The 44,186-nt window shown below is 63.3% G+C and carries 32 protein-coding genes; 7 read left to right on the plus strand and 25 right to left on the minus strand.

The window, feature by feature from the left end; all coding sequences use genetic code 11:
* Positions 1-3,426: beta strand repeat-containing protein (locus NKI73_RS28900; protein ID WP_352634847.1), on the minus strand; the 3,426-nt coding region annotated here is incomplete at its 3' end.
* A 324-nt stretch (positions 3,427-3,750) separates the two neighbouring features.
* Here NKI73_RS28900 and NKI73_RS28905 point away from each other — a divergent pair.
* Positions 3,751-4,695, plus strand: coding sequence for a transglutaminase-like cysteine peptidase (locus tag NKI73_RS28905; RefSeq protein WP_352634849.1), 945 nt, complete (start codon positions 3,751-3,753; stop codon positions 4,693-4,695).
* A 24-nt stretch (positions 4,696-4,719) separates the two neighbouring features.
* Here the strand turns inward: NKI73_RS28905 and NKI73_RS28910 are convergent, their stop codons facing one another.
* From NKI73_RS28910 to NKI73_RS28965, 12 genes are all read right to left on the minus strand, one after another.
* Positions 4,720-5,361 carry a ribbon-helix-helix domain-containing protein gene (locus NKI73_RS28910; RefSeq protein ID WP_352634851.1) on the minus strand — a complete coding sequence of 214 codons (642 nt, stop codon included), beginning with the start codon at positions 5,359-5,361 and terminating at the stop codon, positions 4,720-4,722.
* Entirely contained in the window at positions 5,351-6,640 is a 1,290-nt protein-coding gene (locus tag NKI73_RS28915) for an HlyD family type I secretion periplasmic adaptor subunit (RefSeq protein WP_352634853.1), read from the minus strand. The genes NKI73_RS28910 and NKI73_RS28915 overlap by 11 nt, the downstream gene beginning before the upstream one ends.
* 42 nt (positions 6,641-6,682) lie before the next feature.
* On the minus strand, positions 6,683-8,815 hold the full coding sequence (locus NKI73_RS28920; RefSeq protein WP_352634855.1) for a type I secretion system permease/ATPase: 2,133 nt from the start codon (positions 8,813-8,815) through the stop codon (positions 6,683-6,685).
* Between the two features lie 39 nt (positions 8,816-8,854).
* Positions 8,855-10,303: a TolC family outer membrane protein gene (locus NKI73_RS28925; RefSeq protein WP_352634856.1), complete on the minus strand. Its 1,449-nt coding sequence runs from the start codon at positions 10,301-10,303 to the stop codon at positions 8,855-8,857.
* A 354-nt stretch (positions 10,304-10,657) separates the two neighbouring features.
* Positions 10,658-11,194 carry an invasion associated locus B family protein gene (locus tag NKI73_RS28930; protein ID WP_352634858.1) on the minus strand — a complete coding sequence of 179 codons (537 nt, stop codon included), beginning with the start codon at positions 11,192-11,194 and terminating at the stop codon, positions 10,658-10,660.
* On the minus strand, positions 11,191-11,658 hold the full coding sequence (locus NKI73_RS28935; RefSeq protein WP_352634860.1) for a DUF4189 domain-containing protein: 468 nt from the start codon (positions 11,656-11,658) through the stop codon (positions 11,191-11,193). Before NKI73_RS28935 ends, NKI73_RS28930 begins: the two co-directional genes overlap by 4 nt.
* A 49-nt stretch (positions 11,659-11,707) precedes the next feature.
* On the minus strand, positions 11,708-12,394 hold the full coding sequence (locus tag NKI73_RS28940) for a hypothetical protein (RefSeq protein ID WP_352634862.1): 687 nt from the start codon (positions 12,392-12,394) through the stop codon (positions 11,708-11,710).
* 13 nt (positions 12,395-12,407) lie between these two features.
* Positions 12,408-12,986, minus strand: a complete 579-nt coding sequence (locus NKI73_RS28945) for an invasion associated locus B family protein (RefSeq protein ID WP_352634864.1) — start codon at positions 12,984-12,986, stop codon at positions 12,408-12,410.
* Positions 12,987-12,994: 8 nt separating this feature from the next.
* Complete coding sequence (locus tag NKI73_RS28950) at positions 12,995-17,458, minus strand: YadA-like family protein (protein WP_352634866.1); 4,464 nt, start codon at positions 17,456-17,458, stop codon at positions 12,995-12,997.
* Between the two features lie 211 nt (positions 17,459-17,669).
* A complete protein-coding gene (locus NKI73_RS28955; protein ID WP_352634868.1) occupies positions 17,670-18,086 on the minus strand; it encodes a helix-turn-helix transcriptional regulator in 417 nt (138 codons plus the stop codon).
* A gap of 753 nt (positions 18,087-18,839) precedes the next feature.
* Positions 18,840-19,040 (minus strand): hypothetical protein, encoded by a 201-nt coding sequence (locus NKI73_RS28960; protein WP_352634870.1) that lies wholly within the window; start codon positions 19,038-19,040, stop codon positions 18,840-18,842.
* A 161-nt stretch (positions 19,041-19,201) separates the two neighbouring features.
* Positions 19,202-19,354, minus strand: coding sequence for a hypothetical protein (locus NKI73_RS28965; RefSeq protein ID WP_352634871.1), 153 nt, complete (start codon positions 19,352-19,354; stop codon positions 19,202-19,204).
* Between NKI73_RS28965 and NKI73_RS28970 the strand changes: the two genes are divergently transcribed.
* The 5 genes from NKI73_RS28970 (at position 19,353) to NKI73_RS28990 (ending at position 24,167) form a co-directional block, all read left to right on the plus strand.
* Positions 19,353-20,816: a phospholipase D-like domain-containing protein gene (locus NKI73_RS28970; RefSeq protein WP_352634872.1), complete on the plus strand. Its 1,464-nt coding sequence runs from the start codon at positions 19,353-19,355 to the stop codon at positions 20,814-20,816. The two genes, NKI73_RS28965 and NKI73_RS28970, sit on opposite strands and share 2 nt — an antisense overlap.
* Positions 20,817-20,942: 126 nt before the next feature.
* Entirely contained in the window at positions 20,943-21,797 is an 855-nt protein-coding gene (locus tag NKI73_RS28975) for an endonuclease/exonuclease/phosphatase family protein (RefSeq protein WP_352634874.1), read from the plus strand.
* 63 nt (positions 21,798-21,860) lie between these two features.
* A complete protein-coding gene (locus NKI73_RS28980; RefSeq protein WP_352634876.1) occupies positions 21,861-22,208 on the plus strand; it encodes a hypothetical protein in 348 nt (115 codons plus the stop codon).
* A 94-nt stretch (positions 22,209-22,302) separates the two neighbouring features.
* A complete protein-coding gene (locus NKI73_RS28985; protein ID WP_352634878.1) occupies positions 22,303-23,061 on the plus strand; it encodes an SDR family NAD(P)-dependent oxidoreductase in 759 nt (252 codons plus the stop codon).
* Positions 23,062-23,258: 197 nt separating this feature from the next.
* A complete protein-coding gene (locus NKI73_RS28990; protein WP_352634880.1) occupies positions 23,259-24,167 on the plus strand; it encodes a hypothetical protein in 909 nt (302 codons plus the stop codon).
* 221 nt (positions 24,168-24,388) lie between these two features.
* On the opposite strand, the gene amaB is transcribed toward NKI73_RS28990, so the two are convergent.
* From amaB to NKI73_RS29035, 9 genes are all read right to left on the minus strand, one after another.
* Positions 24,389-25,903 carry an L-piperidine-6-carboxylate dehydrogenase gene (gene amaB / locus NKI73_RS28995; RefSeq protein WP_352634882.1) on the minus strand — a complete coding sequence of 505 codons (1,515 nt, stop codon included), beginning with the start codon at positions 25,901-25,903 and terminating at the stop codon, positions 24,389-24,391.
* Positions 25,904-26,088: 185 nt separating this feature from the next.
* Positions 26,089-27,363 (minus strand): RNA polymerase sigma factor, encoded by a 1,275-nt coding sequence (locus tag NKI73_RS29000; protein WP_352634884.1) that lies wholly within the window; start codon positions 27,361-27,363, stop codon positions 26,089-26,091.
* Positions 27,360-27,734: a YciI family protein gene (locus NKI73_RS29005; RefSeq protein ID WP_352634885.1), complete on the minus strand. Its 375-nt coding sequence runs from the start codon at positions 27,732-27,734 to the stop codon at positions 27,360-27,362. The genes NKI73_RS29000 and NKI73_RS29005 overlap by 4 nt, the downstream gene beginning before the upstream one ends.
* Positions 27,735-27,843: 109 nt before the next feature.
* Positions 27,844-28,950 (minus strand): DNA topoisomerase IB, encoded by a 1,107-nt coding sequence (locus NKI73_RS29010; protein WP_352634887.1) that lies wholly within the window; start codon positions 28,948-28,950, stop codon positions 27,844-27,846.
* A 107-nt stretch (positions 28,951-29,057) separates the two neighbouring features.
* Positions 29,058-29,990 carry a glycosyltransferase family 2 protein gene (locus NKI73_RS29015; protein ID WP_352634889.1) on the minus strand — a complete coding sequence of 311 codons (933 nt, stop codon included), beginning with the start codon at positions 29,988-29,990 and terminating at the stop codon, positions 29,058-29,060.
* 143 nt (positions 29,991-30,133) lie between these two features.
* Complete coding sequence (locus NKI73_RS29020; RefSeq protein WP_352634891.1) at positions 30,134-31,018, minus strand: transglutaminase family protein; 885 nt, start codon at positions 31,016-31,018, stop codon at positions 30,134-30,136.
* A 3-nt stretch (positions 31,019-31,021) separates the two neighbouring features.
* Entirely contained in the window at positions 31,022-33,433 is a 2,412-nt protein-coding gene (locus NKI73_RS29025; RefSeq protein ID WP_352634893.1) for a circularly permuted type 2 ATP-grasp protein, read from the minus strand.
* Positions 33,434-33,439: 6 nt separating this feature from the next.
* Positions 33,440-36,799 (minus strand): transglutaminase family protein, encoded by a 3,360-nt coding sequence (locus NKI73_RS29030; RefSeq protein ID WP_352634895.1) that lies wholly within the window; start codon positions 36,797-36,799, stop codon positions 33,440-33,442.
* Positions 36,800-36,911: 112 nt separating this feature from the next.
* The gene (locus tag NKI73_RS29035) at positions 36,912-38,108 is read right to left on the minus strand and encodes an acyl-CoA dehydrogenase (protein ID WP_352634898.1); all 1,197 of its coding nucleotides are present in this window, start codon (positions 38,106-38,108) and stop codon (positions 36,912-36,914) included.
* Between the two features lie 156 nt (positions 38,109-38,264).
* Here NKI73_RS29035 and NKI73_RS29040 point away from each other — a divergent pair, with 156 nt between their 5' ends.
* Positions 38,265-39,176 (plus strand): LysR family transcriptional regulator, encoded by a 912-nt coding sequence (locus NKI73_RS29040; RefSeq protein WP_352634900.1) that lies wholly within the window; start codon positions 38,265-38,267, stop codon positions 39,174-39,176.
* On the opposite strand, the gene NKI73_RS29045 is transcribed toward NKI73_RS29040, so the two are convergent.
* The 3 genes from NKI73_RS29045 to NKI73_RS29055 form a co-directional block, all read right to left on the minus strand.
* Positions 39,177-41,501 carry a Tex family protein gene (locus NKI73_RS29045; RefSeq protein ID WP_352634902.1) on the minus strand — a complete coding sequence of 775 codons (2,325 nt, stop codon included), beginning with the start codon at positions 41,499-41,501 and terminating at the stop codon, positions 39,177-39,179.
* A 127-nt stretch (positions 41,502-41,628) separates the two neighbouring features.
* Positions 41,629-42,810, minus strand: coding sequence for a serine hydrolase domain-containing protein (locus NKI73_RS29050; RefSeq protein WP_352634903.1), 1,182 nt, complete (start codon positions 42,808-42,810; stop codon positions 41,629-41,631).
* 34 nt (positions 42,811-42,844) lie between these two features.
* Complete coding sequence (locus NKI73_RS29055; RefSeq protein ID WP_352634905.1) at positions 42,845-44,041, minus strand: serine hydrolase domain-containing protein; 1,197 nt, start codon at positions 44,039-44,041, stop codon at positions 42,845-42,847.
* Between the last annotated feature and the right edge of the window lie 145 nt (positions 44,042-44,186).

The raw sequence follows: 44,186 nt of genomic DNA on the forward strand, positions 1-44,186 counted from the left end.
CAATATTCCGGCAACCGTGCCGATCGTCAGATCCGTCACGTTCTCCGCATGATTGGCAAGCACGCCATCATTGACCGCAACCGGCGTATCGTCATCGATCACCACGGTGAAGCTGGTGGTGCCGGTGGAGCCGTCGGCGTCCGTCACCGTCGCCGTGACCGTGAACGGCGCCGTGTTGTCTTCCGTGCCGCTAACCGAATGCTGGACCGGCTGCAGCAGCGTCATGATGTAGTTCGCGCCGCTGTTGGTGACGTTCGTCACCGCGATCGTGAACACCTGGTTGGCCGCGAGGCTGGGATTCGTGCCCTGCACGTAGCCGATCAACTGGCTGCCGACCCATATCGTGTCGACCGCAACCCCGGCCAGCGTCTGCAGGCCCGTCGCATTGCCGGACGTCGACAGCGCAACGCCGCCGATTTGGTCGGCGCCAAGCGTGTAGGAGATGTGGCCCGACAGCACCGGCGCATCGTCGCCCGAACCGCCCGCGTTGCCGCCAGCTCCGGCGATGTCGTCCTCGTCGGCGATCAGGTTAGCCGGCGCCGCCCCCATCGTAACCCCGGTGTCCGTCAGCGTCACCTGGAACGTCGCCGTCGTGGTGTCACCGTCGCCGTCCTTGATCGTATAGGTGAAAGTCTCGTTGACCGTCGCCCCGTTCGCCACGTTCAACGTCGTGTTGGTGTAGACCAGGTTGCCACCGACAATGGCGACCGTGCCGCCATGGTCGCCAGCCCCGATCACCAGCGAGCCCGACGCAGCCGCACCGTCCGCGCCGTAGTGGTCGTTGCCCAATATTCCGGCAACCGTGCCGATCGTCAGATCCGTCACGTTCTCCGCATGATTGGCAAGCACGCCATCATTGACCGCAACCGGCCCGTCGTCGTTGACCTTGACGGTCAGAGACGCATTGGCCGTGTCGTTGTCACTGTCGGTGACCTTTACCGCGAAATTTTCCCCCGTCGCCTGGTCGGCGGCCCCGATCTGGTTGGGATTGGCGTTCGCCACGTTATTCGAGAGCGTGTAGCTGTAGCTATAGACGCCGCCACTTAAGGTCACGGTCAGTACGCCGTTGACACCCTGAACCGTGCCACCAGAAGTGACATCCACCAAGGTGCCGTTCTTGTCCATCACCTCGAGCTTCTGCAGTGTGTCGCCGCCCGTCGTGATGTTGAACGTGCCCTCCGTGGTTTCCGATTGATCCGAGTTCAAGGCCGGATCGGCAACCTCGCCTGTTCCCGCCGGCAGTCCCTTCTCGTCGACAACCGCGGTTGCGTTGACCGACGGCGTCCCACCATCCGGCGTCACATCGATCGTCGGCGTCGAGTCCTTCAACAGGTTGATCGTCACCGTCGCCACCGACGAATCGCCATCACTGTCAACGATCTGGTACTGGAACGTCACCGTCCCTTCCTCGCCGGCAACCGGCGCGTAGGTGAAGGTGCCGTCATTGTGGTAGGTAACCGTTCCAGCGCCGCCGCTGAGCGAGTTCGCCACATAGCTCACCTTGGCCGAATCGGTGATGGCCACTCCGTCCGCGCCAGGCACGTCGTTGGCAAACACGTTCACCGTTACCGCCGCGTTCTCGCTCGCTTGCGTGGCGCTGTCATCATGCGCCGTCGGCATGTCGTCGACGATGTTGATGGTGAGCGTGGTGGAGGCCGGGTCGCCGTCGGTATCAACCACCTGGACGGCGAAGTCGTCATGGGTGGTGTTGCCCGAGGTGTTGTCCAGCAGCGTGTAGGAATAAGTGTAGCCGGTTCCCGGCGTGCCGGTGATGGTCAGGTCGCCATACTGGCCGTGCACCAAAATGCCGCCGGCCGCATTGGTCACCTCGATCTGGGTGTTGTCCTTGTCGGTCACATAGAGGTGGCCGATCGTGTCGCTGCCCGTCGTGATGTTCAGCGAGCCCGTCGCCGTCTCGCTCGGATCGCTGTTGTTGGTGCCGTTGTTGTCGGCGATCTCGCCCGAACCCGCCGGCTCGATACCGCGCACCGCAAGGCCCGCTTCGTTCACCGCGCTGTGCCCCGATGCATCTGGAGCCTGAGGCGTCACATCGATCGTCGGCGTCGAGTCCTTCAACAGGTTGATCGTCACCGTCGCCACCGACGAGTCGCCATCACTGTCAACGATCTGGTACTGGAACGTCACCGTCCCTTCTTCGCCGGCAACCGGTGCGTAGGTGAAGGTGCCGTCATTGTGGTAGGTGACCGTTCCGGTGCCGCCCGCCAGCGATCCCGCGACATAGCTCACCTTGGCCGGATCGGTGATGTTCACCCCGTCCGCGCCGGGCACGTCGTTGGCGAACACGTTCACCGTCACAGCGGCGTTCTCGGTCGCCTGCGTGGCGCTATCGGCAACCGCCGTCGGCACGTCGTCGATGATGGCGACGGCAAAGGTGGTGCTGGCCGTATCTCCGTCGACATCCGTGACAGTGATGCTGAAATTGTCCGGAACCGTGTCGTTCTCGTTGAATCCGTCCCCCTGCTGGGGATGAGTGACCGATTCGGTCACCGTGTAATTGTATTCGATGGCGCCGGTGCTCGGATTATAGGAGACGATCGTCAGGAAGCCGAAATCGCCCGGGATCTGCTGGCCGACACCGGTGACGGTGACGCCGTTGATGACGATCGACCCGATTCCATCCGGCGCATCGATGCTGATCGTTCCGACGCTGGAGGTTTCCGAATGGCTCGGCGCATCACTGCCCGGCGATTGACTTCCGCCGCCATCAAGGCCGGTTTCGCTGGCCGCTTCGCTGGGAGCAAGCAAGGACGTGGCAGTCACTGTAACCTGCCTGTCGACGATCGAGGGGAACAGTTCGCGCCGGTCCAATTGACCAAACTGCAAGGCTGTCGGCGGCAACAGGGCCGACAGGTCGAACCCGTCGCCGATGCCGCCGGGGGGGACCGAGAAGTCTCCGCCTGCGCTCGAGTTCGAACCGCCCGGGCCGGCCGATATGGAACCGTCGGCGCCGAAGGCGACGTCGACGTGGCTTGCTTCCAGCGCTGCCAGCAAGGCAACGCGCGGCACCTCGACGTCGCCGATGATGAAGGTCGGCACGTGCAAGGCGCCGTCCTTGATCACGATCACCGAGCCGTCGGCCTGTTCGAGCACAAGGTTGTTGCCGTCGACCTTGATGTTGTCGATGGAAACGTTGGACGGAAGTTTTACGATGTTGCCAGCGTCAGCCACATATTCGTGTGGTGCGGCCGCAGCGGGTGCGTTTGCCGTCGCCGGCGCCTCCGGCTTGGCGGGCGCTCCGCCGACATCGACCGGCACCGGTTCGGACGCTGCCGGGGCGGGCTGCTGTGCCGCCGTTGCCTGTGCGACCTGCATCTCTGCTGGCGAAATCTGACTGTTGTGTTCACCGGACGCGGAATGGTCGTCCATGGAACCCGAAAAGCTGTCCAGATCGATATTGGTGGTCATTGCTGAAACCCCTCCGTCATTTCCCGGAAAGAGACAGTGGCCACCTCTGCTTTGCAACAGTCCTGCAATCTATTTCATATATTCCGATATGCATGATTCGGCATTTTTTACACGTGGTAAACTACAACAATATAACCTGATATATATTGACGTCCGCGGGTGCCGAATGGGTGGGGGCGAGCCGCGATTCTTTGGTAAATAGAAGTATAAATTTGCATAAAATTTTATGCAAAACAGATGAAGTGATTTGGGGGAAAGTTACCTACCTTCCTTTCCAATAATTTGAGACAAGATTGGTAGCGTCCACAGTCAAAGGTGGGCGTCATGAAAAAAGAAAACTCAGCCTCGGGAAAAACCGGGCTCAAAGTGTTCCTGCTGGCAATCGGGCTTGTCGGCCTGGCAGGGCCATCATTCGCGAACGCCGTTTCCGGCGATGTCGCCGCCACCGGCACGCTTCTGGAAAAGGTCCAGACAACGCCCTGTCTCGGCGGTGTATCGTTGGCGAGGCCTCAGCCCTGGCAGCCAGCGGCCCCTTACCGGATCGGCATGGTGTTCGGCAGCTATGGCCCGGCGGTTGCCGATCGAGGCAACGGCCCATCAATGGCACAAGATGCGGCCGGGATAGATCCGGTGCAGACGGCGTCGATCATTCCGGGCGTATTCGGATCGGTTGCCTTGTCCATGCGCAATTTTCCGGTCGCGGCGCGCTGGGCACCCGTCTACCGGGCAATCACCGCCTGCTCGGCGGGCAGCGCCTGCGAGCGCAAGAGCCCGGCCTTTGCCAGTATGGTCTCCGTCGCTCAAGGCAAGGGATTCAGCGAGAAACTGTCCTTCGTCAACAGCAGCGTGAATCGCCTGATCGCCTATAGGAAAGACAGTATCGTCTACGGCAAACTCGACTATTGGGCGAAGCCGTCGGAAATTCTCGAACGGCGAGCCGGCGACTGCGAGGATTTTGCCATCCTCAAGATGACGGCTCTGCTTAGGGCCGGCATTCCAACGCAGAGCATGGCGCTGGTTGTTCTCCAGGATCGCAAGCGAGGCTTCTTTCACGCAGTGCTGTCGGTGAGCACAGGCAGCGGCACCTTCATTCTCGATAGCCTGAGCAACATGGTTGTGCGCGACAGCGATCTGCCGGATTACGTTCCGCTCTATTCGTTCAGCACGGACCGGGCCTGGATCCACGGCTCGAGACCGGGTGGGGCCCAGATGGCCGACGTCAAAGGCGGTTTCGCAACCGTCGCACCTGGCGAAGGTTTTCAGCCGTAAGTTCTTGTTGGATTGGCCGTGCATTCAGCCGGCGAAGACGAACGCCATCAGCAACTCCGGCTCGACCACCGGCGCGCGCACCGCATTCAACTGCCCCCGATATCGACGCTCACCGGCGCCGATGACAAAGCCGGTGGCCACCGGCGTTTCGCCATTGGCATCGAGCCGCGCGAAGATATCAGCCACATTGAGGTCCAGCGCCAGCTTGAGGTCGTTTCGCGCATCATCACTCGGCGCTATCGGCAGTTGACGCTTGACCAGCTGCTGGAAAGGCGCGTTGAACGTCAGGATCTTCTTCGACGAAGCCAGGGCAAAGGCCGGTGACGGGCAAGCGACCAGTATGGCGTTGATGGTATTGATCGACGCAAGCCTTCGCAAAGTCAGGTTTTCGTCCGCCAATCCGCGCATGCAGGCCACCCTGATCGCAGATGTCAGGTTGCCTGTCTGCGCCTGGCTTTCGGCGATCTCGTCGATGAGCATGCCGATTGTGCATTTCCGGTTTTCGGCCATCTGCTTCAGCGCCATCCAGAATGCCCGCTCCAGACGAATGCCGCGTCGTATGCCGCCGCGCGCCACGACCCGAAATTCCAGCCCGAAATCCGCAGCTGTGACTGAAGGCAGCAGCCGCTCGCGATCGGAATGATGGAGGCTGGCGCTACCGCTCACTCATCGCCTCCTCACGCGCCTTGTTGATCGGCTTCAGGAGGTAGTGCAGGATCGTCTTGCGCCCGGTCTTGATGTCGACTGAACAGATCATTCCGGGGATGATCGAATAGGCTTTGCCGTCTCTCAGAAGTGTCGATTTGTCCGTCGCCACACGCACCTGATAATAGGGTTCCCCTGTCTTCTGATCGACCAGGCTGTCGGCCGTGATATTGGAGACCTTGCCTTCGATGCCGCCGAAGATCGAGAAATCATAGGCGGTGACTTTGATAAGTGCTTCCTGGTCGGGGCGGATGAACGCGACATCCCGTGGCGAGACCCGTGCCTCTACCAGCAAGGTCTCGGAGGTTGGCACGATGCCGGCCACGACGGCGCCAGGCTGGACGAAGGCACCGACCGTATTCAGCTCCAGCGTGTTGACGATGCCGTCCACTGGAGACCGGATATCGGTGCGCGCGACCTTGTCGGTCGCCCCCCTTATGGTTTCATCCACCACCGAAAGTTCCGCCAGCGCCTGGGTAAGGTCGTCCAACGCCTCCTGCTGCAATTGCAGGCCAAGTTCTTCGACCTGAAGCTGAGCTTCCGTGATCGCCGCCTTGGCCTTCTTGACGGTCTCGCCCGCCAGGTTCAGCTGACCGTTGAGTTCGGTTTGTTCACGCTCCACCCGGAGCTGCTCGGTCCTTGCCATCAGGCCTTTCTTGACCATCGCGTCGACCAGTTTTGCCTCCTGGTCGCTGACGGCCAGGTTCTTGGTCAGACGGTCGGAATTGGCGATCGCCTCGGCCAGTTCCTTCTCGCGCTGATCGAGGCGCGACTTGAGCACGGATAGCTTGTTGTCGAAATTCCCGCGTCGGGCGATGAGCAGCTTCTGTTCGTTGTCGCAGATTTGCGGAGCGATCGACTGAATGTCTTGCGGGCACGGAAATGGGCCCGAGAGATTGCCGGCCTGTTCGTATTTCAGCCTTGCTATGCGCACTTCCAGAGCGCGCGCCTTGGCCTGCTGCTCGCCAAGACTGGACGTGTTGAGCGTGTTGTCCAGGCGAATGATGAGATCGTTCTTCTTGACGATCTGGCCGATCGTCACCGCGATTTCCTGAACGACACCGGCTTCACTCGCCTGAATGATCTGCGTCTTGGAAGCGGGTATGACCTTGCCGTCGCCGCGTGCGATCTCATCGACTTCGGCAAAGGATGCCCAGGCGACAAAAACGACGAAGAGCGCTCCTATGATGAATATGGACGCCGACGCAAAGAGCGGCGGTCGATCTTCCCTGGCAAGCATTTCCCACGCCCCAACGCATTGGATGCATTACTATTTGTTCTATCAGGCGCTTGTTTTCTGCAACGCCTGTATGACTTGGTCCTTCGGTCCGTCGGCAACGATCTTGCCCCGTTCGACAACGATCAGGCGATCGGCCAGTTCAAGCATGCTGAAACGATGTGTGGAGACGATCAGCGTGGTGTCTCGGTCAAAGGCGACTTTGAGCTGCTTGATCAACTGGCGTTCCGATGCGAGATCCATCGAGCCCGATGGTTCATCCAGAAAGACGATTTTCGGCTTGGTCAAAAGCAGGCGTGCGATCGCCACCGTCTGCCTCTGGCCGCCGGAAAGATTGGTGCCGCGCTCCCCGACATTCATGTCGTAGCCGCGCGGGTGGCGCGAGACGAAATCGTCGACGCCGGCCGCCTTTGCCGCTTCGATGATCTGCTCATCGGTAGCCTCGGGGCATGCCATCAGGAGGTTTTCCTTGATGGTGCCCGAGAACAGATCGCCAGCCTGCGCAACGATGCCGACCGCGGCGCGAACCTCGGACGGGTGATACTGGCGAATATCGATCCCATCCAGCAGCAGCTCGCCGGAAGTCGGCAGGAAGAGCCTGCCGATCAGCCGGCCCATCGTCGTCTTTCCCGATCCGATGCGGCCGATGATGCCGATCCGCTCGCCCGGCTTCACCGAGAAATTCAGGCCGGTCAAAACCTCGTTTTCCGTGCCGGGATAGACAAACCCGACGTTTCTGAACACCATCGCCCCGTTGCGAATGGGGCGGTTGACGAAACCCACCGTATCGGGTCGGTCTTCCGGCTGAGCCATGATCGAGTTCACCATCCTCAACGAGAGCATGGCCTGGCGGAACCTGGACAGCGTGATGGCGATCTGGCCGAGCGGAGCCACGGCCCGGCTCGCCAGCATCACCGTTCCTATGATCGCTCCCGTCGAAACATGCCCTTCCGAGAAGGCGTAGGCACCGGCCACCACCAGAGCGACGGTCACCAGCTGTTGTATGGACTGGGTTATGTTGCCCGCGGCCGCCGAAAGCTGCTTGATCTTCTCGGACGTGTTGGCGGCGTTCTTGGAGTGCTCCCCCCATTTTCGCAGCAGATACGCCTCGGCGCGCAGCGACTTGATCGTCTCCAGCGTGGAGATGGATTCGACCAGCAGGGATTGGCGTTGCGAGGCTTCGTTCATCGAGGCGGCGACGCGCTTGCCGATGCGGCGCTGGGTAATCAAGCCGACGATGACGGACATCACGAAGGCCAGCGCCGGTATGACCACCAGCCAGTCGCCTATCGCATAGATGACAAGGAGAAAGACGAAGACGAATGCCGTGTCGATGAACACGCTGATGGTGTTCGAGGTGAAGAACTCCCTGACGAACTCATATTGCGTGACCCTGTTTGCGTATTCACCGGTCGAACCGGGACGCGCCGACAGCGACGAGTTCAGCACTTTCTCGAACAGGAGATAGGATATCCGAAGATCCGCCTTGCGCCCGGCATAGTCGATGAGAGAAGCCCTGGCCGTCTTCAAAAGCAGATCGAACAGGATGACGGCGCCAATGCCGATTGCCAGAACCCACAGCGTCGATATCGCCTTGTTCGGCAGGATCCTGTCGTAGACGTTCATCGTGAAGATGGGCGAGGCTATGGCCAGGACGTTGATGAACACCGCCGCCAGAACGACCTTCGAATAGGTGCGCCAGAAAGCGCCCATCGTCCCCGTTAGCCAGTGTCTCCGCTCGATCTTGGCCGCCGAGCCGACCGACATGCCCTCGGCGGCATTGGCATAGGTGATCGAGAAGGACGCTCCGCCGCTGATGTAGCTGGCGGCGAGTTCCGATCTGCCGATTGCGGTGCGGCCGTCTTCCTGGGGCGCGGTGATATACGCACCGTCTTCGGTTTGAGCGAGCAGGGCAACGGGCAACTGGCTGACGCGAAAGACGATGGCCGGCAGGTCGATGCGGCCCCTGAGAAAGTCGCGATGGCTGAACTCGGTGACTTCCATGCCGATGCGCTCGGCAAGGTGCCTGATGTCGTCGATTTCAATTCGCGTGTCCGAGAGCGGCACGCCGGCAAACAGCACGGTCCCGGCGCTCGGCCTGCCGAGATATCCGGCAACAGCTGAGAAGCAGGCCTTGAACGCCTCCTTGGGGGAGAGGATGTTTGGTTGCTGGTTCACGATCTGCCCGTCGGGACTCTCGCTAGACCTTGTGCTGTCTTATTTCTTCCTGACAGGGGCGAGGATATCGAAAGGCAGGTCGTTCTTCTGCTCCGACGGCGTCCGCGCATAGGTTTCGGTGTCCGCGGTTTCCGGTGCCGCAAACTCGGTTCGCGCATAGGCCGTCGCTTGTTTCGCCGGCTGGAGGTTCATCGTTTTCAGCAACTGTCCGGTCGCGGCCAGCAGCCGGTACTGGGCAAACAGCGATGCATAGGACGAGGTATCAGCCAGCGTCGCCGTGTTGAACCGCGTATTCTGTGCATCGAGCACGTCGAGCAGGGAACGCTGTCCGACTTTGAACTGCTCGCGATAGGAAACGACCAGCTTCTCACTGGAGGCGGCCTGCTGCCTCAGGGTCTTTGCCAGATCGGCTTGCCGGAAACGGCGATCCCATGAGGTGCGAACGGCTTCCTCGATTTCGCGCTGGACCTGATGCAGCGCCAGGCGCTGTTCGCTGGTACGGCGGATCTGCTCCTGCTCGTTGGCCTTGTCGATACCGCCGCGGTAGAGGTTCCAGCGCAGGACCACACGCGCCTGCAGGTCGGTGGTGTCGCCATCGTCGCCGTCAATGTCAGCTCCCGCCCGGGCGCGACCTTCAGCGATTATGGAGGGGCCAAATTTTGCCCGCGCGGCATCCACGAGGGAAGCCGCCGCGTCGATGTCGCTGTTGGCCATATGTACGCGCGGATTGCTTTCCCGCGCCAACCCTATTGCCTCGTCAAGCGAGCGTGGGAGCGCGGCCGAGACATCGCCCGGCCTCGAAGGGCTGGTCAGTGGCTTTCCGACTGTCTTGAAGAAGCGGATCTTGGCCGCTTCCAGTTCCTCGGTCGCCTCCTGCATGCGCGCCTTGGCTGCGAACAGCCGTTCCTCGGCTTGTTGACGGTCGGCCTCGTTCAGTGCGCCGCCCGAGATGCCTTGCCGGATGTCGCCCAGAATTGCCTGGTGGAAGCCGAGATTTTTCTTCGCTTCGGCAACGATCGAAGCCTGCAGCATGTATTCCAGGTAGTCCTGGACAACGGACAGCCCGATGAATTCGGACCGTTCCAGCACCCGGAACGAAGCGCCGTCGACGCGCGATGCCTGACGGTTCAATTCGGCCCGCCTTGCGCCGCTGTCATAAAGCGTCTGCGAAACGGTAAGATCCGTTTCAGCCGGATAGAGTGAATCGTCCTCTATCGACAGTGAGCGCCGGGATGGATTGTCGAGCCGGCGAACGCCGGCCGATGCCTCGACATCGACACTGGGAAGATATAGGCCCTTGGCCTGCCGCAGCTCGAACTCGATTGCTTCGCGGTTTTCGATTGCCTGTCCAATCTCGGGATTGGATTCCACCGCAACGGCCATCGCCTCCTTGAGCGTGAGCGCATGAGCGCCCCCGCAGGTCAGCATGGTGGCCGCCATCAAAAGACCAAGGCGCTTGCCTATGGTCGACATGCTTGTCGTATTCATATGAACCCACCCTACGGTTTCCCCAGCGCCCCTATTACTTGAGCGCTATGGCCAAGCCAAGGCCTACCTGTTGGGGGATTATTCACAGATTCATGAAATTTGTGAGCGATTATTGGTTTAGCCGCCACTAAAATGGCGATTCAGATCAGAAGAGCGGCGGGATGTAACAAAAATGGCACATAGATATCGGCCCGCTGCGGTTGTATCCGGACGCCGCCACGTGTGGGAAAGCACAAGAAGACGAAAGCCCGCTGGCCGATGCAGCCAGAATCATATCGGCTATTAGCGGCCGAAGCCGGGGCTGGATCGCTATTTCGGACAGTTCCACGAGGTGCAGGCTGGCCCCGTTTTTCTTCAACGCGCGCTTAACGCAGCCATACGGTCGAGTGCCGAGGTCAGGCCATGCAGCGACACCGGGAATGTCATCGGGGTCTCGGCGTTCGTAGTGACGTTGAGCTTCAGCACCGAGCCCTCTCTCATCTTTCCAAGTATCGGCCGGTCGATGGCAAAGACCGCGAGGCAACCCGTTGGCAAGCAGGTCCTGAAGCGCTGCGGGGACAAAGGCGGCTGATCGTCGATTTGGAGCGTCACGCCCGAATCGAGCAATATGCCGAAGGGCAGAAGCAGGGTAGCCGTCGTCGAACCGTCCGCGCGTCCCGCGATCTCCACCGCAAGAAGCCTCTGGCCGTTCTGCTGGACCTGGTCCTGCGAAAGTGAGCACACCCTCGCCTTTTCGCGAATGGAACAGGCCACGCTCCAGTCCTGATAGACTTCGCGCAGCGACGATGGTCCGTCGGGAACAGCCGCCACCTGTTGCTGGGCCAACGCCGGCGACATCAATGACAATACGATTGCCCCACATGCGGAGACGGCCTTGAGGCCACGCTTCATGTACAAACCCACTCGCGGATGTTGCATTTGCCTCCCGCCGCCTCGCAGGCTTGCAAAGCGAGGTCTTCCGCTTCCTTGCGGGTCTCGGCGGAGTTCACGCCCCAGGACGTCAGCCGGTCGGACTGCTTCTTCTCGGCCACGGCCAGGGCGCCGCAGTGCTTGTAGGGAAAGCCGGTCTCGTCGTCGTCGTTCCAATGGCGGTGGTTGCGGAACACGGTGACAACAGTGCAGCCCTTGCCGCCGGCGTTCTCGCAGTATTTCATCGCGGCGTCCTTCGCTTCCTGGCGCTTGTCGGCGCCCCAGAAGAAGCCGTGCTTGGTGTCGGCGCTGGAGTAGGCGATCGCCCCCCAAATGCCCTTTTCCTCCTTCGGCTCCGGCTCGGGTGGCGCCACCAGATCGGCCGACACGACTTGCCCGCTCCACAGCAGGGCCATGCACAAAACTGCCAGACGTCGCGATTTCATGGTCTGCAATCCTTTCCAGGAGCCCTCGCCCATTCGCCTATCCCGTGTCTCACTTCGACGCCGACGCGATGGAAATCACCACGCAGCTATTGCCTGTCGGCAGGAGAAGCGCTTCACCCGAATTGCCGCCGAGCTCGTACACTTCGACCTGCCCGAGATGGTCGGTAATCTTGCTGCCTTGCGGAAGAACGGACGGGATCTCCGAACACGGGCTGGCGAACGGCGCCACCCGCACCATCGCGCCTTCGCAACCCGACGCGGTGGGCGATGCGAAAACCACGCCGGCGGCCGGTCCGCTGTATTTTTCCGTCGCATAGTCCATGCCGACAAGGGCCTGCACCGCGTGCTTGTCGGCGGCCTGGTCGTTCCACAAGGATTTGACGCTGTATTTCGCGCCCGTCGTCAGAACCTGTCCGAGCACCGGAAAGATTGTCGAGCAGGCCTGCACGCCGGCCTGCTTGACGTGTTCGAGGAAAGGCGAGTCCGGCAATGTGGGCGGCGCCGTCCCGGCCTGCGCGGCGGTCGGGGTGCCGACGAGACCGGCGATCGCGGCATAGTTCGCGGCAGCGAATCCGATGCCCATCATGGCCAGCCCCAGCAGCGAGAAGCCGAGAACGCGCGGCCACCGCCGCTGCCGCTCGGCGATCCTATTGCGATCGGGCTCGACGGTCCTCTTGCGGTCCGGCTCGACGCTCGGGCCACGCGTTGCGGAGATGAACGGGTCTTGCTGGCTCACGATGCTGCCTCGGTTATTTGACTGGCGAAAGGGCTTCCGTCAGCCCTTTGAGTGTTGCGGTCACGGTGATCGTCTGGCCGTCGACGGTCGCGTAGGAGATCGCCGGCGTGGCGCTCTGCGATATCTGCTGGCGCATGACGGGTCCGACCGGCAGCATACCGACGCAGACCATTTCGTTGCAGCCGTTCAAGTGAACGTCGATTGCCTGGCTCCGCCCATCGAACTTCAGCGATACCAGGCCGTCGCTCTTGGCGTTCGGCGCGGTGCGCAGGATCATGTACGGCTTGCCGTCCTTGGTGGCCGCAAGCGACCAGCTGAATGCGACTTTTCCCGCCTGGTCCTCGATAATCTGGGTGACGTTGCAGACCTTCTGGCGGGCCTTCAGGTTCTCGTCACAGATCAGCGTCCAGTTCTCGAACGGGCGAGTGGTCCGTTGATATTCGCCAAGCTTTACGTCCGGAGGCACCGCGACTTCGGAAGGCTTTATTCTATAACCGGCAGCAGGGACCGCCTCCTGCCCGGCTGCGCACAGGCCGGACAGGAGCAGGCAAGTCATGGAAATTGCGACAGCAGAGACTGCTTGCCTCATCATTACCTGGCTCAGTTCAGAGTAAGGCTGACACCCGCGCCAACACCCCAGTGCCCGCCCGCGGCCGTGCCGGACACATTCGCTCGAACGCGTCCTTCCTCACTGGTGTAACCCGCACCAAACGCGAGGGCACCTTCACCGCGCCAGAGGCCTCCGCCGGCCGCCACGCTCAGCTTGCCGGGACGGTCGTCGTACCGCAGCGAGGCGGCCGCCAGGCCGATCGCGGCGGCTTGGCGCGCTTCACTCCGAACCCCGCCCATGTCCATGTTCAGCTGGCTAAGTTTGGAGTCCGTGTACGCATTGGCTTGCTGGAGCGTGGTGCCCGCCACCTTGTCGGTATAGGTTTTCGAATCCGCCAGGTTGAACGACAACCCATCCGTGAGTTGCTTGACGTTGACCGCATCATTGTTCGCGACGCCCGCCCCGACATTGTGGATGACCACCGGCGCGTTCGGGTCGCCGCCGGCGAGCGTTAGCGAGTTGGATTTGTTGCCGTCCACGTTCTTGTCGTACTGGACGGAGAACTCAGTGAGATCGCCGACACTCCCTTGCATTGCCTCGACTGCCTGGTTGGTCGCAAAGAGCTGGCTGCCGTTGATGGCGTCGGTGGAGCTGGAACTGATCCGGCCCGCCGCCACATTGGTGACGGTGCGCTCGTTGCCGACGCTGCCTACGCTCACCGTGCTCGTCGGAGCGGTTCCGGCAAACGTGTAGTTGACGCCGTTGATCGTGGTGCCGGTGGTGGCGACCGCCGCTGCCGTCGTCGAGCCCGCGCCGAGAGCGACGCTGCCCGGCTCGTTGGCCGTGGCGCCGGCGCCAAGCGCCATTGCCTGGGCGCCATTGGCGGTCGAGTTCGTGCCGAAAGCAATGCTGTCGGCCTGATTGACCGTCGCGTTCTGGCCGATCGCGATGCCTCCCGGCGCCGTCTGCTGCACGATGGCGCCGTTGCCGATGCCGATGCCGTTGTCGCCGTTGACGGTCGTGCGCGGACCAACCGCAACCGAATCGACGCCGACCGCGACCGAGTCCGATGCCGTCGAATTGGCGTGGAAATACTTGGTCCCTGTCACCGCGAAAGAGCTCAGCGCGCCCTTCAACTGGCGAAGCGAGACCGCGTCCTGGTCCTCCGTGCCGTCGGCCACATTGGTGATCTGGCGATAGGACGTTGAGGTGCCCACCGAGACGGCGCCGAGCAGTGTCTTGTCGGTGGTGTTGAAGGGAACGAGGCCGGTGCCGGCGAGAACCGATCCCGATACGGGCGCTACCGCACGATCCGAGACCGAACCGGAACCGAGCGCCACGCCACCGTCGATGCTGACATTGCTGTCGCGGCCGAGCGCCAGCGCGCTGTCGCCGGTGGCGGTCGCCTGATAGCCGACGGCGGTGGAGCCCACGCCTTGCGCGAAGGAATCGGTCTGCGCCAGGCCGGCCTCGTTGGTGCGGGCGTAGCGAATGCCGATGCCATTGGCGTCGGTATAGGCGGTCGAGGTGTCGCCGGCGAGGTTGGTGATCGTGGCGCCGAGATTGGTTAGGGAACCGCCGATCGTGCTGAGCGTGGTGCCGATGGCGTCGACGGCCTGGTTGGTGGCGAAAAGCTGCGAACCGTTGATCGCATCCGTCGAGGACCCGCTGATCCGCCCTGCCGCGACGTTGGTGATGGTGCGCTCGGCGCCGACCGCGCCGACGCTGACCGTCGAGGTCGGAGTAGTGCCCTGGAAGGCGTAGGTCGTTCCGTTGATCACGGTGCTGGGCGTGCCGACCGTCACGGCCGTGACCGAGCCCGAGCCGAGCGCGACGTCGCCTGCATTGCCGGCACTGGAGAGGGCGCCCAGCGCGAGCGCATTCTGGGCGCCGGCATTCGCACCCGCGCCAAGAGCCGCGGCCTGAAAGCCGGTGGCAAACGCATTCTGGCCGATCGCCGTGCTGGACGTGGCTGTCGCGTTGGCGTTAGCGCCGATAGCGGTGCTGTATTGGCCCGAGGCCTTGGATATGTAGCCCATCGCCGTTGCGTCGAGGGCCGATGCGACGGCGCCGCTGCCGAAAGCCGAGGCATTGGCGTCGGAGGCGATCGAATTGGTACCGGCCGCGATGGCGTTCGTCCCGGTCGCGGTCGCGACAGGTCCAATCGCGACGGAGTCCGTACCCGTTGCCAAGGAATCCGCTGCCGTCGAGTTGGCATGGAAATACTTGATGCCGCCGATATTGATGTTGGTGATGGCAGCACCGATGGCGTCGACCGCCTGGTTGGTGGCGAAGAGCTGCGAGCCGTTGATCGCATCCGTCGAGAGCGCACTGATGCGCCCCGCCGCCAGGTTGGTCAGGGTGCGCTCGGCGCCGACCGCGCCGATGCTGACCGTCGAGGTTGGGTTGGTGCCCTGGAACGCATAGGTCGTGCCGTTGACCGCCCCGCTCGCTGTGCCGACGGCCGTGGTGGTGACCGAGCCAGAGCCGAGCGCCACGTCGCCGGAACTCGCCGCCGCGGTAGCGCCGTCGCCGAGCGCGACATTGCCCGCAAGGCCGGCAGCGCCCGCGGTGGAGCCGTTGCCCAGCGCCACCGAGCCTTGCCCGATGGCCTTGTTGTTGTTGCCGATGGCGACCGCGCCGTTGGCCATATTGGCCGCGGTGGCGCTCGCCGTGCCATCGCTGTTGGCGATGTTGTTGGCACCGCCGGTGAAGGCGCCGGTGCCGCTGGCGAAGCTCGGATCGCCTATGGCCACCGCGCCGTCGCCATAGGCAACGTTGTCCGCGCCGATTGCCACTGCCTTACCGCCGCTTGCGTACGCACTGGTGCCAATGGCGATCGCGTCGGCGGTGTCCGCGCCGGCGGCGGTGCCGATGGCGATCGCATTTACGTCGAGCGTCACCGCACCCGCTCCGATTGCTGTCGAGCTCGCCGCTGCCGCGAAGGACGTCGTGCCGATGGCGACGGAATCGTCGCCTTGGGCAGTGGTCGAACGGCCGCCCGCGAATGCACCGGCACCGGTGGCCTTGGAGGTGGAACCAAGCGAAGTGGCGTATGTTCCGCTAGCCGTGGCGCCCAATCCCAGCGCGCTGGCATTTGCGGCGGTCGCCGCGGCGTTGTTGCCGAGCGCCGTGGTGGAGACGTCCGTGGCCTGGGCTCCAGAGCCCGCCGCGACCGAGCCCACTCCACTTGACACAGCACCATTGCCCAATGCCAGGGCGAAGTTGCCCGAAGCGTCGGCCAGGTTGCCGACGGCTGCGGAGCTTACCCCTGCCGAGTTGGCCGTCGTGCCGATAGCGATGGAATCGGCGCCCCCGGCAGTTGCCAAACGACCGCCGGCGAACGAACGGTCACCGCTGGCAGTTGCGTTGCCGACGGCGGTCGAGTTCGCTCCCGAAGCAATCGAGAATGTGCCTAGGGCGCTGGAGCCGGCTCCCGTGGCCTGTGTGTTGACGCCGACCGCTAACGAATTGGTGGCGGTCGAGGCCGCGCCTGACCCCAGCGCCATGGAGGCAGCGCCCGAGGCCGCCGCGTTCTTGCCCAGAGCCACCGCGTTTCCTGCAGACGCAATGGATTGACGTCCTATCGCGATAGCGTCAACCTGAGACGCCCTCACGTCCGTGCCGATGGCGATGGCGCTCTCTTGAAGGGCGCCCATTCCCGCAACGGTTCTGTTGCCAAGATTGACGGCGTTGATCGCGGTCGCGTTCGCCTGGAATCCGATGGCGATGGCATTCTGGTTGCTTGCGACGGCGCTATTACCTTGGGCAAGCGAATCCAGCCCGGACGCTGTTGCGCCGAACCCGAGCGCGGTGGCGCGCAGTCCGGTCGCCCGGGTAACATAGCCGATCGCCGTCGAGTTCGTTCCGTCGGCACGCGCGTTCAGGCCAAACGCGGCTGCGCCTGTGGTTGCAACTGAATTGACGCCAATGGAGCTTGCTCCGTCCCCGTTGGCCTTGGCGTTCCCGCCCAGGGCGAGGGCGTTGACGCCGGTTGCGCCTGCAAAGACACCTATGCCTATGGCATTGAGGCCATTGGCACTCATCGTGTAGCCGATGGCGATCGAAGCGTTGCCTGTTGCCGTGGCACCCGTGCCCATCGCCACGCCGTCGTCGCCATTCACGCGGGCTCCCGTGCCGACAGCAGTTGAGGAGGAACCGGCGGCGACGCTGCCGCAACCGATAGCTGTGCTTGCCCCCCCGGCAGAGGGAGTCGTGCAGTTCGCAGTGTTGGTCAGAACCCCATTACCGATGGCAAGCTGCGCGAAAGCCGTTTGCGGGATCATGATCCCCACCACGGCAAGCGCCGCCGCCGACATCCCGCCGACGCCCAGCGTTCCCAGACCCATATTCTTGCGGCCGAGGCCGAGCACGCGGTGGGCCATGCGCAGCACCGCCATCAGGCGGCGGCGTCCCGAACGCGAGCCGCGATCGGCACCCGCGACCCACTGCCCGGTGAAGTTCACCGCCCGATTCCGGACGAACGAGTCACTCGAAATGCGATTGTCGGTCATGGTTCCCTCTCCGCTGGCCGGCACGAAATGTCTGACAATTCCGCTCGACAGCAGGAAGACATGATTCCTGCCTGCGGTATTTCAGGAAATTGCTGTCTCGTGAGAAAATATCGCCGCAGCCCGGCATAGGTTAACAGCCCGTTACTTTAGCCGAACCTTCAATAAGAGGTCAGCCGCGCATAGTTCAGAACTTGTGCAATTTAGCTGCGGTTTAAGCTTCGCGCTTAATCTTGCCTATCCGCGCCTGTAACGGCGTTACCTGCCGGTATTTCTTCATGACCGTAGTAAAATGGCTCTGGCTTGAGAACCCGCTCAAATGAGCGATGTCGGCGATCGTCAGGCGCTTGTCGAGAAGCAGCCTTTCGGCGAAGTCCAGCCGCAGGTCAAGAACATATTGATGCGGCGGCACCCCGAACGTTTTGGCGAAAGCCCGCACAAAATGGTAGGGCGAAAACCCGCAAACCGCGGCCATCTCGGCCAGCGCCAGCTTGCGCGAAAAGTTCTCGTTCAGGAACTCCTGCACCCTGCGTGCACCGCGGACCGAAAGTCCGCCTTTCACGTTCAGTGTCGGCTGCCGCATCATATCGGCTCCGGAAGCCCATTCCAGGGTATCGTCATCGCGCCGCATCCTTCAGTCTGCCGATACCTCCCATACGGAAATCAACCTGAGGGCGCATCTTCTGTTCCCTCAAGAAAACAATTCGTGATTGGTCGGACCGACTTATGCTGGCTCTGCTTCGCAAACGAGAGAGATCAGCACGAAACGGGCGACTGGCCTCGGCACCGATGATCCAGGTCAGCCCGGATGCATGCGCCGGCACAATCCCAAGGGAATGCTCCGTGGCGAGGAACTTCTGCGATCCAGGGCCACGGACGAAGTATATCGCGTTGTCCCGCGGGGTGGCCCCTCTGGGGCCTGCACTTTCAGGAATTATATCGAACACATGTCGAGCTGTCCGCACCCGACCGACGCCCCGGGAAACGCCGCTTTCCCGGGCTTCGTCCGCATTTTTCATCCGCCTCGCCTCAGCCGCTCTGCCTGCCGCCTGAAATCCCCTTAGCCCACGCCCCAAATCAACGTAACGCACACGCCTCGGATGAGGAAGAACTCCCGTGCGCAAAGAAAAATTTTTGTTTGGGATAAAAGGAAAAAAATGACCCAAAGAGGAAATTCAAGAACATTTTTTTCCGGCGGTCGCGAGGTCCTCCTCGTCAACGCGTTTTCGTTCATCAGTCTTGGTATGAATCGGCGACTCATTTCCGCACGGTGCCGAACGCTGATATGAAGGCCGCATCGAGGCTCCGCCGGCCTGCGACCTGGTTTTGCCACCTGCGGCCAGGCGACAACGCGGGATAAAGTTAGCCGGTTGCGCCCGGATCGCTAGGAACCATTGCGACGCTGCTCGTACAGATCCCACGCAAGTTCCACAAAACCCAGAAGAACATCCTCCTCGCTCCACCCGGCCGCGACCGCCGCCTGGACGATCTCACGCACGAGAGGCAGCAATTGGTTCTGACATTCGGCCGACATGTCGACGGCGGCGTCATCTCCAGGAGGCCTATTGAAGTTGAATTTCACCATTCGGCGCTCCCCTCGCCCTCGACCGAAACGTTCGTCCTTGTTTTTATTCCCGCTTGCATACAACAAGTCCGCCGCCAAGCATAGGAAGCCTTCGACAACCGGTGGCTGCATAGAATGACGTTGCGTCAGGTCGTCTCTATGCTTCGCCACTCTGCCCAAGGTTACAATTCTTCGACCAGGCTGCCTGTCGCCGGCACTGAGTATCTCTTCGCAACATCGAACGCTTGCCATCGCAAGATGGCTGGCAACATCACTTCCAGCGCATGATCGGCCGCATTGCCTTCTGCAATCGCTCGCTGGATAGTCTCGGCCATGTTGGAGACCCTGGCGACTCACTGGCCCCAAATTTTCGCGGTCATCTCCGTGGTGATGGCGACCGTCGGCATCGTTCACGCCGTCATGACCAAGGAGGATGTCCGCGCCGCCACCGGCTGGGTCGGCGTCATGGTGCTGTCGCCCATCCTCGGCGTGCTGATCTATGCCGTCGCCGGCATCAACCGCATCCGTCGCGCCACGATCACCGCGCAGCGTCCGCTTGCCGGCGACCGGGTGTCCGCCAAGCATGAGCGCGACGTCGCCGCCGAAGAGGCCCTGATCGTCGAGCGATACGGGCCGCGGTTCACCGGCTTGAGAACACTGGGTGACAGGGTGGCGCGGCGTGCACTCACTCCGGGAAATGCAATAGAGGTGCTGGAGACCGGCGACGAGGCCTATGCGGCCATGGGCGCGGCGATCGATGGCGCCGAACGCAGCATCCTGCTCGAAACCTATATTTTCGACAATGATGCCGTTGGCCTGCTCTTCGTCGAAGCGCTGGCCGGCGCCGTCCGGCGTGGCGTCGCCGTTCGCGTGCTGATCGATGCCGTGGGCGCCCGCTACTCCGTACCGAGCATCCTGGGGCATTTGCGCGAGGCCAACATCACCGCCGATCTCTTCAACGGCAACCTCGTCATGGGTCTGCGCCTGCCCTATGCCAATCTCAGGACCCACCGGAAGATTCTCGTGGTCGACGGCATGGTCGCCTTCACCGGCGGCATGAACATCCGCAAGGGCTTCTCCGCCGAATTCGCCGGCTCCAACAGCGCCAGGGACACACATTTTCGGGTGACCGGTCCGGTCGTCGCCGACCTCTTTTCGGTCGCCGCCGAGGACTGGCGTTTCGCTACCAAGGAAGCGCTGAAGGGCGATGACTGGCGAATTGCCCCGCTGTCACCGCCGCCCGGTGTGCCGATGCTGGTGCGGGCGGTCGCTTCCGGCCCGGATGCCAGCAACGAAACCAACCACAAACTGCTGATCGGTGCATTCTCCGTAGCCCGCAAATCGATCCGCCTGATGTCGCCCTATTTCCTGCCGGATCGCGAACTGATCAGTGCGCTGATAACCGCGGGCAGGCGAGGTGTCGAAATCGACATCGTTGTGCCGGCGGTGAACAACCTTTTCCTGGTCGACCGTGCCATGACGGCGCAATTCGACCAGGTGCTGAAGCATTATTGCCGTGTCTGGCGCACGGAAGGACCTTTCGACCATTCGAAACTGGTTTCGATCGACGGCGTGTGGGCCTATGTCGGCTCTTCCAATCTCGACGCCCGGTCGCTGCGGCTGAATTTTGAGATCGACCTCGAGATCCTCGACGCCGGCTTTGCCAGCGAGATCGAAGCGCGCATCCGGTCGGCGCTCGAGACGGCCGTGCCGGTCACGCTGGAAGCGTTGAAGGCTAGGCCGTTCCTCATCAGACTGTTCGACCGGGCCCTCTGGCTCGGTTCGCCCTATCTCTAAGATGGGTTCACCCCATCTTAAACAAAACGACGTGTTAGGCGGATAGTTTGATGCCGATCATGGAATATAGACTGAAAGACTCTATTTGAGGGGCATGGTGAAAGCAGCGGCCATGGCAGGCACACGATGCGCGTGACCGGACGCAGCCTCCCGGCAAGCATGCTGTTATCCATTCGTGACCGCCGGATGCAGAAGGCAAACGTTGCCGCACACAAGACCACGGCCATCACCGGCACGCTGGTTGCCTCCTACAATGTCCACAAATGCATCGGCGTCGACAGGAAGTTCGACCCGGAGCGGACCGTCCGCGTCATCCGCGAGATCGATCCGGATGTCATTGCGTTGCAGGAGGCCGACAACCGCTTCGGCGACCGTGTTGGGCTTCTCGACCTGGCTCGGCTCGAGCGCGAAACCGGCCTTGTTCCGGTGCCGATTTCCGCGACCGGCAAGGGCCATGGCTGGCATGGCAATGTCTTGCTGTTCAAGAAGGGCGTCGTTCGTGACGTGCACCAGATCAAACTTCCGGGCCTGGAGCCGCGTGGCGCGTTGGTGGCGGAGATCGACCTCGATGGAAGCCAGACGCTGCGCGTCATCGCCGCCCATCTCGGCCTGCTGCGCCGCTCGCGCTCCCAGCAGGCACGTGTCGTGCTCGACCTGATGAACAGCCCTGATGAAAAGCCGACCTTGCTGCTCGGCGACCTCAACGAATGGCGCCTCGGCAACCGCTCCGCGCTCAACACGCTGCATGCGACGTTCGGCCCGCAGCCGCCGGCGGTCCCCACCTTCCCCTCGAACCTGCCGCTGCTGGCGCTCGATCGCATCATGGCCAACAGGCATGGCATGATTGCCGCCGTCGACGCGCATGACACGCCGCTTTCGCGGGTTGCATCGGACCATCTGCCGTTGACGGCCTTTGTCCAACTGGAGCGCATGGCTGACGCCGATAACAGTTTGATGTCCCAGGCGTCGCAAAGCGTGTAGATGCTCTGTGGAACGCCCGGCTCTTCCACGAGTTGATAGGTCTTGGATTCGCAGGAGGACCGAATGAAGAAATTGATTTTAGCTTCCATATTGGCATTTGCCGCAACGGCCGCGGTGGTGGCACCGACGCAAGCCGCAAGCGTGATTATCCAGTCCGACGACGATCAATATTCACCTGATGACCAGTATTCACCGGATAATCAGTTCGACAATGGCGAAATCATCGTTCGCCGCCATCACGACCGGCGTATTTACGACAACCGGTATGATGACGACCAGAACGCGCAATATGGCGACTACAACGACGGCGAATATCGCCGCCACCACCGGCATCACCGCTGCCACATCGAACTGATCAAGCACTGGCGCCACCACCACAGGGTGATCGAGGAGGTCCGCGTCTGCGGCTGATCTTTGGCCGGGCCAACCGGCTGGCGAAAGCCGGTGGGTTTGCCCTATTGTCCCCTCGATCAAGCGTTTCGACGGAAGCAGACGAGGGGGTCGGATGATCGCTTACGATTTCACCGGCAGGCACGCGGTCGTCGCCGGCGCAGGCGGCGGTATGGGCGAGGCGATCACGCTGGCGCTGCTCGATGCCGGCGCCTCCGTCACCGCCATCGACGTCAAGCCGCGCCCAGCGTCCCTCGCCGCCTATGACGACAGGCTCACCTTCGCGCAGGGCGATCTCACCGACGCCGCCTTTGTCGAACAGGCGGTCGGTACGGCGGGCCGCGAGCGCGGCGGCATCGACTATCTCGCCAATGTTGCCGGCGTGCTGTGGTTCGGCCGCGACAGATCGGCGCTCGAGATGGATCTCGACGTCTGGGACGAAGTGTTCAGGATCAATTTGAAATCCTTCGTGCACACGGCGCGGTCGGTCGTGCCGCATATGCGATCGGGCGGTCGCGGCGGTGCCATGGTGCATTTCTCGACCATCCAGTGGTATCGCGGCGACGCCAACCCACAGGACGCCTACCAGGCATCGAAGGCCGGCGTCTGCGCGCTCTCCAAATCGCTCGCTATGCAGTTGGCCGGCGAGCGCATCCGCTCCAACGCCATCTGCCCCGGCATGGCGCTGACCCCGCTGCAGGCGCGCTGGGACACCGAGGAAAAGCGTTCGGCCGTTGCAAGCTACGCGCCGCTCGGACGCATCGGCACGCCGCAGGACATGGCCAACGCGGCCCTGTTCCTGCTTTCCGACGCGGCGAGCTACATCACCGGCATCGAGCTTGCCGTCGATGGCGGCCTGCTGATGCGCATGTAGCCAACACACCCGCTGCCGGCTGCGATAACAGAGAAACATCGGCGAATGACTCTATCCAAACGGCTGACCGCGCATCGCAATGATTGCACGGCGCCTCCGGCAACTTTAAGGGGCCCGGCGTCATGAACCGGTCGCTACCCGGACAGGGCCTAACCTCGCTATGATACCCTCTGGACACAGCTGCCGAAGGCTGAAAAATGTGGAACGCAACTCTCTTTGGAGTTGAGCCGGAACACCAGGAGGTGGCGCTGAAATTGGAAGACATTGCCGGCCATCCGGCGTTGCATCGCTACGTTCAGGAGCAGTCGCTGGCGCTGATCCAGATCTATCAGGACAGCCCGCGGCTGGCCTCGATTTTTGCCACGCAGCAGCGCTGGCTGATGGGCCATGTCGGTCTTGCCATGCATTTCAGGCGCGACCCGCGCGACCGTCGCAAGGAGCTGACGGTATCGCGTTTCATCGAAGTCGTGCACCAGCACGCGGTGGCCAGCCGCAACACGGCGGACGCTTTCATCAAGGAGATGCTGCACTACCACATTGCCGAGTATGTGTCGGGTGGCGACGGCCGCACCCACCCTTTGCAGCCGACGGCGGCAACCGTGCAGACTTTTACCGGCTGGGTCCTTGCCCATTTGCGGACGCTGGATCGCCTCGACGGTGCTGACCGCTTGGCCAGGTTCCTGGAGCACCCCGAGATGGTTGCCAGGCTGCAGCCTCTGGTGGCGGACGGACTGCTTGCCTCCAAGCCGGTGCGCGAACCCAATCAGACCTTTTCCCTGTTCATCTGGCTCAACAATGGCGGCATCGTCATGGACTGGCTGATGTCGGGCATCGACCCCGATCATGCCGGGCTGGAGCGGATTGCGACCAGCGTGGTTTCGATCGGCGATTTCGCCAAATGGCTCAAGCTGTCGCGAACTCACCTTGCCCGCAAACTGCGCGCTGCCGAGAATCTCGGCAGCATCGGCTGGCTCGGCCAGCGCGGCCATTCGGTGATGTGGGTGTCGAACACCTTCTACCAGGAATACATGACCGTCCAGGCCGCCAAGCTGGCCATAGTCGATGCCGCTTTCGACGCGGCTTTTGGCCAGCCGGCAGGTAGCTGATCGGCTGGGCATCCCCGTGCAGAGACGCCCAGGGCAACGAACTTCGCCGGCGCGTTGGCTGACGGAAACGAAAAACCCGCCTGCGCGGCGGGTCACTGGCGCAAATCAGCACCATGGACAAATATGTACCATAGCTGAGGGCACGGAGTCAAGAAAAAATTCCTATCGTGAAAAGCTGCCGGCACAAAAGCTGCCGACACCGCCGATGCCCCGGCCCCTCGTCAATCGATATCGAACGAGACGCCCTGGGCGAGCGGCAGCGCCTTGGAATAATTCACCGTGTTGGTGGCGCGCCGCATATAGGCCTTCCACGCATCGGAGCCGCTCTCGCGGCCGCCGCCGGTTTCCTTTTCGCCGCCAAAGGCACCACCGATCTCGGCGCCCGAAGTGCCGATGTTGACATTGGCAATGCCGCAGTCCGACCCATCGACACCAAGGAAGCGCTCGGACTCCTGCAGGTCGCGGGTGAAGATCGACGACGACAGGCCGGCGCCCACCGCATTGTGCTCGTCGAGCACGGTGTCGAAATCCGAATATTTCATCACATAGAGTATCGGCGCGAAGGTCTCTTCCGTCACCGGGGAAACCTGGCTTTGCATCTCGACCAGGGCCGGATGCACGTAATAGGCATCCGGGTGACCGTTCTCGACGCGCGCGCCGCCGGTCACCTTGCCACCGTGGGCGGCGGCTTCCTTCAGCGCCTTCTGCATGGCGTCGAAGGCGGCCTTGTCGATCAGCGGCCCGACCAGCGAGGAGGTCTCCAGCGGATTGCCGACCGAGACGCTCTCGTAAGCCTTCTTGAGACGTGGAACCAGGGCGTCGTAGACGCTGTCATGCACGAACAGGCGCCGCAGCGTCGTGCAGCGCTGGCCCGCCGTGCCCATCGCACCAAAGGCAATCGCGCGCAGCGCCATGTCGAGATCGGCGGTCGGGCAGACGATGCCGGCATTGTTGCCGCCAAGCTCCAGCACCGCGCGCGCAAAGCGCTTGGCCAGCCGTGGGCCGACATCGCGGCCCATGCGGGTCGAGCCGGTGGCCGAAACCAGCGGCACTTTGGGGTGATCGACCAGGATCTCGCCGACGGCACGATCACCGATCAGCACCGGCGCCAGTCCCTGCGGCGCGTCAGCACCGAAACGCTTTACCGCGCGTTTGAAGATAGCTTCGCAGGCAAGCGCCGTCAGCGGCGTCTTCTCCGACGGCTTCCACACCACCGCATCGCCGCAGACCAGCGCCAATGCGGCGTTCCACGACCACACCGCGACCGGGAAGTTGAAGGCGGAAATGACGCCAACGACGCCGAGTGGATGCCAGGTTTCCATCATGCGATGGCCCGGGCGCTCGGTGGCGATGGTCAGGCCGTACAACTGCCGGGAGAGGCCGACGGCGAAATCGCAGATGTCGATCATTTCCTGCACTTCGCCGAGCCCCTCGGACGGGATCTTGCCGACCTCGATCGAGACCAGCCGGCCAAGCTCGGCCTTGTGCGCGCGCAACTCCTCGCCGAGCAACCGCACCAGTTCGCCGCGGCGCGGGCCCGGCACCATCCGCCAAGCCTGGAAGGCCTTGTGCGCGGCGTCGATCGCCTTGGCCGCATCAGCCGGCGAGATCGTCTTCAGCGCCGCGATCTGCTCGCCCGTCACCGGGCTGCGCACGATCAGGTCGCCGCCGACAAGTGCCTCCTTGGCCACACCCAGTTTCGCCAGAAGCTCCGTGGTTTCCGTCGCTATCGTCATTTTTGTCCCTTTCAGATTCACCGCCATCAGATGGCGTTGAACCAATGCTTGCGCAATTTCGCCCGCGTGCCGGTCGGCACTTCGGGCACAGTCATGGCGTGGCATTACTCGTTTCAGGGAAGAATCGCCACCCCGCGATGGTCCAAGCCCTGGCGACACGATTGAGCCAGACGAGCAGACGGCGTTCAGTTTGCCTTTTGCGTCGGTGCGCGAACGGCACCGTCCTTCATCAGCCGGTCGATATGCATGCGGATATGGGCGGCTTCCGCCGCTGTGTTGGCAAGCGCAATGGCGCGGTCGAAGGCGACACGCGCCTCCTCGCCCCGGTCAAGCTGCATCAGAAGCCCACCCTTGAGGCCGAAGAAGTGGAAATAGCCGGAAAGCCGTTCTTCCAGCGGCTCGATCATGGCGAGCGCCTCTGCCGGTCCACGCACCTTCGAGACGGCGACGGCCCGGTTGAGCGTGATCACCGGCGACGGCTGCATCTGCTCGAGCAAACGGTAGAGCAGATCGATCTCGTTCCAGTCGGTGTCCTCGGCCTTTTCGGCCCGCGCATGCAGTGCGGCAATAGCCGCCTGCACCTGATAGGGGCCGGGCTTGCGATGGCGCAGCGCCTTGTCGACCAGTGCCAGCCCCTCATCGATCATCTTGCGGCTCCACAGGCCGCGGTCCTGATCCTCGAGCAGCACGATCTCGCCGCTCTCGTCGAAACGGGCCGGTGCGCGCGCATGCTGCAGAAGCAGCAGCGCCGTCAGCCCCATGATCTCCGGCTCGGTCTGGAACAGCCGCAGCAACAGCCGTGCCAGCCGGATCGCCTCTTCGCACAGCGGCGCACGGGCCGGCGCCTCGCCGCTATTGGTCGAATAGCCTTCGTTGAAGATCAGGTAGACCATGGCGGCGACGGCGGCGAGCCGTTCCGACCGCTCGACTGCGCCCGGCGTCTCGAACGGCACGCCGGCGTCCGCAATGCGCGCCTTGGCGCGGGTGATGCGCTGCTCCATGGCGCTTTCGCCAACCAGGAAGGCGCGCGCGATCTGCTTGACGGTGAGGCCCGAGACAATCCGCAGCGCCACCGCGATCTGCTGCGTTGCCGGCAGGTCGGGATGGCAGCAGATGAACAGCAGCCGAAGGATGTCATCGCGGTAATGCGCCCCGTCCAGCCGCTCGGCGATATCGCTTTCGGCGTCTTCCAGGTCCGAGATCTGGTCTTCCTCCGGCATCGGCGCCTGCTTGGCGCGCTTGCGCACCGCATCGATGCCGCTGTTGCGGCCGACAAAGATCAGCCAGGCCGCGGGATCACGCGGCGGCCCGTTCTGCGGCCAGTTCTTGATGGCCCTGAGGCACGCATCCTGGAAAGCTTCCTCCGCCGTGTCGAGATCGCGGAAATAACGCAGCAGCGCGCCCATCGCCTGAGGGCGGGCGGCGCTGATCGCGGAGCTGATCCAGGCAAGTTCGGTCATGCCGGGACCTTGTTGCGGTTGAAGACCGAGACCGGCCGGATCTCGTAAGAGCCGCCACTCGGATTGACCTCGGAAAGTTCGCGAGCGAATTCCACGGCCTCGTCGAGATCGGCGCATTCGAGCGTGTAGAAGCCGAGGAATTGTTCCTTGGTCTCGGCAAACGGACCGTCGATGACGACCGCTTCGCCCTTGACCCTCCTCAGAGTCGTCGCGGCCGTGGTCGGCAAGAGCCTTGCCACCGGACCAAGCCTGCCGGCCTTGACATATTTGTCCTGGACGTCGCGGAGATTGGCCATGACCTCGTCGTCCTGTGCCTTGCTCCAGGAGCAGACGACATCTTCGGAAGCATAGCAGAGGATTGCGTAGAGCATGGCAGGTCCTTTTTCTCTGTCAAAGGACGAAACAGTAAGACCGATCCCGACACGGCGTCGATAAAAAAATCCCGATGCGGCGGATTTGGCGACCGCCGGTCGCCGCCAGTCAGCTTTCGCGCACCTTCAGCCATCGCAGCACGAGCGCTTCCTCATCGTCCAGACCATCGATCGAGCGCTTGCGCTTGCTGGCCCGCGCCATTTCGTCGAGCAACCGCCCCTCTGACCATGCTTCGAAGACCTGCGGATGGATGTAGCATTTGCGGCAGACGGCACGCGTGTTGCCCAGCCGCTCGGCAACCTTGTCGATGACGCTGTTCATTACCCGCTTTTGCTGTGCCTGGCTTTCCGGCAATTCCGTTTGTGCAAACAGCGACGCGGCATGGATGGTGCCGCCCCATGTGCGGAAATGCTTCGAACTGAACGCATCGCCGGCGGCCTCGCGGATATAGCGATTGACGTCCTCGGAGCGGACCGGTCGCCTGCCGCCGTCCTCATCGAGATACTGGAACAGCTTCTGGCCCGGCAGGTCCTGCGCGCCGCGCACGATTCCAGCGATCCGGCGGTCGATCAGCTTCAGCTTCCATTCCTTGCCGGACTTGCCCTGGAAGGCAAACCGCAGGCTTGAACCGACGATATCGACGTGGCGGTCGCGCAACGTGGTCAGCCCGAAGCTCTTGTTGTCGCGGGCGTAGGCGGCATTGCCGACCCGGATCATCGTGTTGTCGAGCAGCCAGACGACCGCGGCGACGACACGCTCGGGCGGCAGACCACGACGGCGCAGATCGTTGTCGATCCTGCGCCGCAGTTTCGGCAGGCTTTCGGCAAAGGCGACAAGGCTCGAATATTTGGCGCCGTCGCGTTCTTCGGCCCATTGCGGATGGTAGCGGTATTGCTTGCGTCCGCGCTGGTCCCTGCCCGTTGCCTGGATATGGCCGTCGGCGTCGGGCGAAATCCACACATCCGTCCAGGCCGGCGGAATGACGATCGCCTCGATGCGCGCCCTGGTGGCGTCCAGAACCGCCCGCCCGTCCGGACCTTTGTAGGAAAACCCCTTGCCTGTCTTTAGCCGCCGGATACCGGGCTCGGCATCGCTGACATAGGTAAGCGACGCATGATCGGCTGAACTCTGCGCCCCGTTCTTCGGCGCGCCATTTTTCGGCACAGCGTCTTCGTCAGCCGGCCGGTTGTGCGACAATCCGGATTTTTGCAGCATGTCGGCTCCACGCAAATATCCGTAGATAAGCTGTTGGCCGATTGCTGGTTCCACACGCCGTCCGAAAAGCCTGTGGCGGCGATGTGTTGTCCCGGGGGGACTGGCGCCTACAGAGCGCCCTGCAGCTGGATCGATGGCGCGGACAAACGCCGCCGCGCCGCGAGTTTGAACCTGTAGCGAAGACAGCGCCAGGCTTCCGAGCGCCGCTTCGGCGCAGCCGCGGCCACTGCCAGGAAGCGTGCCGCGGTGTCCAGATCGCCGCGCGCATAGTGGACCCGGGCGATCTTGAGGGCGACGAGCCCTTCCCTGGTCTTGAGCGCCGACATCGGGATGTTGCAGTCGACAAGCGTGCGCAATTGTCGGCGCCAATCCAGGAAGCGCCGTACCGGGTTGATCGCAAAGCGGTCATCGGAACGCGCCGGCGAAACCTCATAGACCATGACGGGCTGCGAAACCATGGCCAGCGATGCCTTGCTCATCAGCCGCGCCCAGAACAGCGTGTCCTCGTCATAGGCCAATCCGACCGGGAACCTCGTCTCGCCGATCAGGGCTCGGGATGCCAGGACGCTGCCCACGGCGACCGACCGTATGTCGCCTTTCACATAGGCCGAAGCGTTTGCCAGGCATGCAGCCCGATAGCCGTTCGGTACCTTGATCTGCCGATCCTGGCCGTTCACCCGTCGCCGGTAGGCGCCCACGATCATATCGGCCTTCGGCTGCTCCTCCGCCTGCCGCAGCAGCGAGTGCAGTCCACCTTGCAGATGCAGGTCGTCGGCATCGATCAGGTATACCCAGGGATGGACCGCCTCCGCCAGCGCCACATTGCGGGCACCGCCGGCATCGCGGCAACTGGCCGGCAGCACGCGCAACGGCAACGACAGCTCCGCCGCGGCCTGCCGCGCCACGGCTGCCGTGCCGTCTGTCGATGCATCGTCGACCAACAGTATCTCGCCGATGATTTCGGCCTCGCTGCGAAGAGAAGCCAGCGTTGCCCCGATGGTTGCCGCCGCATTGTGGGCAGGAATAACGACGCTGATCACTCTCAAACCCCGCGCCAACGCGCTTAAAGAATATAATTACTATCCACTTCGAAACGAATGCAAAGTAGCTGCTGCATCAGCGTTTGAGAAGTAGTCTTGTCCACCGGAATTACAGTGAAGAGGTCGCTGCACCAAGCCTGCTTTCACGCTTTTTCGAGCACGACCGGAATGACGTCGACAGCTTGCTCGCCGACCTGTCCCCCGGTGGTCTTGAGAACGCCCACGATCGGCGCGACGTCCGAATAATCGCGGCCGTAGCCGACGGTGATATGGTCGTTGCTGGCCCGCATGCCGTTGGTCGGATCGAATTCCTGCCAGCCGGCGTCGCGACCGCACCAGACCTTGACCCAGGCATGCATGGCATCGGCGCCTTCCAGCCGGGGTTTGCCTTTCGGCGGGATGGTGCGCAGGAAGCCGCTGACATAGCCGGCCGGAATGCCGAGCCCGCGCAGACCGGCGATCATGATGTGCGAAAAATCCTGGCAGACACCGCGCTTCAGCTTGAAGGCATCGCTGGCCCGGGTTCGCACCGTGGTCGCTTCGCCGTCATAGGTGAAATCGCGATGGATGCGATTGCACAGGTTCATCGCCGTGCCGGCGGCTGAGCCGCCGATGCTGTCGCGCGCATAGCCGGTGATCGCAGCATCGATGCCGGCATGAGTGCTGGCCGTCAGGAAATGGTGCGGTGTATCAGGCGCCAGCGACCGCACGGCGGCGAGTTCCTGCCTGAGCCGGCTAATATCGGGTGACACGTCGAGCCCAGGCTCGGGCCGCGACACCGATACGCGTGCGCTCATCCTTATGTCGAGCGTGTCATGCGCCTCGCGAAAGGCGATCGAGGTGACGTTGTTGCCGAAGAAATCGGAAAAATCAGAACGCTCGTTGGGCGCCGGCGCAAAGGACAGTGATGCGGCGATGACGCGCTGAACGCCGGATATCGTCGACGGCAGCACACGGATCTGATGGCGGCCGCCGCCGGCCGCCGCGGCATAGTCGTAATGCAGATGAAGCCTGATGTCGTAAAGCATGCTTTATCCGAAATAGGCTTTGGCGAGGCTGTTGTAGAGGCCGCCGATTTCGTAGGCGAGCTCGTCCAGCGCCTTTGCCGTCATGTCCGAAGGCTCCTTGATGGCGATCTGGGTGTTGAGCTGCAGGATTTCCTTCGCCGCCGGCGACATGTGCCCCTCGCCGCCGAGCGACGGCAACAGGCCGATCTCGGCCTTCAGCCTTTCGAGCTGGAACAGGATGGAGCGCGGATTGAGCGGGTCGAGCGCCAGCAGGTCGATCACCGTGCGCCGGCCGGCCTGCACCGGATATTGCCGGCGGTGTGTCATCACGCTGTCGCCGATCTCCAGCATCATGTCGAGCGCGCCGTCGGGCGCCTTGGCACTGGTCAGCCGGGACAGCGTGCGAGCGATCTGGATGCCGCGCTCCAGCCGGCGGCCGATCTCGAGAAAGCGCCAGCCGGCGAAGCGGTACATGTTCTCGTGTAGCAGGCCGGAAAAGCCGGCGAGCTTGCGCAGGATGACCGTCATCGCCCGGGTCGCGTCGTCGCCCGGTGCGACCGTCGTCGCGAACTGATGGATGGTCTTCGACAGATCCTTCAGCGCCAGCCAGCCATCGGGCGAAAAGCGGTCGCGAATCTGCCCGGCGCTGTAGACCGCACTATCCAGCGTACCGATAAGTCCTGACGGGATCGCCGTTTCGACGTCGATGCCGAAAGGTTCGAGATAATCCCTGATGTCTGCCAAGAGCGGCATGTCCGGATCGGACGTCTCGGCCAGCCGCACATGATAAGCGCGCAGGATGCGCACCGTGTCTTCCGAGCGCTCGATGTAGCGTCCGAGCCAGGTCAGGTTCTCCGCCGCACGGCTGGGCAGGCTGCCGGGCCTGGTGCGGGTGAAACTGTCGCCTTCTTGCGGCAGCAGCGTCTCGCGCTCCACCGGTTTGTCGCTGACAACCCAGACATCCGCTGCCTGGCCGCCACGCTGCATGGCGATCGCCGTCGGGTCGAGCGACAGGCCGACGCGGGCAAATCCCCCCGGCATCACCGTCCAGCCTTCGGGTGTTCGCGCCAGGTAGGCGCGCAGGCTCGCCGGCCGCGGCTCCAGCCAGCCACCGACATAGACGGGCGTCGTCGAAAGCGTCACTGCTTCCTGGCCAACGAAGTCGCCGCCATCGCGTTCGATGCGCGACACCAGCTCCGCCCGCTCCCCGGTGGACAGCGCCGAGCCGAGCTTCGTCTGGTCGTCATCCTCGAAGGCCAGCCTCGTCGACAGCGCCGGGCCGACCACCATGCGGTCGATGTTGGCCAGCACATGCGCGCGCTCGGTCGCTTGCCCGCACCACCATGTCGCGACACTTGGCAGCAACAATTCCTCGCCCCGCAAGGCGCGTGAAATCTTGGGCAGGAAGGCGAGCAGCGCGCGCGTCTCCATAAGGCCGGAGCCAAGCGCATTGACGGTCGCTACCGCGCCCTGTCGGATCGCTTCGACCAGGCCCGGCGTACCGATCTGCGAATCCGCGCGCAGTTCGAGTGGATCGGCGAAGGCGGCGTCGAGCCGCCGCCACAACACGCTGATCGGCATCAGGCCGGAAACCGTGCGCACCATCAGCCTGCCGCCGGAGACAGTCAGATCCTCGCCTTCGAGCAGCATGATGCCGAGGTAGCGGGCGATGTAGGCGTGTTCGTAATAGGTTTCGTTGAGCGGCCCCGGCGTCAGGATCGCGACCCGGCCGTCGGTTTCCTTGGCCATGCCGATCAGCGCGTCGCGAAAACGGCGGAAAAAGCCGGCAAGGCGGTGCACATGCATCTCGCCATAGATGTCGGATAGCGCGCGCGTGGTGGCGACACGGTTCTCCAGCGCAAAGCCGGCGCCGGACGGCGCCTGAGTGCGGTCGCCGAGCACCCACCACTGACCGTCAGGCCCACGGCCCAGTTCGAAGGCACAGAAATGCAGGAAATGACCGCCGGCTGGCTTGATCCCGACGACAGGCCGCAAATATTCGGGGCTGGCGGCGATCAATCCCGCCGGCAGGATGCCTTTCTCGACCAGCCGGTTCGGCCCGTAGATATCGGCGATGGTTTCCTCGAACAATTCGGCGCGCTGCACGAGGCCGGCGCTGATCGCCGCCCACTCGCTCTCCTCGATGAGAACCGGGACATGCGCCAGCGGCCATTCGCGCTCATTGGCGCCGGCCTTGTCATAGACGCGGTAGTAGACGCCGGCATCGCGCAGATACTGGTCAGCGCGGGCGAAACGCTGGCCAAGCTTTTCAGGCCCCAGTTCGTCGAGCGCCTCGATAAAGTACTTCCAGGCCGGACGGGGATTGCCTGATGGATCGACCATCTCGTCGACGACCCCGTCGATCGGCTGGTAGTGCTCCAGCAGGCTGTGGATCTGCGGCTCGCCGCGTACCCTCTTGTGATTCCCCTTTGCCATCGTTGATCAGAGTCTTGCCGGCCGCCGAAGGTCAAGGGTCATCGGGAAATCTTCGGCGGGTTGTTCCTCACGCAGCACATAAGTGGACGGCGTATGGCCGCGCGGTTCGAAGCGGGCGAGACGCCGGGCCTCCGCCTCATTGCTGTTGACCGGGAACGTATCGTAGTTGCGCCCGCCCGGATGCGCGACATGGTAGACGCAGCCGCCGACCGCCCGGCCCGACCAGCGGTCATAGATATCGAACACCAGCGGCGTGTTGACCGGCAGTGCCGGATGCAGACCGGAGGCCGGTTGCCAGGCCTTGAAGCGGACGCCTGCCACAGCCACTTCGCGGTTGTCGGTGACCTTCATCGGCACGATGCGACCGTTGCAGACGATCGCATGACGTTCCGGATTGAGACCTTCGGTCTTGACCTGCAGCCTCTCGACCGATGAATCGACGAAGCGCACGGTACCACCGATCGCTCCTTGCTCGCCCATGACATGCCACGGCTCCAGCGCCTGGCGCAGTTCCAGCTTGACGCCGGCGTGCTGAACTTCGCCGCAGAACGGGAAGCGGAACTCGAGCTGGGCGTCGAACCATTCGGGCCGGAACTCGAAACCGTTGAGCTTGAGATCGTCAAGCACGTCGAGAAAATCGGCCCAGACATAGTGCGGCAGCATGAAGCGGTCATGCAGCGAGGTACCCCAGCGCACGAAGCGGCCGTCGAGCGGGCTCTTCCACGCGCGGGCAATGATCGCCCTGACAAGCAGTTGCTGCGCCAGGCTCATACGCGCATTGGGCGGCATCTCGAAACCGCGGAACTCGACAAGACCCAGCCGGCCGGTCGGCCCGTCCGGCGAGAACAGCTTGTCGATGCAGATTTCCGAGCGGTGCGTATTTCCGGTGACGTCTGTCAACAAATTGCGGAACAGCCGGTCGACCAGCCACGGCAAGGGTGCTGCGCCCTGATCTGGATGCGGCACCTGCGCCATCGCGATTTCGAGTTCGTAGAGCGAGTCGTGACGCGCCTCGTCGAAGCGCGGCGCCTGGCTGGTCGGGCCGATGAACAGGCCCGAGAAAAGATAGGACAGCGACGGACGCCGCTGCCATTGCAGCACAAGGCTCTTCAACAGGTCTGGCCGGCGCAGGAACGGGCTGTCGTTCGGCGTGGCGCCGCCGACGACGACATGGTTGCCGCCGCCGGTGCCGGTATGACGGCCGTCGATCATGAACTTGTCGGCGCCAAGCCGCGTCTGCCGCGCTTCCTCGTAGATCGCCGTCGTCGTCGCCACGCAATCCTGCCAGTTCGAAGCCGGATGGATGTTGACCTCGATGACACCGGGATCGGGCGCCACGCGGATGACGTTGAGGCGCGAATCGTGCGGCGGGCCATAGCCCTCGATATGCACGGGAAGGCCGATCGCCTTTGCCGCGTTTTCGGCCGCCGCGACCAGTTCGAGATAATCCTCCAGCGCCTCGACTGGCGGCATGAACACGCAAAGCCGGCCGTCGCGCGGTTCGACCGAAAGCGCGGTGCGCACCGCGCCGCCGATCTCGGTGATCTTCTGTTCGACGCGATCCTGCTGGCCGGTCGCTGCCGTGAAGGACGCCGCCTGCTGGCGGCGCGCCATCTCGTCGGCGCCTTCCAGTTCGGCCGGCGCCGTCCCCGGCAATATGGCTTCACGCGCGGGCAGCGGTCCGCGCGGCAGCGACGGATCGACCGGCACGATGTAGGGGAACTGCGCCGGCGGCACGTAGGGCAACGTGCCGAGCGGCAAACGGTAGCCGACGGGTGAATCGCCGGGCACCAGGAACAGCCGGCCGCGCCGCGTCTTCCATTTTTCCGAGCGCCAGCGCGGCCCCGATGCCTGGCTGTTCCAGCGCTGCACGGGCAACACGTAACCCGACGGCTTGGTCAGTCCGCGTTCGAACACTTTCGCCATGCGGCTGCGTTCTTCCGGATCCTCCAGCTTGGAGTTGGATGGATCGACATTCTCCGGCAGCTTGCCTTCCTTGAGCAGCCACTCGGCCGGATCTTCATAGGCTTCGCTGACCATGCTCTCATCGATGCCGAGTTCGCCGGCAATCGCGGTGAGCAGGCTTTCGGCCTGTTTCGGGCCGATATCGGCCTCGCTCTTTTCGCGTGCGATCAGCGACGGGTCGCTCCACACCGGCTGCCCATCGGCACGCCAGTAAAGCGAGAAGGTCCAGCGCGGCAGGCTTTCGCCCGGATACCATTTGCCCTGGCCATAGTGGAGGAAACCACCCGGCGCGAAACGCTCGCGCAGTTTTCGGATCAGTTCATCGGCCTTTTCGCGCTTGGTCGGGCCGACGGCGGCGGTGTTCCATTCGGCCGACTCGAAATCGTCGATCGACACGAAGGTCGGCTCGCCGCCCATCGTCAGCCGCACGTCCCCGGCCGACAATGCGGCATCGACCTTATTGCCGAGCGCATCGAGCGCCTGCCAGCTTTCATCCGAGAACGGTTTGGTGATGCGCGGATGCTCGGCGATGCGGTCGACTCGCATCTCGAAGCCGAATTCGACATTGGCGAAGCTCGCCATGCCGGAAATGGGTGCCGCGTTGCGGAAATGCGGTGTGGCGGCGAGCGGCACATGGCTCTCGCCAGTGAGCAGGCCGGAGGTCGGATCGAAGCCAATCCAGCCGGCGCCGGGAAGATAAACCTCGCACCAAGCGTGCAGGTCGGTGAAGTCGACGGCGGTCCCGGCTGGACCGTCCAGCGCGACCAGATCCGGCTTCAACTGGATCAGGTAGCCGGAAACGAAGCGCGCGGCGATGCCGAGATTGCGCAGGATCTGCACCAGCAGCCAGCTCGAATCCCGGCACGAACCCTTTTTCGCGGCAAGCGTCTCCTCCGGCGAGAACACACCGGTCTCCATACGGACGATATAGGCAATTTCGCGCTGCAGCCGGGCATTGAGATCGACGAGGAAATTGACGGTATTCGGCGCGCTGCGGTCGATTGTCCCGAGCAAGGCCGAAAGGAACGGGCCGGCAGGCTCCGGCGTCCGGTAGATGGCGAGATCGTCGCGTATCTCTTCCGGGTATTCGAACGGGAAGGCCTCGGCCGATGGTTCAACGAAGAAGTCGAACGGATTGTAGACCGTCATGTCAGCGACAAGGTCGACCTCGATCTTCAGCTCCGTCACCGGCTCGGGGAAGACGAAGCGGGCAAGAAAGTTGCCGTATGGGTCCTGCTGCAGATTGACGAAGTGGTTCGCCGGCTCGACTTTGAGCGAATGGCTGAGCACCTTGGTGCGGGAATGCGGCGCCGGCTGCAGCCTGATGATCTGGGGACCGAGAACCACCGGCCGGTCGTATTTGTAGTGGGTCAGGTGGTAGACGGCTGCCAGAATTGCCATGGGGCCCCGGAATTCAGCGTTTCAAACGATTTCGCTGAACCCTGACACATCAGGCGGCCATTCTCCAAGCAGAGATGTTGCGGTGCACCTAATTTAAGCAGCTACCGAACGCTCAGAAGAACGCCTGTATCCCCGTCTGCGCCCGTCCCAGGATCAGCGCATGCACGTCATGCGTGCCCTCATAGGTGTTGACCGTCTCCAGGTTTTGCGCGTGGCGCATGACGTGATAACCGATCTGGATGCCGTTGCCGCCATGCATGTCGCGGGCCTGGCGGGCGATGTCGAGCGCCTTGCCGCAATTGTTGCGCTTGACGATCGAGACCATCTCAGGCGCCATCTTGCCTTCATCGAGCAACCGCCCGACACGCAAGGAGGCTTGCAGCCCAAGCGCGATCTCGGTCTGCATGTCGGCGAGCTTCTTCTGGTAAAGCTGCGTGCCGGCCAGCGGCTTGCCGAACTGCTTGCGGTCGAGGCCATACTGGCGGGCGCGATGCCAGCAATCTTCCGCAGCCCCCATCGAGCCCCAGGAAATGCCGAAGCGGGCGCGGTTGAGGCAGCCGAACGGACCGCCAAGGCCCTTGGCGTTCGGTAGCAGCGCATCCTCGCCGACTTCGACACCTTCCATCACCACTTCGCCGGTGATCGATGCCCGCAGCGACAGCTTGCCGCCGATCGTCGGCGCCGAAAGCCCCTTCATGCCCTTTTCCAGCACGAAGCCGCGGATCTCATCCTTGCCGTTCTCGCCCTTCAACTTCGCCCAGACGACGAACACATCGGCGACCGGCGCGTTGGAAATCCACATCTTCGAGCCCGAGAGCTTGTAGCCGTTCGCGGTCTTCTCGGCGCGCGTCTTCATGCCGCCGGGGTCTGAGCCGGCATCCGGCTCGGTCAGCCCGAAACAGCCGATCCACTCGCCGCTGGCGAGCTTGGGCAGATACTTCTTGCGCTGTTCGTCCGAGCCATAGGCATAGATCGGGTACATCACCAGCGACGACTGCACTGACATCATCGAGCGATAGCCGGAGTCGACACGTTCGACTTCCCGCGCGACCAGCCCGTAGGTCACATAGTTGGCGCCGAGCCCGCCGAATTCCTCTGGAATGTTGATGCCGAGCAGGCCGGCCTCGCCCATTTCGCGGAAGATAGCGGTGTCGAAGGTCTCGTTGAGATAGGCGTCCTCGATTCGAGGCGCCAGTCTGTCGGCAGCAAAGGCCGCAGCACCATCGCGCACCATACGCTCGTCTTCCGAAAGTTGGTCCTCGATCAGGAAGGGGTCTTCCCAGACGAATGCATTCTTGTCGGCAGCCATGGCATTCTCCCAAACCAATGCATGTCGCCCAAAAGTATCCAGCGGTTTTGGGATGACTACATGCATGAAGCAAAATCTTGGCCCGGCTTATCGGCCCACACCTAGAAAAAATCAAACGAAATTGCTTCACCGATCAATGAGCGTTAGTAATGGATCATGAATGTCCAACGCCGCCTTTTGCCCAACATCAGCGCCCTTGCCGCCTTCGAGGCTGTGGCCCGGCTCGGCAGCTTCACCGCTGCTGCCCAGGAGCTTGATCTGACCCAGGGCGCGGTCAGCCGGCAGATCAGATTGCTGGAAGATCAGTTCGGCCGCCGGCTGTTCGAACGCGACAGCCGCAATGTCAGGCTGTCGACGGCGGGGGAAATCTACGCCGAGGCGGTGCGTTCAGCCCTTGGTCAGTTGCGTGACGCAGCCCTTGGATTGATGAGCAATCGGCATAGTGGCATCCTGAACCTTGCCATACTGCCGACTTTCGGCACGCGCTGGTTGATGCCGATGATCCCCGATTTCGTCGAAAACAATCCCGATATCACCATCAACTTCGTCACCCGCGTCGGCCGTTTCGACTTCGCCCGCGAACGACTGGATGCGGCCATCCACTACGGGCTGCCGGACTGGCCGGAGGCGGACTCGACGCTTCTGATGCGCGAAACGGTGGCGCCGGTGGCGTCGCCCGAATTCCTCGCTGGGCGCGCCATGGCCTCACCGGCCGATATCGGCCGCCTGCCGCTGCTGCATATGGCGACGCGGCCCGGGGCCTGGACCGAATGGTTCGAGCATCAGGGGCTGAGCGCGCCGACCGGACCCGGTATGCAATTCGAACAGTTCGGCACCGCTGCCCAGGCCTGCATGGCGGGGCTCGGCGTCGCACTGTTGCCGCTGATCCTCATCGCAGGCGAATTGCAGCGCGGCCAGCTCGTGCCCGCGCCCGGCAAGCCGATGCAAAGCCGCAGCGCCTACTATCTCGTCGTGCCGCACCACAAGCGCGGCCATCCGCCGGTCGCCAATTTTCGCGACTGGCTGCTGGGCCAGGTTGAGAAGGAGCCGGCTATCCTGGCTTGGTAGCTACTTGCGCTTCAGCGCATCAGCCAACGCCGCACCGAACGCGCCCTGCTGCGCCGGCCTTTCCGGCTGGCGTTGAGGTGCCGGCGAACGCGGCGCCGGCCTGCCGCCGCCATCGTCGCGCGGTCCGCCGCGCGGTGCACCACCTTCGCCACCATCCTTGCGCATGGAAAGCGCGATGCGCTTGCGCTTGATGTCGACATCGACGACGCGCACTTTGACCACATCGCCGGCCTTGACCACCTCATGCGCGTCCTTGATGAACCGGTCGGCCAGCTGCGAGACATGCACCAGCCCGTCCTGATGGACACCGATGTCGACGAAGGCGCCGAAGGCAGCGACATTGGTGACCGTTCCTTCCAGCAGCATGCCGGGCTTCAGATCCTTGATGTCGTCGATGCCGTCGGCAAAGGTCGCCGTCTTGAAACCGGGGCGCGGATCGCGGCCGGGCTTTTCCAGCTCCGCCAGGATATCGCGCACCGTTGGCAAGCCGAAACGCTCATCGACGAAGACGCGCGGGTCGAGCGCCTTCAGTGTTGCACTGTCGCCCATCAGCGAACGGACATCGCGCCCGCAGGCGGCGACGATCTTCTTCGCCACGCCATAGGCTTCGGGATGCACCGACGAGGCATCGAGCGGCTCGCTGCCATTGGCAATGCGCAGGAAGCCGGCGCTTTGCTCGAACGCTCGAGGTCCAAGGCGGGAGACCTTCAGCAGATCCTTCCGGCTGGCGAAAGGGCCGGTCGCATCGCGATGCGCGACGATGGCGTCCGCGAGTGACGCACCGAGGCCTGAAACGCGCGCCAGCAGTGGCGCCGAGGCGGTGTTGAGATCGACGCCGACGGCGTTGACGGCATCCTCCACCACCGCCTCCAGCGAACGGCCGAGCCGGTACTGGTCGACATCGTGCTGATACTGGCCGACGCCGATCGATTTTGGCTCGATCTTGACCAGTTCGGCCAGCGGATCCTGCAGCCGTCGCGCGATCGACACGGCGCCGCGCAGCGACACGTCGAGGCCGGGGAATTCCGCTGCCGCCGTCGCCGATGCCGAATAGACCGAGGCACCCGCCTCGCTGACGATCACCTTCAGCGGCTTCGGGCCACCGTCCGCCGGCATGTCGGACAGCATGTCCGCCACCAGCTTTTCCGTCTCGCGGCTGCCGGTGCCGTTGCCGATCGAGATCAGCTCGACCTTGTGCAGGCGGATGAGCTTGGCGAGTTCCGCCTGCGTGCCACGCACATCGTTCCTCGGCGGAAATGGATAGACCGTCGTCGTGGTCAGTACCTTGCCGGTTCCGTCGACCACCGCCACCTTGACGCCGGTGCGGATGCCGGGGTCGAGCCCCATCGTGGCACGAGAACCGGCCGGGGCCGCGAGCAGCAAATCCTTCAGATTGCGGGCAAAGACGTGGATCGCTTCCTCTTCCGCTCGTTCGCGCAGATCGCGCATCAAATCGAGCGTCAGGTGCAGCGACAGTTTTATGCGCCAGGTCCAGCCCGCCACCTCCATCAGCCAGCGGTCGCCCGGCAGGCTGCCGCCGATGGCATAGGCATTGGCGATCATCCGCTCGACCGGCTTCACCGGCGAGGTGTCGTCGGCATCGACCTCGATGTCGAGCGACAGCACCTCCTCGTTGCGGCCGCGCAGCATGGCCAGCGCGCGATGGCTCGGCACGTTTGCCCAGCGCTCGACATGGTCGAAATAATCGGAGAATTTCGCGCCGGCCTCTTGTTTGCCGTCGACCACCCTGGCCCGCATGAAGGCGCGTTCCTTCATGTGGGTGCGCAGTTTGCCGACCAGATCGGCATTCTCGGCGAACTGTTCCGACAGGATGTCGCGCGCGCCATCGAGGGCGGCTTTGGCGTCGGCCACCTCTTCGCTGACATAGGCCAGCGCCAGTTCGGCCGGGACGAGCGAACGGTCGGCAAGAATGGCTTCGGCCAGCGGCCCCAGCCCGCGCTCCCTTGCGATCTCGGCCTTGGTCCGTCGCTTGGGCTTGTAAGGCAGATAGATGTCTTCCAGTTCCGCCTTGGTCGTGGCGGCGACGATCTTGCCCTCGAGTTCCGCGGTCAGCTTCCCCTGCTCGCGGATGGAGCCAAGGATGGTGTCGCGGCGCGCATCGAGCTCGCGCAGATAGGCAAGCCGTTCGGCAAGGTCGCGCAACTGCGTGTCATCCAGTCCGCCGGTGACTTCCTTGCGGTAGCGCGCCACGAATGGCACCGTCGCGCCCTCATCCAGCAATCCGATCGCCGCCGCTGCCTGTTCAGGCCGGGCAGTGATCTCGGCCGCGATGATGGCTGCAATGCGCTTGATGTCGGATGCCATGTCGTTCCTGCTCTCGTCGAAAGAGCGGCGACCATAGGCGCAGACGCTCGGTCCGCCAACCGCCGCGCTTTGATCAGCTCGGAGGGTCCACAGGAAAGCGCGCGCTAATGTGGCGACCCAGGCGCGCTCAGACCATGCGGCTCAGCGCCTCGAAGAACGCGACGATCTCGACATCGAGCGGATCGTCCACCGGCTCCGGCTGCGACGACATCTTGGCGATCACCACTTCGGCCTTTGGGTCGACATAGAGCCACTGGCCGTGGATGCCGACGCCGCAATAGGCGCCGTTCTCGTGTCCAGTCTGGTACCATTTGTTGCGATATCGGCCGTTCGGAAACAAAAGCGCCATCGTGCCTCGCTGCCAGGCTTCCGCACTGCCGCCGGTGGCAACCGTATCGCGCACCCAGGCTTCCGGCACGATGCGGCGGCCATTGGCCGTGCCGCCTTGCCGCATCATCTCGCCGACACGTGCCAGATCACGCGGCGTCACCGAAATGCCACCGGCGGTGCGCGCTGTGCCTTCCATATCGACGCCGATCGAGGCTTCGCTGATAGCGCCAAGCGGCAGCCACAATTTCTCGCGCATCAGGTCGGCGAAGCGCTGACCGGATGCGCGTTCGAGCAACAAGCCGAGCAGGTCGGAATTGGGCGAGCGGTAGCGGAAGGTCTGGCCATGCGGCTCGGCCAGGCGCTGCAGAGTCAAGATGAATTCCCGCAGGCTCTCCGTGCCGCCGCCAGGATTCCACAGCGTGGCGCGGCGATAGCGGGCGAAAGCACTCTCCGGATCGAGATAGGCTTCCTCGAAATCGAGGCTGACGCTCATGTCGAGCACATGCCGCACGCTCGCATCGCCATAGGCAGAGCCGGCGGCTTCAGGGATGTAGGCCGTCACCGGCGCTTCCGGGTCGAACGCACCCTCGCCTTCCAGTATGCCGGCGACGATCGCTGTCAGCGACTTGCTGATCGAAAAGATGATGTGGCGGGCGCCGAAATCCATGTGCGGCGCGAACCGGTCGCCGACGATCTTGCCGCCCTTCATCACCGTCAGCGCATCGGTGCTCGAACGCCCGAGAAACTCAGCCACCGTCTCCGGTACGCTGGCGATCGTGACCTTCTCGTCGAGCAGGCCGCCCATGTCCCGGACCGTCGTCTCGACACCAGCCGGCACCGCCGCCACGCGGGCGGTTGGCACCAGTTCGCCGAGATTCTGGAACGACCACCGGTTGAACGGGCTCTCGCGCCAGTTGGCGAGCAGCACCTCGTTGCGACGGAAGCCGTAGCGGGTCTCGAACGCGGTCTTGCCGGTCATGGCCATTCCTCCGGGTCGTTTCTTCTTGTGGGGCTCAGCGAAGTGCCGTGGCGATGGCATGCACAGCCTTCAGCGTCGCTGTGGAATAGGCGACATTGCTGAAATCCGGATAGGTCGAAAGCTTCACCACGACCATTCCTGTGTTCCAGTCGACATGGATCATCTGCCCGAACACGCCCCGGCACATCAGCGCGCGCGAGCGCGGGTCCTCGATCCAGAACTGGTTGCGATAGCTGCCCTCCGGCAGGCTGGGGCTGAAATCCGGCCCATGCGCGCCGTTGCGTGTCGCCTCGACCCATTCTGCCGGCACGACGCCGCCACCATTGTCGAGGATCAGCTGGCCAAAGCGGCCGTAGTCGCGCAGCGTTGCATTGAAGCCTCCGTCGGCCACCGCATAGCCGGCGCTGTCAACCGTGAAGCAGGCGCTTTCATCAGCGCCTAGCTTTTGCCATAGCTCTTCCGAAACCAGCTGCGGCAGCCGTTTGCTCGTCACCCGTTCCATGATGAAGGCAAGCACGTCGGTCTCGATCGAGCGGTATTCGAAGACAGCACCATGCGGGCGGATCGTTTCCTTCAAGCCCAGGATCAGTTCGAACATATGCGAGGGCCAGCGAAAGGCCGGATCGCTGTCCGGCGGCACCGGCTTCCAGCCGGTGGCGACGTCGACCTGGCCAATATCGGAATAGCGGTCGGTATACTCCTCGGAGAAGCGGACGCCGCTGGTCATGTCCAGCACATGCTGGACGCTGGCGCCGGCCCAGCCGGTGACGCTGAGTTCCGGCAAATAATCAGTGACCGGCTTGGCAGGATCGATCAGGCCGCGCCCGACCAGTATGCCGAACACCGAACCGGTGACGGACTTCGCCATCGACTGCGACAGATGCAGCGTGCGCTCGCCCATGCCGTTGAAATAGCGCTCATAGGCAACCTTGCCGTCCTTCAGCACCAGGAAGCCGTCCGTATAGGTCTCGTCGAGCAGCCCGGCGGGCGTTGTCGGCTTGCCCTCGCTGTCTTCGACCGCCAGCCCATCGAGATCGACCTCGGCGCGTTCGAACCGGTGGCGATGGCCATTGCCGCGCCAGACTTCGGCGGTCGGGAGAATTTCGCGGATGTGCTGGAACGCCCAACGGTTCCACGGTGGCCGGTCCCAGTCGAGCTTCGGCGGCACCATGGCGGGCGGCGAGCCCTGCATGATCGGCGGCCGCGGATCGGAGTTGCGGTAGGATTCCATGACAGCCGAGCCCCTTGAACGTAAAAACGGACCCGGGGGCGGGCCCCGCCCGGGGCGGCGCAAACGCCGGTACAGGTGGCGGTGGGGGCGCCTCATGGGGCGGGGCATTTAACCCTATCCCCCCCCCCGCGACGCGCATGAATTG

This window comes from Mesorhizobium sp. M0496 (assembly GCF_040321205.1).
Taxonomy (GTDB): domain Bacteria; phylum Pseudomonadota; class Alphaproteobacteria; order Rhizobiales; family Rhizobiaceae; genus Mesorhizobium.

What these genes read in the sequence shown, in the direction of transcription:
- NKI73_RS28905 (WP_352634849.1), top strand. Translation starts at nt 3,751, where the DNA reads ATGAAAAAAGAAAACTCAGCCTCGGGAAAAACCGGGCTCAAAGTGTTC.
- NKI73_RS28915 (WP_352634853.1), bottom strand. Translation starts at nt 6,640, where the DNA reads ATGCTTGCCAGGGAAGATCGACCGCCGCTCTTTGCGTCGGCGTCCATA.
- NKI73_RS28925 (WP_352634856.1), bottom strand. Translation starts at nt 10,303, where the DNA reads ATGAATACGACAAGCATGTCGACCATAGGCAAGCGCCTTGGTCTTTTG.
- NKI73_RS28930 (WP_352634858.1), bottom strand. Translation starts at nt 11,194, where the DNA reads ATGAAGCGTGGCCTCAAGGCCGTCTCCGCATGTGGGGCAATCGTATTG.
- NKI73_RS28935 (WP_352634860.1), bottom strand. Translation starts at nt 11,658, where the DNA reads ATGAAATCGCGACGTCTGGCAGTTTTGTGCATGGCCCTGCTGTGGAGC.
- NKI73_RS28945 (WP_352634864.1), bottom strand. Translation starts at nt 12,986, where the DNA reads ATGATGAGGCAAGCAGTCTCTGCTGTCGCAATTTCCATGACTTGCCTG.
- NKI73_RS28950 (WP_352634866.1), bottom strand. Translation starts at nt 17,458, where the DNA reads ATGACCGACAATCGCATTTCGAGTGACTCGTTCGTCCGGAATCGGGCG.
- NKI73_RS28955 (WP_352634868.1), bottom strand. Translation starts at nt 18,086, where the DNA reads ATGCGGCGCGATGACGATACCCTGGAATGGGCTTCCGGAGCCGATATG.
- NKI73_RS28960 (WP_352634870.1), bottom strand. Translation starts at nt 19,040, where the DNA reads ATGGTGAAATTCAACTTCAATAGGCCTCCTGGAGATGACGCCGCCGTC.
- NKI73_RS28970 (WP_352634872.1), top strand. Translation starts at nt 19,353, where the DNA reads ATGTTGGAGACCCTGGCGACTCACTGGCCCCAAATTTTCGCGGTCATC.
- NKI73_RS28965 (WP_352634871.1), bottom strand. Translation starts at nt 19,354, where the DNA reads ATGGCCGAGACTATCCAGCGAGCGATTGCAGAAGGCAATGCGGCCGAT.
- NKI73_RS28975 (WP_352634874.1), top strand. Translation starts at nt 20,943, where the DNA reads ATGCGCGTGACCGGACGCAGCCTCCCGGCAAGCATGCTGTTATCCATT.
- NKI73_RS28980 (WP_352634876.1), top strand. Translation starts at nt 21,861, where the DNA reads ATGAAGAAATTGATTTTAGCTTCCATATTGGCATTTGCCGCAACGGCC.
- NKI73_RS28985 (WP_352634878.1), top strand. Translation starts at nt 22,303, where the DNA reads ATGATCGCTTACGATTTCACCGGCAGGCACGCGGTCGTCGCCGGCGCA.
- NKI73_RS28990 (WP_352634880.1), top strand. Translation starts at nt 23,259, where the DNA reads ATGTGGAACGCAACTCTCTTTGGAGTTGAGCCGGAACACCAGGAGGTG.
- amaB (WP_352634882.1), bottom strand. Translation starts at nt 25,903, where the DNA reads ATGACGATAGCGACGGAAACCACGGAGCTTCTGGCGAAACTGGGTGTG.
- NKI73_RS29000 (WP_352634884.1), bottom strand. Translation starts at nt 27,363, where the DNA reads ATGACCGAACTTGCCTGGATCAGCTCCGCGATCAGCGCCGCCCGCCCT.
- NKI73_RS29005 (WP_352634885.1), bottom strand. Translation starts at nt 27,734, where the DNA reads ATGCTCTACGCAATCCTCTGCTATGCTTCCGAAGATGTCGTCTGCTCC.
- NKI73_RS29010 (WP_352634887.1), bottom strand. Translation starts at nt 28,950, where the DNA reads ATGCTGCAAAAATCCGGATTGTCGCACAACCGGCCGGCTGACGAAGAC.
- NKI73_RS29020 (WP_352634891.1), bottom strand. Translation starts at nt 31,018, where the DNA reads ATGCTTTACGACATCAGGCTTCATCTGCATTACGACTATGCCGCGGCG.
- NKI73_RS29025 (WP_352634893.1), bottom strand. Translation starts at nt 33,433, where the DNA reads ATGGCAAAGGGGAATCACAAGAGGGTACGCGGCGAGCCGCAGATCCAC.
- NKI73_RS29030 (WP_352634895.1), bottom strand. Translation starts at nt 36,799, where the DNA reads ATGGCAATTCTGGCAGCCGTCTACCACCTGACCCACTACAAATACGAC.
- NKI73_RS29035 (WP_352634898.1), bottom strand. Translation starts at nt 38,108, where the DNA reads ATGGCTGCCGACAAGAATGCATTCGTCTGGGAAGACCCCTTCCTGATC.
- NKI73_RS29040 (WP_352634900.1), top strand. Translation starts at nt 38,265, where the DNA reads ATGAATGTCCAACGCCGCCTTTTGCCCAACATCAGCGCCCTTGCCGCC.
- NKI73_RS29045 (WP_352634902.1), bottom strand. Translation starts at nt 41,501, where the DNA reads ATGGCATCCGACATCAAGCGCATTGCAGCCATCATCGCGGCCGAGATC.
- NKI73_RS29050 (WP_352634903.1), bottom strand. Translation starts at nt 42,810, where the DNA reads ATGACCGGCAAGACCGCGTTCGAGACCCGCTACGGCTTCCGTCGCAAC.
- NKI73_RS29055 (WP_352634905.1), bottom strand. Translation starts at nt 44,041, where the DNA reads ATGGAATCCTACCGCAACTCCGATCCGCGGCCGCCGATCATGCAGGGC.